General features: G+C 65.3%; 51 protein-coding genes and 2 tRNA genes (2 of these 53 running past the window's edge). 13 read left to right on the top strand and 40 right to left on the bottom strand.

Going from position 1 to position 57,671, the window contains the following annotated elements:
* The 8 genes from IWX77_RS03915 to IWX77_RS03880 all read right to left on the bottom strand — a co-directional run.
* On the bottom strand, nt 1-658 hold the 5' portion of the coding sequence (locus IWX77_RS03915) for a response regulator transcription factor (protein WP_297414131.1). Its footprint begins 11 nt before the window's first position; only the first 658 of its 669 coding nucleotides appear in the window; the start codon lies at nt 656-658; the stop codon falls past the left edge of the window.
* A 144-nt stretch (nt 659-802) separates the two neighbouring features.
* Nucleotides 803-1,456, bottom strand: coding sequence for a DedA family protein (locus tag IWX77_RS03910; protein WP_196843207.1), 654 nt, complete (start codon nt 1,454-1,456; stop codon nt 803-805).
* A 73-nt stretch (nt 1,457-1,529) separates the two neighbouring features.
* On the bottom strand, nt 1,530-2,333 hold the full coding sequence (locus IWX77_RS03905) for a COG4705 family protein (protein WP_196843206.1): 804 nt from the start codon (nt 2,331-2,333) through the stop codon (nt 1,530-1,532).
* 149 nt (nt 2,334-2,482) lie between these two features.
* Nucleotides 2,483-3,490 carry a sensor histidine kinase gene (locus IWX77_RS03900; protein WP_196843205.1) on the bottom strand — a complete coding sequence of 336 codons (1,008 nt, stop codon included), beginning with the start codon at nt 3,488-3,490 and terminating at the stop codon, nt 2,483-2,485.
* On the bottom strand, nt 3,487-4,161 hold the full coding sequence (locus tag IWX77_RS03895) for a response regulator transcription factor (protein ID WP_297414135.1): 675 nt from the start codon (nt 4,159-4,161) through the stop codon (nt 3,487-3,489). Before IWX77_RS03895 ends, IWX77_RS03900 begins: the two co-directional genes overlap by 4 nt.
* Nucleotides 4,151-4,864 carry a phosphatase PAP2 family protein gene (locus IWX77_RS03890; RefSeq protein ID WP_196843204.1) on the bottom strand — a complete coding sequence of 238 codons (714 nt, stop codon included), beginning with the start codon at nt 4,862-4,864 and terminating at the stop codon, nt 4,151-4,153. Before IWX77_RS03890 ends, IWX77_RS03895 begins: the two co-directional genes overlap by 11 nt.
* 386 nt (nt 4,865-5,250) lie before the next feature.
* A complete protein-coding gene (locus IWX77_RS03885; RefSeq protein ID WP_196843203.1) occupies nt 5,251-6,144 on the bottom strand; it encodes a Brp/Blh family beta-carotene 15,15'-dioxygenase in 894 nt (297 codons plus the stop codon).
* Between the two features lie 59 nt (nt 6,145-6,203).
* On the bottom strand, nt 6,204-7,403 hold the full coding sequence (locus IWX77_RS03880) for a lycopene cyclase family protein (protein WP_196843202.1): 1,200 nt from the start codon (nt 7,401-7,403) through the stop codon (nt 6,204-6,206).
* A 429-nt stretch (nt 7,404-7,832) separates the two neighbouring features.
* Between IWX77_RS03880 and IWX77_RS03875 the strand changes: the two genes are divergently transcribed.
* A complete protein-coding gene (locus tag IWX77_RS03875; protein ID WP_196843201.1) occupies nt 7,833-8,666 on the top strand; it encodes a bacteriorhodopsin in 834 nt (277 codons plus the stop codon).
* Between the two features lie 429 nt (nt 8,667-9,095).
* On the opposite strand, the gene IWX77_RS03870 is transcribed toward IWX77_RS03875, so the two are convergent.
* From IWX77_RS03870 to hisS, 7 genes are all read right to left on the bottom strand, one after another.
* Nucleotides 9,096-9,172: transfer RNA gene (locus IWX77_RS03870), tRNA-Leu, on the bottom strand.
* Nucleotides 9,173-9,246: 74 nt separating this feature from the next.
* Entirely contained in the window at nt 9,247-10,746 is a 1,500-nt protein-coding gene (locus tag IWX77_RS03865; protein ID WP_196843200.1) for an NAD(P)/FAD-dependent oxidoreductase, read from the bottom strand.
* A 22-nt stretch (nt 10,747-10,768) separates the two neighbouring features.
* Nucleotides 10,769-12,085: a S8 family serine peptidase gene (locus IWX77_RS03860; RefSeq protein WP_196843199.1), complete on the bottom strand. Its 1,317-nt coding sequence runs from the start codon at nt 12,083-12,085 to the stop codon at nt 10,769-10,771.
* Entirely contained in the window at nt 12,082-12,654 is a 573-nt protein-coding gene (locus tag IWX77_RS03855) for a DUF501 domain-containing protein (RefSeq protein WP_196843198.1), read from the bottom strand. The genes IWX77_RS03860 and IWX77_RS03855 overlap by 4 nt, the downstream gene beginning before the upstream one ends.
* The gene (locus IWX77_RS03850) at nt 12,651-13,181 is read right to left on the bottom strand and encodes an FtsB family cell division protein (RefSeq protein ID WP_196843197.1); all 531 of its coding nucleotides are present in this window, start codon (nt 13,179-13,181) and stop codon (nt 12,651-12,653) included. Before IWX77_RS03850 ends, IWX77_RS03855 begins: the two co-directional genes overlap by 4 nt.
* 117 nt (nt 13,182-13,298) lie before the next feature.
* Nucleotides 13,299-14,579 (bottom strand): phosphopyruvate hydratase, encoded by a 1,281-nt coding sequence (gene eno, locus IWX77_RS03845; protein ID WP_196843196.1) that lies wholly within the window; start codon nt 14,577-14,579, stop codon nt 13,299-13,301.
* Nucleotides 14,580-14,721: 142 nt separating this feature from the next.
* On the bottom strand, nt 14,722-15,975 hold the full coding sequence (gene hisS / locus IWX77_RS03840) for a histidine--tRNA ligase (protein ID WP_196843195.1): 1,254 nt from the start codon (nt 15,973-15,975) through the stop codon (nt 14,722-14,724).
* Nucleotides 15,976-16,070: 95 nt separating this feature from the next.
* Between hisS and IWX77_RS03835 the strand changes: the two genes are divergently transcribed.
* Both IWX77_RS03835 and IWX77_RS03830 read left to right on the top strand, forming a co-directional pair.
* On the top strand, nt 16,071-17,063 hold the full coding sequence (locus tag IWX77_RS03835; protein ID WP_196843194.1) for an ABC transporter ATP-binding protein: 993 nt from the start codon (nt 16,071-16,073) through the stop codon (nt 17,061-17,063).
* A complete protein-coding gene (locus IWX77_RS03830; RefSeq protein ID WP_196843193.1) occupies nt 17,060-18,154 on the top strand; it encodes an ABC transporter permease in 1,095 nt (364 codons plus the stop codon). The genes IWX77_RS03835 and IWX77_RS03830 overlap by 4 nt, the downstream gene beginning before the upstream one ends.
* A 19-nt stretch (nt 18,155-18,173) precedes the next feature.
* Here IWX77_RS03830 and IWX77_RS03825 read toward each other — a convergent pair whose 3' ends face one another.
* Entirely contained in the window at nt 18,174-18,971 is a 798-nt protein-coding gene (locus IWX77_RS03825) for a MazG family protein (RefSeq protein WP_297414145.1), read from the bottom strand.
* A 174-nt stretch (nt 18,972-19,145) separates the two neighbouring features.
* Between IWX77_RS03825 and nhaA the strand changes: the two genes are divergently transcribed.
* The gene (nhaA, locus tag IWX77_RS03820; RefSeq protein ID WP_196843192.1) at nt 19,146-20,516 is read left to right on the top strand and encodes a Na+/H+ antiporter NhaA; all 1,371 of its coding nucleotides are present in this window, start codon (nt 19,146-19,148) and stop codon (nt 20,514-20,516) included.
* 77 nt (nt 20,517-20,593) lie between these two features.
* Here nhaA and mfd read toward each other — a convergent pair whose 3' ends face one another.
* From mfd to IWX77_RS03765, 11 genes are all read right to left on the bottom strand, one after another.
* Nucleotides 20,594-24,238 carry a transcription-repair coupling factor gene (gene mfd / locus IWX77_RS03815; RefSeq protein WP_196843191.1) on the bottom strand — a complete coding sequence of 1,215 codons (3,645 nt, stop codon included), beginning with the start codon at nt 24,236-24,238 and terminating at the stop codon, nt 20,594-20,596.
* A 42-nt stretch (nt 24,239-24,280) separates the two neighbouring features.
* Nucleotides 24,281-24,865 (bottom strand): aminoacyl-tRNA hydrolase, encoded by a 585-nt coding sequence (gene pth / locus IWX77_RS03810; protein WP_196843321.1) that lies wholly within the window; start codon nt 24,863-24,865, stop codon nt 24,281-24,283.
* Between the two features lie 56 nt (nt 24,866-24,921).
* Nucleotides 24,922-25,539: a 50S ribosomal protein L25/general stress protein Ctc gene (locus IWX77_RS03805; protein ID WP_196843190.1), complete on the bottom strand. Its 618-nt coding sequence runs from the start codon at nt 25,537-25,539 to the stop codon at nt 24,922-24,924.
* 247 nt (nt 25,540-25,786) lie between these two features.
* A complete protein-coding gene (gene manD, locus IWX77_RS03800; RefSeq protein ID WP_196843189.1) occupies nt 25,787-27,016 on the bottom strand; it encodes a D-mannonate dehydratase ManD in 1,230 nt (409 codons plus the stop codon).
* A gap of 54 nt (nt 27,017-27,070) precedes the next feature.
* A complete protein-coding gene (locus tag IWX77_RS03795) occupies nt 27,071-28,030 on the bottom strand; it encodes a sugar kinase (RefSeq protein ID WP_196843188.1) in 960 nt (319 codons plus the stop codon).
* On the bottom strand, nt 28,027-28,710 hold the full coding sequence (locus IWX77_RS03790; protein WP_297414151.1) for a bifunctional 4-hydroxy-2-oxoglutarate aldolase/2-dehydro-3-deoxy-phosphogluconate aldolase: 684 nt from the start codon (nt 28,708-28,710) through the stop codon (nt 28,027-28,029). Before IWX77_RS03790 ends, IWX77_RS03795 begins: the two co-directional genes overlap by 4 nt.
* 5 nt (nt 28,711-28,715) lie before the next feature.
* Entirely contained in the window at nt 28,716-29,864 is a 1,149-nt protein-coding gene (gene dgoD / locus IWX77_RS03785) for a galactonate dehydratase (RefSeq protein WP_196843187.1), read from the bottom strand.
* Nucleotides 29,842-30,384 (bottom strand): gluconokinase, encoded by a 543-nt coding sequence (locus IWX77_RS03780; RefSeq protein ID WP_297414153.1) that lies wholly within the window; start codon nt 30,382-30,384, stop codon nt 29,842-29,844. The genes dgoD and IWX77_RS03780 overlap by 23 nt, the downstream gene beginning before the upstream one ends.
* A 2-nt stretch (nt 30,385-30,386) precedes the next feature.
* The gene (locus IWX77_RS03775; protein WP_196843186.1) at nt 30,387-31,268 is read right to left on the bottom strand and encodes a carbohydrate ABC transporter permease; all 882 of its coding nucleotides are present in this window, start codon (nt 31,266-31,268) and stop codon (nt 30,387-30,389) included.
* A complete protein-coding gene (locus IWX77_RS03770) occupies nt 31,265-32,191 on the bottom strand; it encodes a carbohydrate ABC transporter permease (RefSeq protein WP_297414156.1) in 927 nt (308 codons plus the stop codon). The genes IWX77_RS03775 and IWX77_RS03770 overlap by 4 nt, the downstream gene beginning before the upstream one ends.
* Nucleotides 32,192-32,275: 84 nt before the next feature.
* The gene (locus tag IWX77_RS03765) at nt 32,276-33,571 is read right to left on the bottom strand and encodes an ABC transporter substrate-binding protein (RefSeq protein WP_297414158.1); all 1,296 of its coding nucleotides are present in this window, start codon (nt 33,569-33,571) and stop codon (nt 32,276-32,278) included.
* A gap of 136 nt (nt 33,572-33,707) precedes the next feature.
* On the opposite strand from IWX77_RS03765, the gene IWX77_RS03760 reads away from it, so the two are divergent.
* From IWX77_RS03760 to IWX77_RS03750, 3 genes are all read left to right on the top strand, one after another.
* Nucleotides 33,708-34,490 carry a FadR/GntR family transcriptional regulator gene (locus IWX77_RS03760; protein WP_297414160.1) on the top strand — a complete coding sequence of 261 codons (783 nt, stop codon included), beginning with the start codon at nt 33,708-33,710 and terminating at the stop codon, nt 34,488-34,490.
* Between the two features lie 155 nt (nt 34,491-34,645).
* Nucleotides 34,646-36,049: an NADP-dependent phosphogluconate dehydrogenase gene (gndA, locus tag IWX77_RS03755; protein ID WP_442784419.1), complete on the top strand. Its 1,404-nt coding sequence runs from the start codon at nt 34,646-34,648 to the stop codon at nt 36,047-36,049.
* 119 nt (nt 36,050-36,168) lie between these two features.
* Nucleotides 36,169-36,534, top strand: a complete 366-nt coding sequence (locus IWX77_RS03750; protein WP_196843183.1) for a hypothetical protein — start codon at nt 36,169-36,171, stop codon at nt 36,532-36,534.
* Nucleotides 36,535-36,611: 77 nt separating this feature from the next.
* On the opposite strand, the gene IWX77_RS03745 is transcribed toward IWX77_RS03750, so the two are convergent.
* From IWX77_RS03745 to IWX77_RS03735, 3 genes are all read right to left on the bottom strand, one after another.
* A complete protein-coding gene (locus tag IWX77_RS03745; protein WP_196843182.1) occupies nt 36,612-37,589 on the bottom strand; it encodes a ribose-phosphate diphosphokinase in 978 nt (325 codons plus the stop codon).
* On the bottom strand, nt 37,590-39,050 hold the full coding sequence (gene glmU, locus IWX77_RS03740) for a bifunctional UDP-N-acetylglucosamine diphosphorylase/glucosamine-1-phosphate N-acetyltransferase GlmU (protein ID WP_196843181.1): 1,461 nt from the start codon (nt 39,048-39,050) through the stop codon (nt 37,590-37,592).
* A 35-nt stretch (nt 39,051-39,085) separates the two neighbouring features.
* A tRNA-Gln gene (locus IWX77_RS03735) sits at nt 39,086-39,157 on the bottom strand.
* Nucleotides 39,158-39,278: 121 nt separating this feature from the next.
* Here IWX77_RS03735 and IWX77_RS03730 point away from each other — a divergent pair.
* Nucleotides 39,279-39,770 (top strand): MarR family winged helix-turn-helix transcriptional regulator, encoded by a 492-nt coding sequence (locus IWX77_RS03730; RefSeq protein WP_196843180.1) that lies wholly within the window; start codon nt 39,279-39,281, stop codon nt 39,768-39,770.
* A 9-nt stretch (nt 39,771-39,779) separates the two neighbouring features.
* Here IWX77_RS03730 and IWX77_RS03725 read toward each other — a convergent pair whose 3' ends face one another.
* The 9 genes from IWX77_RS03725 to rsmI all read right to left on the bottom strand — a co-directional run bounded on the left by IWX77_RS03725 (nt 39,780) and on the right by rsmI (nt 50,074).
* The gene (locus IWX77_RS03725) at nt 39,780-40,439 is read right to left on the bottom strand and encodes a methionine ABC transporter permease (protein WP_196843179.1); all 660 of its coding nucleotides are present in this window, start codon (nt 40,437-40,439) and stop codon (nt 39,780-39,782) included.
* 1 nt (nt 40,440) lies between these two features.
* Complete coding sequence (locus IWX77_RS03720) at nt 40,441-41,469, bottom strand: methionine ABC transporter ATP-binding protein (protein WP_196843178.1); 1,029 nt, start codon at nt 41,467-41,469, stop codon at nt 40,441-40,443.
* 102 nt (nt 41,470-41,571) lie between these two features.
* Complete coding sequence (locus IWX77_RS03715) at nt 41,572-42,474, bottom strand: MetQ/NlpA family ABC transporter substrate-binding protein (RefSeq protein ID WP_327012054.1); 903 nt, start codon at nt 42,472-42,474, stop codon at nt 41,572-41,574.
* A 257-nt stretch (nt 42,475-42,731) separates the two neighbouring features.
* On the bottom strand, nt 42,732-44,525 hold the full coding sequence (locus tag IWX77_RS03710; RefSeq protein ID WP_196843177.1) for an ABC-F family ATP-binding cassette domain-containing protein: 1,794 nt from the start codon (nt 44,523-44,525) through the stop codon (nt 42,732-42,734).
* Between the two features lie 75 nt (nt 44,526-44,600).
* Complete coding sequence (locus tag IWX77_RS03705) at nt 44,601-45,533, bottom strand: 4-(cytidine 5'-diphospho)-2-C-methyl-D-erythritol kinase (protein ID WP_196843315.1); 933 nt, start codon at nt 45,531-45,533, stop codon at nt 44,601-44,603.
* Nucleotides 45,534-45,584: 51 nt separating this feature from the next.
* Nucleotides 45,585-46,382, bottom strand: a complete 798-nt coding sequence (gene rsmA, locus IWX77_RS03700; protein ID WP_327012063.1) for a 16S rRNA (adenine(1518)-N(6)/adenine(1519)-N(6))-dimethyltransferase RsmA — start codon at nt 46,380-46,382, stop codon at nt 45,585-45,587.
* Nucleotides 46,383-46,582: 200 nt separating this feature from the next.
* Complete coding sequence (locus tag IWX77_RS03695; protein WP_196843175.1) at nt 46,583-47,548, bottom strand: TatD family hydrolase; 966 nt, start codon at nt 47,546-47,548, stop codon at nt 46,583-46,585.
* On the bottom strand, nt 47,541-49,112 hold the full coding sequence (metG, locus tag IWX77_RS03690) for a methionine--tRNA ligase (RefSeq protein ID WP_196843174.1): 1,572 nt from the start codon (nt 49,110-49,112) through the stop codon (nt 47,541-47,543). The genes IWX77_RS03695 and metG overlap by 8 nt, the downstream gene beginning before the upstream one ends.
* A 98-nt stretch (nt 49,113-49,210) precedes the next feature.
* Complete coding sequence (rsmI, locus tag IWX77_RS03685; RefSeq protein ID WP_196843173.1) at nt 49,211-50,074, bottom strand: 16S rRNA (cytidine(1402)-2'-O)-methyltransferase; 864 nt, start codon at nt 50,072-50,074, stop codon at nt 49,211-49,213.
* A 61-nt stretch (nt 50,075-50,135) separates the two neighbouring features.
* Between rsmI and IWX77_RS03680 the strand changes: the two genes are divergently transcribed.
* From IWX77_RS03680 to IWX77_RS03660, 5 genes are all read left to right on the top strand, one after another.
* Nucleotides 50,136-51,716 carry a dolichyl-phosphate-mannose--protein mannosyltransferase gene (locus tag IWX77_RS03680; RefSeq protein WP_327012055.1) on the top strand — a complete coding sequence of 527 codons (1,581 nt, stop codon included), beginning with the start codon at nt 50,136-50,138 and terminating at the stop codon, nt 51,714-51,716.
* 154 nt (nt 51,717-51,870) lie between these two features.
* The gene (locus tag IWX77_RS03675; RefSeq protein WP_196843171.1) at nt 51,871-52,971 is read left to right on the top strand and encodes a fatty acid desaturase family protein; all 1,101 of its coding nucleotides are present in this window, start codon (nt 51,871-51,873) and stop codon (nt 52,969-52,971) included.
* Between the two features lie 234 nt (nt 52,972-53,205).
* Nucleotides 53,206-54,591: an L-serine ammonia-lyase gene (locus IWX77_RS03670; RefSeq protein WP_297414182.1), complete on the top strand. Its 1,386-nt coding sequence runs from the start codon at nt 53,206-53,208 to the stop codon at nt 54,589-54,591.
* A 218-nt stretch (nt 54,592-54,809) separates the two neighbouring features.
* Nucleotides 54,810-55,196, top strand: a complete 387-nt coding sequence (locus IWX77_RS03665) for a LysM peptidoglycan-binding domain-containing protein (protein WP_196843169.1) — start codon at nt 54,810-54,812, stop codon at nt 55,194-55,196.
* Nucleotides 55,197-55,296: 100 nt separating this feature from the next.
* Entirely contained in the window at nt 55,297-56,178 is an 882-nt protein-coding gene (locus IWX77_RS03660; protein WP_196843168.1) for a sulfurtransferase, read from the top strand.
* Nucleotides 56,179-56,321: 143 nt separating this feature from the next.
* Here IWX77_RS03660 and IWX77_RS03655 read toward each other — a convergent pair whose 3' ends face one another.
* Nucleotides 56,322-57,671 carry the 3' portion of a DEAD/DEAH box helicase gene (locus IWX77_RS03655; protein ID WP_196843167.1) on the bottom strand. It continues 1,149 nt past the right edge of the window, so 1,350 of the gene's 2,499 nt are visible here — the last part of the coding sequence; the start codon falls outside the window, past its right edge; its stop codon occupies nt 56,322-56,324.

The raw sequence follows: 57,671 nt of genomic DNA, 5'->3' as shown, positions 1-57,671 counted from the left end.
CATGGATCAGGTATCCGGCGCCGCGCCGGGTTTCGATGATGTCGGCTTCACCCGGTGCGGTCAGCTTCTGCCGGAGGTAGCGGATGTAGGTTTGTACGACGTTACTGAACCCGTCGTAGTTGCTGTCCCATGCATGATCTATCAGCTCGGTGGCGCTGATAATGGTGCCCGCGTTGCGCATCAGATATTCGAGAACGGCGAATTCCTTCGCCGTCAATTCGATCGTGCGTCCCGCACGCTTTGCGGTGCGGGTGGCCGGGTCGAGGGTGACTCCCTGCGCCTGGAGCATGGGTGCGTGTGCGCGCGGTGATCGTCGAAGCAGTGCGCGCACGCGGGCCAGCAGCTCGACGAGGTGGAACGGCTTGACGATATAGTCGTCAGCGCCGGCGTCGAGGCCCTCCACCTTGGTGCGCATGGAATCCAGTGCGGTGAGCATCAGCACCGGCACGTTCTTATCTATCAAGCGGATGCGTCGGCACACGTCCATCCCTCCGCCCGGCAGTCCCGGGAGCATTAGGTCGAGAATGACCAGATCGTACGTTTCAATTTCGAAGGCCTGCAGCCCGTCCGGGGCTGTGTGGGCAATATCCACGGCATAGCCGGATTCCGTGAGGGTGCGACGGATGACATCCGCGATGCGCACGTCATCCTCGGTCACGAGCACCTTCACACGGTGACCGACGTGACCCGTTGTAGACGGATCGTGAGCACATTGACGGTCATGTCCTCGACCCTGGGGTGCCGTTGATGACACCAGGATGAGACGCCTCAGAACCGCTGCCGCAGAACGGTAGGTCGATGGTCACGCGCGAGACTTCTGTCGGTGAGTAACGGTGGCTCTGATGAGGACCGGAACCACAGAGATCACGACGATCCCGATCAGCACGAGATCAATGTACCGTGCCGCGAATGCAGCGACTCCGGGGACGTGAGCCAGCCCGAAGCCCAGGAGCACGACCGCGCTCGTCCACAGCACAGCGCCGACGATGTTGAACATCGTGAACACGCGCCGCGGCATCTTGCCGACACCGGCCGCGACGGGAGCAAAGGTGCGCACGACGGGCACGAAGCGGGCGATCGTGACGGCCGCCGGGCCAAACCGATCAAAGAAGCCCTGGGTTCGTGCGACGCTCTTGCGGCTGAAGAGACCGGAATCGCGACGGTCGAAGATCCTCCGGCCCGACGTGCGCCCGATGATGTAGCCGAGCTGATCGCCCATCGCGGCGGACAGGGCAATGGCCGGGATGACAACCCAGAGCGGCTGGCTGATAACACCGCTGAGAGTGAGAACACCGGTGAAGAACAACAGGGTATCGCCGGGGAGGAAGAACCCGACGAGCAGGCCGGTCTCCACGAAGACGATGGCGCAGACGCCAGCGAGGCCCCAGACGCCGGCACCCGCGATCACCGATTGTGGATCAAGGAATCCAGACGCGGAGAGTGCGGTAACGATCATAGTTTTCATGCTGCAGGGGCTCTCTATGAAATTCCTGAGGAGGGGCCGGGGATCCGCTGCCCGCACTCTGGATTTAGACGGTCGTCGTCAGCTGTGCGTCCGCCGTGCGAGAGCGGCGGGTGAGGGCGATCACCAGCATGAGAATCACGGCCAGAAAGAGCACACTCGTTGCTGTGGTCCCGAGCCCCAGCCCGCCGTCGGCGAGGGGCTGGGAGAGCAGGTCGCCCGTGGACGCGCCCAGCGGGCGGGTCAGGATGTATGCGATCCAGAAGGCGAGCACGGCGTTGAGGTGAAAGACGAAGTACGCCACGGCGACCAGGGCGATGGCTGCAGCAAAGACGAGAAGGGCGACGAAGAAGCCGAGATTCAACCCCTCGGCGACGAGGTCACCCGCCGCTGTGCCGAGGGCGAACGTGAACAACACGGCCAGCCAGTAGAACGCCTCCCGGCGAAGCGTGAAGATGGAGTGGATGGAGAGGGTCTTCTCCGAGATAGCCCAGACGGTGAATATCGCGGCCAGGGCCACGGCGAAGACGACCGTCGTGACCCACAGGGGTACGCCGAGGCTGTCGGTGAGATTATCGGTGATGAGGGTGCCCACGACACTGATCAGCACCACCGCCAGCCAATAGATGGCCGGGGTGTACTTGTGCAGTGTGAACTGCACGCCCAGTGCGGCGACGAGCAGTACCGTCATGATGATCGAGGTGATCGTGAGGCCCAGACCGAGGTCAACGTTCAAGAAGTCCGCTGCGGTCTCCCCCACGGTGGTCGCGAGCACTTTGATCACCCAGAAGATGAGGGTCACCTCGGGCACCTTGGTCAGAATGTGCCGCAACGGTGAAACGGTGATGGAAAGGGTTGAGGTCGTGGACAAGTGTTCCTCCTTCGATGGGGTCGGTAGAACCAGCGAACACGTCGACGTCTAAGACTTCTCACAGAAGCGATCCACGGGCACCGGGATCCACGAATGTGCGGTCATTTCGCGGTCCCGGTGAGAACGTACTCGTAGATCGCGGCTAAGGTTCAGGCCTGCTTCGACCGCGGAATGGTGAGCCTGATCGCTGTGCCAGCGTCGCAACTGTCGACGACGTTCACGGATCCGCCGTAGCGCACCGCGATTTCCCGCACGAGAGACAGGCCGATACCAAAACCGGTTCGGGCATCGCCACCGCCATCCACAGCAGTTCCGGAGTGCGCGAACCGATCAAAAATACGGGCGGGGTCAATACCTTGAATACCGGGGCCGCGGTCGCGCACCGTGACCGACACTGTCTTCTTGGTCACGGATACGTCCACAGAGATGACCGATCCACTGGGAGCGAACCGCACAGCGTTGTCCAGTAGGGCCACAACGCACCGGGTCATGCCGGATGTTGGCACACGCGCGAACGCGGGCTCCGGAGCATCCAATTCAATGGTGATGTGTTTCTCGACAGCAATGAGCGCCATTGACTGCACGGCGGCGTCAACCGCAGCGGGTACATTGATGACGACAGTGTCATTCACCGCAGCGCCGCCGATTTCCGCCGATTCGAGAAGATCGTTCACGATGTGGATGAGGTCTTTCGCATCGTGGCGCAGCTCCGCGACGACCGCGGACGACGGGTCGCCTGCAGACAGGGCGCGTTGCAGAATTTGCAGGCGGGCGTCGAGCACAGCGAGTGGGGTTCGGAGTTCGTGGCTCGCGTCGGCGACAAAGGCCCGCTGGATGCGCAGCACCTCGCCGAGGGGTTGCACGGCCCGCCCGGTGACCAGCCAGCTCATCACGCCGGCCAGAATGATCAGGGCCACGCCCAATACCGTCGCAGCGCGCAGAAGCCCGATGGCGCTGACCTGCAGGTTGTCGGTGTCCGGCACCGGTTCAAACAGCTCACCGGGCGAGATTTCGGACAGGATGTAAACGAACACGGCAACGATGACGACCGCGACAACGGCGGCGCAGGCGATCGCGATTCGGGTGCCGACGATACGTGACGCCCGACGAATGGCCAGGGTGTCGCTGTCGACGATGGGGAGTTTCCTGCGGGTCATGGTTGTCCCAGGCGGTAGCCCTGGCCGCGCACGGTGAGGACGATGTTGGTATCTGTCTTGCGCCGAAGGTAATGCACGTAGGTATCCACCGTTCCGGCGGTGTCCGCGGCGCTGAAGACGGCATGCAGGATCTGCTGCCGGGAGAACGTGCGCTGCGGGGCTTCAGCCAGGAGTTTGAGCAGCTCGTTCTCCTTGGCCGTGAGAAGGATGCGCCCGTCATACGGGGAATAGATTGTGCGACTGTCCGGATAGTACTCCCAACCACCCACGAGCAACGCGCGGCCCTCACCGGTGAACACCCGACGGATGGCTCGTAACCGGGCGAACAGTTCATCGAACTCGAACGGTTTGACGAGGTAGTCGTTGGCGCCGATGTCCAGCCCGGCCACTTTGTCGCCGGTGGTTCCGAGAGCAGTGAGAAGAAGGATGGGGGTGGTGATCAGTTTGCGGCGGAGGGCTTCGACGACGCCCAGTCCGTCCAGCGCGGGAAGGCGTCGGTCGATGACCATCACCTCGAACTCGCTGGCGAGGCCGACGGCCAAGCCTTCGGCACCGTCGGTGACCCAGGTGACATCGTAGATTTCTGTGAGCACGTCCTGAATCATTGGACCGAGCTTTGCATCGTCCTCAATCAGCAGCAGTCGGGCGCGAGTCATGATCTCAGCGGGCATCCGAGGCTCCTCCGTTGGCGGGTCCAGCGTGGAGGCCGGATCGACGTTCGTTCCAGTCTGACATCACCAGCAGCCATGCAGCTTCAACCAGCGTCACGGCGGCGATCGAGTACACGATCGATGCCGCCACGTCGGACGGGTAATGCACCCCCAAATACACCCGGGAGGCTGCCGTCCCGAGCACGACAACCGCAGCCGCTGCTATCAAAAACGGGCGCCACCTCTGACCGGCCGTGGCGACGATGAAGCCCAGAAAGAAGCAGGCGGCGAAACTGGTATGTCCGCTGGGAAAGCTGAGCCCGCCCGGTTCGAGCACCAAGACGTGGGACAGGGACGGGATGTCGGGACGTGCACGGTGCACGAGTAATTTGATGGCATCGGCGCCCAACGTGGGAATCACCACGATCAACAGGAAGCGGATCGCAGCGTGCGATCGCCGGGTAGCCAGCAGGATCGAGCCGGTTCCCAGCAGCACCAGTATCGTCGCCACGGCCGATTCGAACAGCCAGTCGATCCCGAGCGCAACCCAGTCGAGTTGCGGGGTGTGCGCACTGTTCACCTGGCGGAGCACATCCATTTCCATGGACGTCCAGCCGGCCGATGATTTCAACACCAACCCGCTGACGATGACTGCGAGGATGACGCCGACGGCGGGGATAGCGGTTCGTGCGAAAAGGATGCGTGGTCGGATGTCTGTGCCCATGCCCCCAGAGTCACGCCTGCCGACACAGGACCTTCTAAGAAATGGCCCCCGCCGGGTCTCAGCTTCTCGGCTGACTCGGACAACGCCACCGCGATAGTGGAATCCACACTCACCGAGTGGACGACGCCCCCGAGGCACGCACTGGCTCCCCTGGCACAGTCATAAGTCAGCCACGATCGATGTCTCGCCAGAGAGTGGCGCATTGCTGTCGTTTTCTGCATGTTGGAGGGAGGTGAGTCCTCGTCTATGGATCGTTCACCGTGACGGACGTCGGCCCGGCATGATGGGTCCCTGAGAGCGCGGCTGGCCACCGCGCTGAACACGTTCGCGCTGCCGTTCATCGTTTAGCGGGACGAGGCGCAGAAATTGTGAAAAGCTCGCTCGGGTCAGATCGGTGACGTCTCCTGCTGACCGGCAACAGCCGCCCGTCGGTGACGGTTTTCGCGGGCCACCACGATCATGTGCGGCACGGTGAGCGCCGCCAACCCGATGAACACAACCTGCAGAATCTGCTCGCTCATGGCACCGCCGGTGCCGAGACTGACCAGCAACACTCCCACCACGAGCAGGGGCACAACGGTGTAGACCACCACCATCAGGGCAGGCAGCCGTCCGCCGCCACGTTCGGCGTGGAACCCCGCCTTCAGGTGCCGAAAACTGTGCAGGGCGCAGAAGTACAGCAGAAAGAAGACCAGCGGCTCCGTTGCGAGGGCGAGCACGGTCGCGAGCACGATTTCGACGCTTTCGTGTGCCCGGTGCCGCAGGGCGACCAGTGCCGCCAGAAGCAGACCGGCCAGGGCGAGCGGCCCCAGCCACTCCTGCACTCTGGCCACCATCGCGCCTCCGTCACCCGCCAGCACGACGTAGGCCGCACTCACCTGTTCGGGATGCGACAGCGCCGGCACACTGAGCAGCCCGAACCCGGCGAGAAACCGCAGCCAAAGTGCCCGGTCGGCGTTCCAATCGGACCCGAAGTGCAGGGCCGACACGAGCAGGAACACGACCAGGCTCGCCACCGGGGCCACCAGCCAGAGCAGGACAACGCCGACCACGACAAGAATGTACGCCGCGTTAAACCCTGCAAAGCCCAGCGGGGTGCGCCATAGGCCGACACGGCGCGCGATCAGCGGATCGAGAGCGCCGTGGGGCAGGCCCAGAACGCCCACGAGAACGCCCAGGAGCACGACCTGAACCGTGGGCGAGGGCAGTGGCAGGCCCAGCCCGAGCACGGCCAGGGTGGCAAGGGCCAGGCTGGAGAACACCAGCGTCTCGATGGGCACGCGATGCCGCCGCGGCGTGATACGTGCGGCCCCCGAGCGGGGCGGAGCGGCCTGGCCGGTCATCGCTTTGCGCTCGTGCTCGTGCTTGGCGTCGCGGTGGCGGCCGTCGCGGTCGGTGCCGGGCTGAACACGGTGGGCGCGGCCAGCTGGGCTATGAACGGGCTCCACGGCAGGCTCGAGATGATGCGCGCGTAGTCCGCGGCCCGGGCTCCATCACTGAGAAAACGCACCAGTCCGGCCGGAGGAACGCCGTGGGCAAGGGCGAGAAAATACTCCGCGGTGCGCTCCGGGTGCGCCCGAACGGCCTGCAAAAAAATGCGATCGAAGGTGCGTCGCAGTCGAGGTTCTTCCGGGTGTCCCACCGCCTCGCGGCCCGCGAGCAAGCGCTCCGTGCACAGCTGGGCCCAACGCTGAATGCGCAGGAAACCGTAGCCAGAGGCGGCCCGCAGCGCCCCGCCGGCGTTACCGGCGGGCAACACGCCTGCGATCGGCGGTGCGGCCTGCCGGCCCAGTCCCATGGCCAACACGCCGCCCTCGGTGCGCACCCGGCGAGCGTCGGCCAGGCCGAGCCCGGTGAGCAGTTGGTCCAGCTCGCCGACCAAGCGCTCCCGATTGATCGGAACCAGACCGAAACGGGTCCACTCCACGATCGCGCGGTTCGGTCCGAGCGGCAGGGCGTACACAAAACGCAAGCCCTCGGAGTCGGCCGCAAGGGACCCCATCAACGTCACCTCGCGAGGGTCGAACGGCAGCGGATGGTCACGTTCAAGTTCGACGCCCACGAAGCTCTGGTAGAGCATCGCCTCGGCAGCCCGTGGCCGGGTGTCAATCACCTGGCAGGCCAGCAGGGTACCCTCACTGGTCTCCACCCGAACGCCGCCCGAGACCGCAGCGACCGTCCCGGCACGAACACCGAGGCGTAGGTCGACGCGCGGCGACTCGGCGATGTCGGCCTGCGCGCTCGCGTAGAAATCGCTGCCCCGAACGTACTGGTAGGCCAGTCCGGGCACTTGATGGCGAACAGTGACGCCCGCGGCATCTGAAAAAGTCCATGTTTTCCAGCGTTGCGACACCAGGTGCGACAAATCGTGCTGTTCCGGTCGCCAAAAACACCAGCTGCGGTCGTCCTGATAGGCCGTGCGCGGTTCCAGCACCACAACCCGTGGGCCGGATCGCTCTCGGGCCAGTCGGGCCGCCAACGTGAGCCCGGCCAGTCCCGCGCCCAGCACCACGAGGGGAGCGTCCACGGCGGGCGTCATGTCTGCTCCTTCTCACTCGATCACGTGCGGGGTGCAGATCGAAAGATATGCGATCAGCCTAGCGGTGACGCGGCGTGCGTTTCGGGCGCTCACCGGGCTGAACCGGAACTGCGGCGGGAGGAGTCAGGCATCGGCCGGTCTTATCTTGAGAGGACAAATACCGGTCAACCAGCGCAATTCGAGAACCGCCGCTACAGCGGCAATGCCGTCGTTGGCCATACTGGTTCACGGGCTGGCGCATGCCGTGGCTCACTAACAGGGGACATTCTCAGACTCGAATCATTTGTCGGGTTTAGATAGCTCTCTTTACGACATCTGCCGTGTAGCATTACGTTATGAGCAGGTTTTTGCAAATCACACAGCTACTTGCCTCATTTTCGGTTCGATCCCTGTAATTTCAGCGAATGCTCTTGGACACCAGAGGACATCATGATTCCTGACTCCCTAACCCAGATCCAGTACAACACCATCTACAACGTGTTCTCCCTCGTGATCGCCTCGCAGCTGTTCACGTCTGTTTTTCTCGTCATCTGTCTCAAGCGGGTGCTGCCGCGGTACCGCCAAGCTTTGACCGTCGCGGCCATCGTCTGTGGCATCGCGGCGTACCACTACTTCCGCATCTTCAACTCCTTCACCGAAGCGTTCGTGACCGAGGCCGTCGGCGGCCGCGGAGACTATGTTCAGGTCGCCGGAGCATCCTTCAACGAGGGCTACCGCTACGTGGACTGGCTGCTCACTGTGCCCCTGCTGCTGCTTGAGCTCGTGGCGGTTCTGGCGCTGGCCCGCAAGGTGCAAAGCAGCCTGCTTACACGATTGATTCCCGCCGCAGCCCTGATGATCGCCCTCGGCTACCCCGGCGAGATGGCCGCGGACAACCTCACCCGTGGTATCTTCGGCGCGCTCTCCTCGATTCCGTTCGCGTACATCCTGTACGTGCTCTTCGTGGAGCTGACCCGGTCGCTGGATCGCCAGCCCGCCACGGTCCGCAAGACCATCAGCCTGCTGCGGTTGTTGCTGCTGGCCACGTGGGGCGTCTACCCGATCGCCTACCTCCTGCCCGGAATTGGCATTGACGGCGCCAACGCCTGGGTCGGCCTGCAAATCGGCTACTCCGTGGCCGACATCCTCGCCAAGTGCCTCTACGGACTGATCATTTACCGCATCGCGCGCTCGAAGTCCTTCGCGGATGACCAGGCCTTTGCCGACGTCGAGTTGTCCCTCGAGGACGCCACGAGTCTCAAGCGTTCCACCATCAACAACTAGTTCGCTTAGCGGCACCGTAACGGGGGCTGTACGATCGGAAATCCGATCGTACAGCCCCCGTTTCGCGTGGGTGCTCCGCATCCGATCGCGCTGGGTTAACTGCCCAGGGGCTCTGGGCGCGTCTTCTTGATCGCGTCGTTCAGGTCGCGTCGTGACGGTCGCGTCGTGGCGGTCTCGTCGTGGCGGTCTCGTCGTGGCGGGCACGGCGAACATAGCGCACACCGCTAAAGCCATAGAACGACTACGTGGCCACGACCCCCACTGCGATGACCTGGACGTCTAGGCTGATCTCTTCGATGCTGACCTCGGCGCGGTCGCAACGGCCTTGAATCGGGCGCGCGCTTATGCACATGTGGGCAGAGGCAGAATAATTGCGCGGTTGAACATTATGGACCCGTTGAAAACGCTGGGCTGCAGAGGTTTAAGAAGTGGTGCCCCCACTGGGACTTGAACCCAGACTGTGACGATTTTAAGTCGTCTGCCTCTGCCAATTGGGCTATGGGGGCGCGCCCGATAACGGGCAGTTACAGCGTAGGTGCTGCCGGGCGAGGGTATCGCCCGGCAGCACCTACAGAGAACGCTACTTCGAAGCGGATGCCTCAGCGGCCGCCTTCTCCGCGACGGGAGCCTGGGCGGCGGGCGCCTTGGTGACGGGAGCGGCGGTATCCGGTGCAGCAGCTTCAACGGTGGGCTTGCGCGGCGCGCGGGGTGCACGCGGGGCATTCGGCGCCTTGGCGGCGGGGGCGGCGGCCGGGACCGTCGGCTTGGGACGCAAAACGAACTCTTCGAACACGGCGCGCGGGTTGGCGGTGGCGCTCAGCGAGACGACATCGCGACCGAGGAACACGTTGTTGATCCAGCCCCCGATGACGCGCAGCTTGCGTTCCCAGCTCGGCATGGCCAGTCCGTGGTAGCCGCGGTGTGCGAACCACGCCGGCAAGCCGGTGATGGCGAGGTTACCGGACTGGAACACTCCGACTCCGACGCCGAGGCCGGCGACGGCACCCAGGTTCTTGTGCAGGTACTGCGTCGGGGCTTCACCGCGCAGCACGGCAACAAGGTTCTTGGCGAGGAGCTTGCCCTGGCGCACAGCGTTCTGCGCGTTGGGCACGCAGTTGCCGCCAACGCCGCCACCGCTCAGGTCCGGAACGGCGCTCACATCGCCGGCGCCCCAAGCGTCAGCGACGATGTCATCTTCAGTTCCGACGCGCAGGTCGGCGCGAACCTGCAGGCGACCGCGCTCTTCGATGGGCAGGTCGGTGTGACGCACGATCGTCGGGTTGGCCATGACGCCGGCCGTCCAGACGATGAGGTCGGTCTCGAAGGTCTCTCCGCTGGAAAGCTCGATCTTGCCGTCGACCGCGCTGGTCAGCTGAGTGTCAAGGTGAATTTGCGCACCGCGACCGGCCAGATTATCGATGACCCACAGGCTCGTCTTGAGCGAGACCTCGGGCATGATGCGGCCCATGGCTTCGATGAGGTGAAAGGTGGTGTCTTCGAAGCTGATCTCCGGGTACAGGGTGAGCAGCGAGGTGGCGAAGGAGCGCAGCTCGGCGAAGACCTCGATGCCGGCAAAACCGCCACCAACCACGACGAAAGTGAGCAAACGCTCGCGCTCGGGTCCGGCCGGCAGCGCCGAAGCCCTGTCGAAGTTCGTGAGCACGCGGTTGCGGATGGCGACAGCCTCTTCGATGGTCTTGAGGCCGATGGCTTGGTCGGCGACGCCCGGGATCGGGAACGTGCGCGACACCGAACCGGCGGTGACCACGACGATGTCGTACTTGAACTCGTACGGCTCGCCGATCGGCGGGGTGATCGTGGCGGTCTTTTCGGCGTGGTTCACGTAGCTGACCTTGGCGGAGATGACGTTGGTCTTCTTCAAGTGGCGACGGTGCGACACGACCGCGTGACGCGGTTCAATGGACCCCGCCGCGACCTCCGGCAGAAAGGGCTGGTAGGTCATGTACGGCAGCGGGTCAACCATGGTGACCGCGGCTTCGCCGGATCGCAGCCATTTCTCGAGCTTCCATGCCGTGTAAAAACCGGCGTAGCCGCCACCAACAATGAGAATTTTGGGCACGATAAGAAGGCCTCCTACATGATTATGATGGTGCGAAATCTTTGGGGTTTCCGCGAATTCGCTTGATATGCCGAGTGGCCCCAATGCCGAACAGCGTTACTAGGATACCAAACCCTACGAGGAGAGCGAGCGGAAGGCTGATATAAGTCAAGGTCAGCTGGTTCGGCAGCCAGGCGGTCAGCATATTTTCGGCGGGCAGCGCCGGGTCGGCGTCAGCAGCGGCCGGGGCCTCGGCGACGGGCACCTCGGTGGGAACGACCTCGATCTCGGCGCGGCGGTGCAGCGTGATCCACTCCGTGAGCAGCTCGCTGGGGGTGGCTCCGGTCGCCGGAGCGACATAGCGGGTCACGGCGGCGGTGGCATCGATCAGGCCGTTTCCGTAGATCGGACTCGGCACGGACTGCCCGTTTGGGTTCGCGGTGGCGACGACGCGGTTCATGACGCCCGCCGCATCCAGGTTCGGATACGCGGCCCGCACCAGGGCAACGAGCCCGGACACGATCGGCGCAGCCGCGCTGGTACCGTCCCACTGCACATAGGACGAATCGGGCATGACGCCGACCAGTTTCTCGCTGGGCGCTGAAACGGCGATCGTGATGCCCTGCGAGGAGGCATCGAAACTCGCGGTCTTGTTGCGATCCACGCCGCCGACCGCCAACACGCCGGGGATCGTTGCGGGAGCGCCGACCTCGGTCGTGCCACTCCCCCGGTTACCGGCTGCGGCTACGACGACGACATCGTTTTCAAAGGCGTACAGAAAGGCGTCGTCCCAACTCTTCGGCCAGTACAGCGTGTTGCGGGTCAGCGACATATTAATCACGTCGGCCCCGTTGTCGACAGCCCAACGGATGCCCTGCGCAATCTGGTCATCGTTGCTCACCGCGGAACGGGTACTGCCAAACCCGACCGAGACCGCCAGAATTGACGCTTCCGGGGCCACTCCGATGAGGCCCGTACCGTCCCCGGTGCCCCGACCGGCCAGAAGCGAGGCCACGAGGGTACCGTGTTCGCCGTTATCGTCGTCGCCGGCGACCGGAGTTTGGCCGTCGGCGGAGCCGAGGCCGGAGACATCCGTTCCCCCGGTCACGACCCCGTTCAGCTCGGCGACGCTGCCGTCGACTCCGGAGTCGATGACGGCGACGGTGACGCCGGCGCCGCGGGTGGTGTTCCAGGCCCCGGTGAAACCGTAGTCGGTGAGCCAGTATTGCAGGTCGCGAATCTGGTCGGCGTGGGCGGCGGACGCGTCGAACGCGACGGAGCCAGCGATGGTACCGCCGAACAGTGCCGTGGCCAGTGCCACCGCAACGCCGGTGCTGACTCGGCGGGCGGTCGCGCTCACTCGGGAACCGACCCGAGCTCGGCTGTCGGGTGCACGGCTGTCGATTTCACAGGCGCATCAATGGAGTAGTCCACGCAGACGCAGACCGTGGGTGACCAGGCCACGCGCTCGAGCGCGAGGTCACCGATCGGGTTCACGCCCAGCCCGACAGCCAGGGAGTGTGCGGCGAGGGCGTGCAGGCATTTGACCCGGCTCGGCATGCCGCCCGAGGAGATGCCGGCGATTTCCGGTACACTGCCGAGCTGCTCGCGGTCGAACAGAAAACTGTCATGCGCTCGCTCATAGGCGGCGCGCACGCCGTCATCGTCGGCCAGGAGGTCGTTGTACTCGTTCATAACTTGCGTGGCCTCAAGCGAGGAGATCGCTGCGGTCGCCGCCGGGTGGCACAGGTAGTACAGGGTGGGAAACGGGGTGCCGTCGGCCAGACGCGGCGCGGTGGCGACCACGGTCGGCGCGCCGCAAACGCAGCGGGCGGCGATTCCGACGACGTTACGGGCCGGGCGACCGAGCTGGGCTGAGACGAGGTCGATATCGGCCGGGGTGAACGGGTGGAACGGCGGCCGGGTCACGGGGCCACCGTCGTTGGCTCTGACTTCTCGGGCGCTGCGGCTTGCTGAGCGAGGCCAGCGGTCATGGTGGAGGCGAACAAGGAACTCAGCCAATCGACTGTGGTGCTTTGAATATTGGTGCTGACCGGTGCGGCATCCGCTTCGAGCGGGGCGGCGACCGGAAGGTCGTTGATGACAAGAAAGCTGATATCGCCGGGCAGCACGTAGGACAGTCGCTCGCGTGCCTGCGTTGTGACGTAGGTGCGGTCATTCCAGCGTTCCCGCTGGCTGGTGAGCTGATCGACCTCGGCCTTCTGGTCGGCGACGATCGCGCTGAGCTGGCTGATCTGCTGCCGCTGCTCGGCGTAGGTACGCAGGCTCGGGGCGAGCACGACGACGGCGAGCACGAGAACGACCATCATTGCGAGCGAAAAGCCCGAAAAGCGAATGCTGCGCAGCCAGCCGCCGGCGGGCGTGTCCGCCTCCGAGACGGCGGGTTGCCGCTGCTGGGACTTCTGCGGTGCGGAACCCGGGCGTTTCTGGTTCACGGCAACTCCTTTCGCTGGCTGGTCGTGTTCGGCTGTCGCTCGAAAATGGTACCGAGTGTAGCTGTGGGCCCCCGACCAGCCGAAGGTTCGGTGGTCGGGAGCCCGGTTGTGCTGTTGTTACGCGGTGAAGCGGGGGAACGCGGTGCGGCCGGCGTAGACCGCGGCCTCGCCGAGTTCCTCTTCGATGCGCAGCAGCTGGTTGTACTTCGCCACACGCTCGCTGCGTGCGGGGGCACCGGTCTTGATCTGGCCGGCATCCGTCGCCACGGCGAGGTCGGCGATGAAGGTGTCTTCGGTCTCACCGGAACGGTGCGAGATGATCGCGGTGTAGCCGGCGCGCTGGGCGAGGGAGACAGCATCCATCGTCTCGGTCAGGGTGCCGATCTGGTTGACCTTGACCAGGATCGAGTTCGCGGCCCCCCGCTCGAGGCCCTTTGCCAGGCGCACCGGGTTGGTCACGAACAGATCGTCTCCGACGATCTGCACCTTGTCGCCGAGCGACGCGGTGAGGTGCACGTAGCCGTCCCAATCGTCTTCTTCGAGGGGGTCTTCGAGGGAGACGAGCGGGTAGTCGGTGACGAGCTCGGCGTAATAGGCGCTCATCTCTTCGGCGGAGAGCTTCTTGCCCTCGAAGTTGTAGCTGCCGTCCTTGAAGAATTCGCTCGCGGCGACGTCGAGAGCGAGGGCGATGTCCCGGCCGGGAACGTAGCCGGCGTTCGTGATGGCTTCAACGATGAGGTCGAGCGCGGCCCGGTTGCTCGGCAGGTTGGGGGCGAAGCCGCCCTCGTCACCGAGACCGGTGGACAGGCCCTTGGACTGCAGCAGCGCCTTGAGCGAGTGGTAGGTTTCGACGCCCCAGCGCAGGGCCTCACTGAACGACTCGGCACCGAGCGGAACGATCATGAATTCCTGAATATCGACATCGTTGTCGGCGTGCGACCCTCCGTTGATGATGTTCATCAGGGGCACCGGCAGGGTGTGGGCGTTCGGGCCGCCGAGGTAGCGAAACAGCGGCAGGCCGGCCGAGCTCGCGGCGGCCTTGGCCACCGCAAGGCTCACGCCGAGGATGGCGTTGGCGCCGAGGCGCTCCTTGTTATCGGTGCCATCGGCTTCGATGAGCACGAGGTCGACGATGCGCTGGTCGGTCGCGTCGATGTCTTCGACCGCGGGTCCGAGGTCGTCGATGACGGCCTCGACGGCCTTCAGCACACCCTTGCCCTGGTAGCGAGCCTTGTCACCATCGCGCAGCTCATACGCCTCGAACACGCCGGTAGACGCGCCGGACGGCACCGCGGCACGGCTGACCGTACCGTCGCCGAGCAAAACCTCGACCTCGATGGTCGGGTTGCCGCGGGAGTCGAGAATTTCGCGTGCGTCTACTGCCTCAATTAGGGCCACAACTGTCTCCTGATTTGTCGGGGTGGACGTCTGGGTAGACGCCGGGGTATGGGGCGGGATGAAGGTGGGGGGTGCCGGGTGATCCGGGCGATGTCAGTCTAGCCAAACCCATCGTCGGATCCGCTGAGCCGGCCCGGCTGGCTTAGGCGCCGAGCGGTTTGAAATCGAGGTCGCTGGCCGCATCGGTGTCGGCCGTCACGAACGCGAAGCGTCCGTAGCCGGCCGCACCGGCCCGGTCGAGCAGGGCCGTGAGGTTTTTGGTGCGGCGTTCCAGTCGCACACGCAGTCCCCCGGCCACGAGGTCGCGTTTGAGGGCGACCAGGCTGGCGGGATCGGCGTCCTTGTCGTGCACGAGCACGACCGCCTGCTCAGCGGATGCGGAATCCGCGTGCAGCAGGTCAACGATGCGTTCAAAGCCGATCGAGAACCCGCAGGCTGGCACGTCGGTGCCGAGGAACCGGCCGATCATGCCGTCGTAGCGGCCGCCGCCGCCGAGGGAATAGCCCAGGTCGGGGTGGGAGATCTCGAAAATGGTTCCGGTGTAATAACCCATGCCGCGCACCAGCGTCGGGTCGAACTCGAGGTCGACGCCGGGCAGGGCGGCGCGCAGTGCCGTGAGGCCGGCGAATGCCTCCGGGTCGAGCCAGGCGGGCGCGCTGTCACCGAGGGTCCAGCCGCCGCTGCCGAGCCGGGTGAGCAGCTCGGCCAGACCGGGAGCGACGATACCGAGGGTACCCAGTTCGGTAGCCACGCCGTCGACGCCGATCTTGTCGAGCTTGTCGATCACGATCAGCGCCCGCTCGGTCAGGCCTGGAGCGACGCCCCAGTGGGCGAGCAGGCCGGAGAGGATGCGCCGGTCGTTGACGCGGATGGAGCAGCCTGTGAGGCCGAGCTTGGTCAACGTCGCGGCCGTTGCCGTGATCAGTTCGATCTCGGCGAGCGGGCCGGCCTCGCCGATGATGTCGATGTCGCACTGCATGAACTGGCGGTAGCGCCCCTTTTGCGGGCGTTCGGCCCGCCAGACCGGGGCGATCTGAATTGACCGGAACACGGGCGAAAGCGCGGCGCGGTGGGTGGCGTAGAAACGAGCGAGCGGCACCGTCAGGTCGAAGCGCAGTCCCAGGTCGGCCAGGGACAGCAGGTCGTCCCGCTCGGCGGCGGCGGCAACATCCGCTGCGCTGAGTCCGCGCTTGAGCACCGCAAAAGCGAGCTTCTCGTTGTCGCCGCCGAGCCCGGAATGCAGGCGGGTGGAATCTTCCATGACCGGAGTTTCGATCTCGTCAAAGCCGTGCGCACGAAAACTCTCACGGATGATACCGAGGGAACGCTCGCGCACGGCCTTGTCGGCGGGGAGAAAATCGCGCATGCCGCGCGGCGGGGTCACTGCAATAGCCATGGGGTAATTCTCTCAGTTGCTCTCGGCGCGATTCACCGCCCGCACCGAAAACCCACCCCCTAGACTCGGGACAAAGGGGAGTACGTATGTCATTCATGACAGTTTCAGACTCGGCGGCCAGGACGCCGAGCGGTATCGCGGTGAGCGGGGTCAGCCGGGCGTTCGGCAGTGTGTTCGCGCTGCTTGATGCCACGCTGACCGTTCCCGCCGGCTCGGTCACGGCCCTGATCGGACCGAACGGCTCGGGCAAGACAACGCTGCTGCTCATGCTCGCCACGCTGCTCACCCCCTCCACGGGCACCATCCGCATCAACGGTCATGACCCGGTCACCGAGCCTGAACGCGTGCGCGCCATCATGGGATGGATGCCCGACACCCTCGGTTCCTGGCCGAGCCTGAGCGCCCGCGCAGCCCTTCAGACCACCGGGCGCATGTACCGGATGACCCGTGAGCAGGCCGCCGTGCGCGCCGACGAGCTGATCGCCCTGACCGACCTCGATAATTTCGCCGACCGGCCGTCGCGGGTGCTGTCGCGCGGCCAGAAACAACGCCTGAGCCTGGCCCGGGCGCTCGTGCACTCCCCCGGCGTGCTGCTGCTCGACGAGCCGGCCTCCGGCCTCGACCCCGCCGCTCGTGCCTCGCTGCGCCAGCTGCTGCGCCGCCTGGCCGGCGACGGCACCGCCATTCTGGTGTCGAGCCACGTTCTCGCCGAACTCGACGAAATGGCGGATGCCGCGGTGTTCCTCGCCGACGGTCGCACCGCGAGCCCGGAACAGGTGGCGGCGGCGGGCGCGAGCGCCCGGGCCTGGCGCATCCGCTCACTGGACGAGGCAGCGCTGGAACGTGCGCTGGCGGCGGCCGGCGTGGTCGGCGCGCTCGTGCAGGTGCTCGGCGTCGACCAGCTCGGCACCCTCGTGCGGGTGGAGAACGAAGCCTCCGCCGCCGCTCTTCTGCACAATCTCGTGCTGCGCGGGGTTCCGGTGTGCGATTTCGGCCCTGCCGTTGGCAACCTCGAGCACACTTTTCTTGACCTCACGCGGGAAACAGGCCACGGTATCGCCCCGAACGACTCGGAGGCCACGAAATGAACGACTCCCGCAACCGGGTTTTCCTGACCGGACTCTGGCTGATCGTCACCCTCGAACTGCGCCAGCGGGTGCGCGGCGTCTCGTGGTACGTGCTGCTCGGCGTCTTCATGCTGCTCGTGGGCATCGCCACGTTTTTGCTCTGGCTGGCCACCTCGGCCTGGCTGTCGGGCGGCGGCGGCGTGTTCTCGACCATCATTTTCTTGGTGTTGCTGCTCGGCACGCTGGTGTCGCCGGCGCTGTCAGGCAACGCTGTCAACGGCGACCGGGATGCCGGCATCCTGGCCACCACGCAGGTCACGCTCATCAGCACCGGGCAACTGGTGCTCGGCAAGTTCCTGGCCGCGTGGATCACGGCGCTGGCCTTTCTCGCCGCGGCGCTGCCGTTTCTTATCTTCGCGGTCGTTCTCGGCGAGGTATCCGGCGGTACCATCGCGGTGTCGGTACTCGTGCTGGCAGCCGAGCTGGGTGTCATTGCGGCCGTGGGAGTAGGGCTGTCCGGCATTCTGACCAGGCCGCTGTTTTCCATCGTGCTGACCTATCTCGTGGTCGCGGCGCTCAGCCTCGGCACGCTCATTGCTTTCGCCCTGCTCGGCGCTGCCACGCAGCAGCAGGCCACGAGCGTGAACTACCAGGTCGTGTCGTCGACCTACGACGAGCAGACCGGAAAGCAGTCGGACATCGTCTGCTCCACGGCCCAGACCTCGACGTATAACGTGCCGCGGTTCGACTCCTACTGGTGGATCCTCGCCGCGAACCCCTACGTGGTGGTAGCGGATGCCGCGCCCGGCAGCTTCGACGACGGCGGCAACCCGACCGACCTGTTTGGTCAGATCGCCGTCGGCGTGCGCAGCGCGCAGGCACCGCCGGAGTTGTACCAAGAGTACAACGGCTGTGACGACGCCGCCAAGGGGTACAGCGACCAGGCCTTCTCAGACGGTCCCACCCTGCAGGAGACCTACGACGGCGCGGTGCCGAGTTGGTTCATCGGGCTCGCGATGCACCTGCTGCTCGGCGCGGGCGCCCTGGCCTGGGCGTGGCGGCGCACCCGTACCCCCGCCACCAAACTCCCCGTTGGCAGTCGCATCGCGTAGACGCTCTGCCCGGCCCGCGTTAGGAGGGGAGACCGATTATTCCGGCGTCAAAGGCGTCGGGGTCGTTATGATCCGGCGCCTCAGCGCCGCGAATTTCGCCCTGCAGGTCCCGCACGGCGGCGCGCAGGGCACGCTCGGCGTCGAGGCCTTGCGCCCGGGCCGAGGCGACGATGGCCAATAAAAGGGGGCCCAGATCGGCTTCGGATTCGATCGGAAGCGGGAAGCCGGCATCCGTTTCAAGCAGGCCGATCTTTTCGGCTCGGCCGAGGACCTTGTCGGCGAGGGCGAGCGCCGGCATTCCGGCTGGAATACCGTCGAGCACACTCGTGCGCCCTGGCTTCTCTGCTGCTTTGAAACCGTCCCACGCGGCCGAGACCTCGGCGGCGGTGTCGAGGGTCACATCGCCGAACACGTGTGGATGCCGCCCCACCATTTTCTCGGTCAGGCGTGCGGCGACATCCTGAATATCGAAGTTCTCCTCGGCGGTGTGCGCGGCGAGATCGGCGTGAAAGATCACCTGATAGAGAACGTCGCCGAGTTCTTCGAGCAGATCGTCGCGGGTGCCTTCCTCGATCGCCTCGATCAGTTCGTGGGTTTCCTCGACCAGGTGGCGAACGAGCGAGGCGTGCGTCTGGTCCGCGTCCCACGCGCATCCGCCGGGCGCGCGCAGCCGGGCGACCGTCGCGATCACCGTCTCAAGCGGGGTAGCGGATGCCGGCGGTGCGACAACACGAGGCTCGGCGGCACCAGCAGGCTGGCTCGGAATGCGGGGCTGATTCGACGGGCCGGGCTGATTCGAGAACAGGGGGTTTGTCACAAGCACTCCTCAAGAACAATCGGCTGGTCACACACAATCGTAGGCTGCGGCCTCCTCCCCCGCTGGGCCCCACCCAGACGGGTCGTGTATCCTGCTTGAGGGTGAGCCGGGAAGTCTGGTCGGCACAATTTCGCTGCGCCTCCAGAAGTCGCGCCCCAGAACCAGAGGATCCCTGTGACCAAACCTGCACGCTTGCCCACCACTCCTCGCCCGCCGGCCGAACCCGTTTTTCGCCGCGGCCGTTACCTCGAATTCGTGCGTATCTCGGCGATCCTGCGCAAGGAGACCGTCGGCGGAGCCATTCTGCTCGTGGCAACCGTCGCAGCGCTCATCATGGCGAACACGCCACTCGCCGATGCCTACTACGCCGCCCGTGACTTCAAGATCGGGTTTGAACCCCTACACCTGAACCTCAGCCTCGGCACTTGGGCCGCCGACGGGCTGCTCGCTATCTTCTTCTTTCTGGCCGGGCTCGAACTGAAACGCGAATTCGTCGCCGGCGACCTGCGCACCGTCAACCGGGCCATCGTCCCGGTCGCGGCCGCGGTCGGCGGCGTCATCGTTCCCGCGCTCATCTACACGCTGATCAACATCAATTCGGGGTCGGATGCCCTGCGCGGATGGGCCATTCCCACCGCGACCGACATTGCCTTCGCCGTGGCTGTGCTCGCCGTCATCGGCTCTCGTCTACCGGCCGCGCTGCGTATCTTCTTGCTCACCCTGGCAGTGGTCGACGACCTGCTGGCGATTGCGATCATCGCGTTCTTCTATACCACCGACATTTCATTCATCCTGCTGATTGTGGCGTTCATTCCGTTGGCTCTGTTCTGGATCCTGACGCACAAGTTCTCGTACTTCTTTGGCACCCGCGCCTGGAGCGCTTGGCTGATCCTGTTGCCGCTCGGCTTCATCGTTTGGGCTCTGGTACACGGCTCGGGTGTGCACGCGACCGTCGCCGGTGTGCTGCTCGGCTTTGCCGTCCCGGTGCTGCGTAGCAAGCGCGGTGGCGGGCCGGACGCCGGACCTGGCCTCGCCGAGACCCTCGAACATCGCATCCGCCCGCTGTCGAGCGGCATCGCCATTCCGGTCTTCGCTTTCTTCTCGGCCGGAGTCACCATCGGTGGCGTCGACGGCCTGTTCCGCGCTATCACCGACCCGGTCGCCGTCGGAATCGTCGTCGCCCTCGTGATCGGCAAACCAATCGGGGTACTGCTGGCGACCTGGATCGTCACCAAGACGACCAGGGCGACACTCGACCCCGATCTTGCCTGGATCGACGTCATCGGTGTGGCAACACTGGCCGGTGTCGGCTTCACCGTGTCGCTTCTGATCAGTGAACTCGGCTTCGGCCAGGGCAGCCCTCACGACGACCACGCCAAAATCGCCATCCTGGTTGGTTCGTTGCTCGCTGCACTGCTGGCCACTGCCATTCTGCGCGCACGCAACCGCCACTACCGTCTCATCGCCGAAAAAGAGGCGCTCGACGCCGACAACGACGGCGTGCCCGACGTATTCGAGCCCGAGCCGAAGACGCAGTCCAACTAGCACATCCGTCGGTCGAGCCTGTCGCGACCCCCTGCGTGCAGGAAATATGGTCTCGACAAACTCGACCACCGGGTTTTTTAGGACGCGGCAGGGACCGGCACTGGGCGGGGGAAGATCGCCGTCAGCAGCGTCTTGGTCCATTCGATCAGGGCGTTGTCGTCGAGTGGCTCGCCGTTCGGGCGCGGCATCGGCACGCTGAGCGCTCCGGTGGACGAGACGTAACGTGAGCCGGGATACATCCGCTGCAAGCGCACTTGAATCGAGTCAGCCAGATCGGCCGGAGCGACGCGCAGGTTCGAGCCCATGGCCACGACCTCGCCGAGTCCCGCCTGCTGCGCCTGCCAGCGCAGCCTCGACACGGCCACGAGATTCTGCACCGGCACGGGCGGTTCGCCGTATCGGTCGGTGAGTTCGTCGAGCACGAGGTCGATCTGGTCGACGGTCGCTGTGGGCGAGCTCGCGCTCGAGAGCTTCTGGTAGGCCTCGAGACGCAACCGTTCGCTGTCGACGAAGTCGTGCGGAATGTGCGCGTCGACTGGCAGTTCAAGGCGCAGCTCCGTCTGCCCCTCGGCGACGTCGCCGCGGAACGTGCTCACGGCCTCACCGATCATGCGCAGGTAGAGGTCGAAGCCGACACCGGCGATATGGCCGGCCTGCTCGCCGCCGAGCAGGTTGCCGGCGCCACGAATTTCGAGGTCCTTGAGCGCAACCTGCATGCCCGCGCCGAGCTCGTTGTTCGCTGCGATCGTGGCGAGCCGGTCGTGCGCGGTCTCCGACAGCGGCTTGTTCTCGTCGTACAAAAAGTAGGCGTAGGCCCGCTCGCGCCCACGTCCGACCCGGCCACGCAACTGGTGCAGCTGGCTCAGACCGAATTTGTCGGCGCGGTCGATGATGATGGTGTTGGCGTTGTTGATGTCGAGGCCGGTTTCGATGATCGTGGTGCAGACCAAAATGTCGAACTTACGCTCCCAGAAGTCGCCGACCACCTGTTCCAATTGCGCCTCGGGTAGTTGCCCGTGCGCGATGGCGATGCGTGCCTCGGGCACGAGCTCGGCGAGCTGCGAGGCAATGCGATTGATGCTCGTGACCCGGTTGTGCACAAAAAAGATCTGGCCCTCACGCAGCAGCTCACGACGGATGGCCGCGGCCACCTGCCGCTGCGAATACGGCCCGACAAAGGTCAGAATCGGATGCCGATCTTCGGGCGGGGTGGCCAAGATCGACATTTCTCGGATGCCGGTGACCGCCATCTCGAGCGACCGCGGGATGGGCGTCGCGCTCATCGCGAGAATATCGACGTTGGTTTTGAGCTTCTTCAACGCGTCCTTGTGCTCGACGCCGAACCGTTGCTCCTCGTCGATGATGACGAGGCCGAGGTCTTTGAAAATGATCGACGGCGACAGCAGCCGGTGCGTGCCGATAACGACGTCGACGGTGCCGTCGAGCATGCCGGCGATGGTTTCCCGCGACTCCTTGTCGGTCTGGAACCGCGACAGGGCGCGCAGGTGAATCGGAAATCCGGCGAAGCGCTCCTTGAAGGTTTCCATATGTTGACTGACCAGGAGGGTGGTCGGCACGAGCATGGCGACCTGTTTGCCGTCCTGCACCGCCTTGAACGCGGCGCGAATGGCGACCTCGGTCTTGCCGAAGCCGACGTCACCGCTGAGCAGCCGGTCCATCGGAATGGGCCGTTCCATGTCGGCCTTGACCTCGTCGATCGTAGTGAGCTGGTCGGGCGTTTCCACGAACGGAAAGGCCTCTTCGAGCTCACGCTGCCACGGGGTGTCCGGCCCGAAGGCGTACCCCTTGCTGGCCATGCGCGCCGAATACAGTTTGACGAGTTCAACGGCGATGTCGCGCACCGCCTTGCGTGCCTTGGTCTTGGCGCTCGACCAGTCGCTGCCGCCCATCTTGCTCAGGGTCGGCGCTTCACCGCCGACATAGCGGGTGACGAGGTCGAGCTGGTCGGTCGGAACATACAGCCGGTCGCCGGCGTGCCCACGCTTCGACGGCGCATATTCGAGCACGAGGTATTCACGGGTGGTCTTGACCGGGTTTCGGCCTCCGCCTGACACCTCCCGCTGGGTCAGTTCGAGAAAACGGCCGATGCCGTGCGTCTGGTGCACGACGTGGTCGCCGGAAACGAGTTGCAGCGGGTCGACGACGTTTTTGCGGCGGCTCGCGAGCTTCTTGATCTGCCGCTCGGAGTAGCCGACGGTACGGCCGTAGAACTCAGACTCGCTGATCAGCGTGAGCTTGCTCTGCGGCAGCTCAAAACCGTGATCGACGGATGCCTTCAGAAGGTAGGCGATACCCGGTTCCGGCTCCAGCGGCCACACGTCCACCACGCGCACCGGCAGCTCGCGCTCGGCGAGCACCTGGGCGGCCCGCTCGACCAGACCGGCGCCCTGGGCGACGATGCCGACGACCCAGCCGTCGTGCAGCCGGGAGGCGACGTGACCCACGGCGCCGTCGACGCTGCCGGCGAAAGTGGGTACGGCATCCGCTTCGATGCGAATGGTGAGCAGTTCGTCCAGCTCGAGCGGTTGTTGAGCCTGTCGAAACACGGGCACGTCCGGCGCGGCGGTCGGCGCGGCCTGGAACGAACTCAGGGTCCACCAGCTGTGACCGGAGGCCGATGCGCCCGGTGCCGAGTACTTCACGCTGTCGCGCAGGCGGCCCAGCGTGAGGAAATCGCCGGATTCGAGGTCGATCGGAGCGTCGGCGCCGACAGTGGCGGCGCTCCAAGCGGCGCCGAGAAACTCGCGGTTGGTTTCGGCGAGGCTGATCGCGCGGCTCGCGACCCGTTCCGGTGAGATCACGGCGACGGCGGCGTTGCTCGGCAGGTAGTGGGTGACCGGTACCAGCCGGTCGACCAGTGCCGGCGCGAGGCTTTCCATACCCTCGACCGGGATGCCCTCAGCGATCTTGGCGAGCAGGCCGGCCAGGCTCGGAAATTCGTGCTGCATCTCGCGGGCGCGCTGCCGAACGGCGGGGCTGAGCAGCAGTTCGCGGCTCGGCGGCAGGCTGACGGACTCGACCGGTTCGGGCAGCGAGCGCTGGTCGGCGACGCTGAACAGTCGAATCTGCTCGACCTCGTCGCCGAAGAACTCCACCCGGTACGGGTGGGAGGAGACCGGTGGAAACACGTCCAGAATGCCGCCGCGCACGGCGAACTCCCCGCGCCGGGTGACCATGTCGACGCGGGCATAGGCAACATTGACGAGCTGCAGCACGATCGCCGAGAGGTCATGGCCGCGCCCGCCAACGGTGAGCTCGATCGGTTCGTAGTCGGTGAGGTTGTCAGCGACCGGCTGCAACGCGGCCCGCACCGAGGCGACGACGATGAGCGGATGCCGCGTGGCCGGGTCCGCCTCCTGCCATTCGCGCATGCGACGCAGGGCGTGCAGGCGTTTGCCGACGATCTCGGCGCTCGGGCTGAGGCGTTCGTGCGGCAGGGTCTCCCAGGCCGGAAAGTCGATGATCTCAGCGCTCGTGGCGAAGCAACCGAGGTTCTCGCGCAGCGCCTCGGACTCCCGGCCGGTCGCGGTGATGACGAAGAGAGCCTCGGCGTCATCCCGACGCAGGTCGAGGAGCGCGGCGAGAAGCGGCGCTCGCAGGCCCTCGGTCAGCGAGAAATCAGCGTCCCGGCTGGCGTACGCGAGGGCGTTGTCGAACGTGGAGGCGCGCGCGAGCGCTGCGATTAAGCCCTGAAGGATCACTGAACGAGTCTACGCACTGGCACCGACAGCGCCGAACTGGCCTCAGGACGGCGAATGGAACTTCTGCTGCGCCGCCACGACACCGTCGGAGGCGATCAGTTCAATCGCGTCGGCGGCATCCGCTATCAGATTGGGCAGAATGCTACGCTCGGTTGCGACGAAGTCGTGCAGCACGAAGTCGGCCGCATTCTGGCGGCCGGGCGGGCGGCCGATGCCCATGCGAATGCGAATGAATTCGTTGGTTCCGGTGGCGGCGATGATGTCGCGCAGGCCGTTATGGCCGCCGTGACCGCCGCCGACCTTGATTTTGAGGGTGTCGAAGGGAAGGTCGAGGTCGTCGTGCACGACGATGAGCTGCGAGACGGGCAGCGAGTAGAACCTCAGCAGCGCGGCGACCGGGCTGCCGGAGACGTTCATGAAGGTGGTGGGCTTGGCCAGCACCAGGTGTGGTCCGCCGGGCGTGAAGCGCCCCTCGGCGACGAGGGCGGCCGTCTTGTGACGCTTGAAGTTTGACGTGAGACGGCCGGCGAGCTGTGCCGCCACCATTTGTCCGACGTTGTGCCGATTGCCGGCGTAGTCGGGCCCGGGGTTACCGAGCCCGACTACGAGCCACAGGTTCGTATCCAGGGGAATCCTCCGTTTGCGAGGGTGATAGCCCAGACGGAACCAGTTGAGAATGAGTGCTACGCGTCGGGCGTGGCGGCGGGGGTGCCGGCCGTGATGACCTCGGTCTCGGTCTCGGCCTCTTCTTCGTCTTCGCCACGCGGCGTGTGGATGTACACGACGAGGGCGTCTTCGTCGGAGATGAGCACGGCGCCGGTGGGCAGCGGAACGTCCTTGGCGTGAATCTGAGCGCCGTCTTCGAGGCCTTCGATCGACACGGTGACGTTCTCGGGAATGTCGGTCGCTTCCACCTCGAGCAGCAGGGTCTTGGTGTCGAAGTCGGCGACCGTGCCGGCGAAGGACTCGCCCGACATGTGCACCTGAACTTCAACCTGCACCTTTTCGCCCTTGCGCACGACGACCAGGTCGATGTGCTCGATGACGGCCTTCACCGGGTCCTTCTGCACATCCTTGACCAGCACGAGCTGCTTGGCGCCGGCGATGTCAAGCTCGAGGAGCATGTTGGCGCGACGCAGCAGCAGGGCGATGCGGTGGGCGGGCAGCGACACGTGCACCGGCTCGGTGCCGTGGCCGTAGATGACGGCCGGGATCTTGCCGAGAACGCGCAGCTTACGGGCCGCGCCCTTGCCGAAGCTTTCGCGCAGTTCAGCGGCGACGGCGGTAACTTCTCTAGCCATGGTATTTCTCCTTGCGGGGCGTGAGGCCCAGGTCGTGGTTCGCGGGCCGAAGCCCGAGAAAGCGGGGTACTGATTCAACTCGAACGCATGTCAGCGTGAGGAAAAGCCCAAGGTCTCGTCCGCCGCGTCGATAACGGATGCCGCCGGTCCACTGATCTGGCCCAGCACCATCCCTCGCCGAAGTTCGATTCCCAAGCTTACACAGTTCGAGCCGCGTCTGCAGCCCGGGCGTGTCGCATCGGTACGACTACCAGTCGTGCACGGTACCGTCGGCCAGCCGGTTGACGGGCAGATAAGCCGTTTGGTACGGGAACTTGCCAGCCTCGTCGACGTTGAGCTCAACGCCCAGACCGGGCTTGTTTCCGGGGTGCAGGTAGCCGTTGGAGAAGCTGAAGGACTGCTCGAAGACACTGTTGGTGGCGTCACCGTGCTGCATGTACTCCTGGATTCCAAAGTTGTGAATGGCCAGGTCGAGGTGCAGCGCCGCAGCCATACCCACCGGGGAGATGTCGGTCGGACCGTGAATACCGGACTTGATCTGGTACTGGGCGGCGTAGTCGAGGATCTTCTTCATCGGTGAGATACCGCCGGTGTGGGTGACCGCCGACCGAACGTAGTCGATGAGCTGGTCCTTGATCAGGGTCTGGTAGTCCCAGACCGTGTTGAAGACCTCGCCAATCGCAAGCGGGGTAACGGTGTGCGAACGCACCAGGCGCAGAGCATCCTGGTTTTCGGCCGGGGTGCAGTCTTCGAGCCAGAACAGGTCGTAGGGTTCGAGGGACTTGCCGAGTTTCGCGGCCTGGATCGGCGTCATCCGGTGATGTCCGTCGTGCAGCAGGGGCAGTTCGGCACCGAACTCGGCGCGCACGCCCTCAAACACGGTCGGCAGGTGCCGCAGATAGGCGTGCGTGTCCCAGTCTTCTTCGGCGGGTCGGGCAGCGCGCTGGGCCGGTTCGTAGTCGTAGCGTTTGCCGCTGGTCTGGGTCTGCGCGGCGACGCCGTAAATGGCCTTGAGTCCGGGAATGGCGGTCTGCACCCGGATCGCGCGGTAGCCGAGCGCCTGGTGCTTGCGGATGGAGTCGAACAGTTCGGGCAGGTCCCGCCCGGAGGCGTGGCCGTAGGCCAGGATCTTGTCCCGGCTGGCTCCGCCCAGCAGCTGGTACAGCGGCATTCCCGCAGCCTGCGCCTTGAGGTCCCAGAGCGCGACGTCAACGGCGGCAATCGCTGCCATGGTGACCGGGCCCCGACGCCAGTAAGCGCTGCGGTAGAGAAACTGCCAGGTGTCTTCGATGCGGTGCGCGTCGGCGCCGAGCAACAGCGGCACGACGTGCTCCTGCAGGTAGGCCACAACGGCCAGTTCGCGGCCGTTCAGGGTGGCGTCGCCGAGCCCAACGAGCCCGTCGTCGGTGGTGAGCCGCAGCGTCACGAAATTGCGATCCGGGCTGGTGACGATGACTTCTGCTCTGTCGATCTTCATGGGGTTCTCCTTGGTCGTACACGCGATGGGAATGCGCGGAAAGCGGATGCCGAGTCAGCGCAGGGTGGCTCCGGCCGGTGCGGCGAGCAGGGCCAGTTCGGCGCGGGTCGGTGCGCCCTCCCAGTCACCGACGGCGGCGACCGCGAAGGCACCGGTAACGGTGCCGCGAGCGAGCGCCGCGGCCACAGGGAGCCCGTCGAGCACTCCGGACAGGTAACCGGCGGTGAAGGCATCACCGGCGCCAATGGTGTCGCGCACGGTGACCGGAACTGCCGGCGCGTGCACAACCTGCCCGTCGGTGAAGGCGCTGGCGCCGTCGGCGCCGCGTTTGATGATGAGCGCCTTGACACCACATGCTGCAAGCTCGGCCGCTGCCCAGCCCTCCGCTTCGGGAGAACCCGCGCTGGTTGCAATGAGTGCGAGCTCGTCGTCGGAGGCGATGACGATGTCCGCGCTGCGAGCCAGGGCCGACAGGCTCGTCCTGGCCCTGTCCGTGCTCCAGAGTGTGGCTCGATAGTTCACGTCGACGCACACGAGGGCGCCGGCCGCGCGGGCGAGCCGCACGGCCTCGGTCACGGCCTCCGCGGCTGAGCTCGAGAGCGCCGGGGTGATACCGGTGACGTGCAGAAGCCGCGGGGCCGCGGCCAGGCAGGCGACGGCATCCGCTGGGCCGAGCGCCGAACCGGCCGAATCGCTGCGGTAATAGTTCACCCGCGACAGGGCGTTGATGCGGCGTTCGGCCAGCATGAGGCCGGTGGCCCGGTCGGCGTCCACGGTGACCGTATCGACGAGGACCGCTTCGGCGCGCAAAGTGCGCAGCACATACTGCCCGACCTCGTCGTGACCAACGCGGCCACCCCAGCGCACGGTGTGGCCAAGCCGGGCCAGCCCGATCGCGACATTTGACTCGGCGCCGGCCATGGTCATCCGCAGGGTGCCGCCGAGGCGCAGCGGAGTGCCCGTGCGCAGGCTGACCATCGTTTCGCCGAGGGTGACGACGTCGGGGCCGGTCATGCTCGCGCAGCCGTCATCTCGTCGACATCGTCCTGATTGAACTTGTCGCGCACGGCCAGAAAGCTGACCGCACGAGCCCTGAGTGCGTCGAGGTCACCGCCGCGGGCCGCATCACCGAGCAGGGGGCTGCCGATGCCCACGGCGAGAGCCCCGGCCGCGAAGTATTCCGCAGCACGCACGGCATCGACGCCGCCGACGGGTACGAATGGCACGTCGGGCAGCGGGTCGCGCAGCGCCTTGAGATAGGCCGGCCCGCCGAACGATCCGGGAAACAGCTTGACCACGGTGGCGCCCGCGCGGCGGGCCGCAACGACCTCGGTTGGGGTGAGCGCGCCAGCGCACACCGGCAGGCCCAGCCGGGCCGATTCGGCGATGGCGTCGGTTATGGCCGGGGTCACCATGAACGTTGCGCCGGCCGCGGCGCTGCGGTGGACGTCGTCGGTGGTCAGCACGGTTCCCGCGCCGACCAGACAGTCGCTCGGGGCGAGTCGGGCGAGCTCGGCGATGATACCGAGCGCGTCGGTCGTGACGAGGGACACTTCAAGAAAGCGGATACCACTGGCAAAGAGCGCGAGGGACGCGGCAATCGCGGCGTCCGGGTCGGTCGCGCGAATAATGGCGAGCAGACGTTCACGCTGCATCCCGGCGAGAAAATCGCCCGGAGTGCCCGGTACCGTCACGGCCGTCACCACTCGGCCAATGCGCCGTCGGCGTGCCGCCAGATCGGCGACCGCCAGGTGTGCCCGCGCGAGTCGGCGGCCCGCACAGCGACCTCGTCGATGTCAATGCCGAGGCCGGGGCCGGTCACCAGTTCGATGTGTCCGTTGACGAATTTCAACGGTTCTTTGTCGAGCACGTAGTCGAGTACTTCGGCGCCCTGGTTGTAGTGAATGCCGATGCTCTGCTCCTGAATGAGGTAGTTGGGTGTTGCGAAGCCCACCTGCAGGCACGCCGCCAGCGCGATCGGGCCGAGCGGGCAGTGTGGGGCCAGCTGCACGTCGAACACCTCGGCCATCGCCGCGATGCGGCGCACTTCGGAGATGCCGCCGGCGTGCGAGAGGTCGGGCTGCGCCACGGCGATGCCGGCCTGAAACACGGGCAGAAAATCCTGCCGGGTATAGAGGCGCTCTCCCGTTGCGATCGGCAGGGAGGTGGTCTGGGCGAGCTGACCGATTAGGTGGGAGTTTTCCGGAACGACCGGTTCCTCAATGAAGAACGGGCGCAACGGCTCCAGCAACGGGGCGATCCGGCGGGCGTTGGCGAGGGTGAACCGGCCGTGAAAGTCCACGGCCACGTCGCGGTCGGGGCCGAGAACGGCGCGCGCGGCGGCGACCCGTTCGAGTACGCCGTCGATTTCGGCGACCGTACCGACCCGGCTCATGATGCCGGACGCGTTCATTTTGACGGCGGTCAGCCCCACGGCGAGCTGGGCCTCGATCGCGTCGGTGATGCCGCTCGGATCGTCGCCGCCGACCCAGCCGTACACGCGGATTCGATCCCGCACCGCACCGCCGAGCAGCTGGTATACGGGCACCCCGAGGGATTTACCCAAGATGTCCCACAACGCCTGGTCGATTCCGGAGACGGCGCTGCCGAATACCGGTCCGCCGCGGTAGAAGCCACTCTTGGTCAGTACCTGCCAATGATCTTCAATACGGTCAGGGTCGGCCCCGACGAGATATTCCGCGAACTGTTCAATAACCGTGCGTACGGCATCCGAATGCCCTTCAAGGCTGGCTTCCCCCCAGCCGACGACGCCGTCGTCGGTCTCGAGCCGCACAAACAACCAACGGGGTGCGACGAGAAAAGTTTCAACTCGTGTGATGTGTGACACGGCCAACCTGACGACCTTCTGTTTCGGCGGCGAGAGCCGCGACGATCCGTTCGACGATGGTGCCGGGCGGTTCGACAATATTCACGGTCACGCCGCGTTCATCGTCTGTGCGCACCTCGAGCGTGTCGAACTGCGATTGGAGGAGCGCGGGAGGCATGAATTCATGGGTACGGGCACGAAGCCGGGCCGCGATCAGGTCGATCAGCCCTTCCGGGTCGACGACGAACAGGTCGCCGGCGTGACCGCGCAGGAGGTCGCGGTAGCTGCGTTTGAGCGCCGAGCAGGCTATCACGATGCCGCCGGGACGGCCTTCGGCCAGTTGACGCCCGATCTCGTGCAGCCACGGAAGTCGGTGCTCATCTTGCAGCGCCTGCCCGGCGGCCATGACCGCTTTGTTGGCGGCGGGGTGCAGTGCGTCGCCATCGAGGAACCGGGCGCCAACCCGCGCGGCCAGTAGTTCACCGATGGTCGATTTACCGGACCCCTGCACACCCATGACGACGATCGGTGGGAGGCTCACGCTCAGCCCTTGGTCGCACCGGCGGTGAGGCCGGACACGATGTATTTCTGGGTGAACAGTGCGATCACCATGATGGGAACGGTTACGACGACGGCTGCCGCCATCAGGCTCCCCCAGTCGATGCTGGCATACGAGACAAAGTTGAAGATCGCCACCGGGAGGGTCTTGGTATTCGCTCCGGAGAGTACCAGCGCGAACATGAAGTTGTTCCACGAAAAGATGAAGGAGAGGATGCCGGCGGTCGCGAGTCCGGGAACGGACAGCGGCAGCGTGATCCGAAGGAACGCGCCGATATGGGTGAGGCCATCCACCTGCGCCTGCTCCTCCAATTCGAGGGGGGTCGAGTCGAAGTAACTGATCATGATGTAGACGATGAGCGGCAGGGCCACGAACATGTGCGAGAGAATCAGCACGCCGAAGCCGCCGACCATGCGCATGTTGGCGAAAATGAAATACCACGGCACGAGCAGGCTGACGCCGGGAATGATGCGTGCCATGAGCACGACCAGCGCGGAGCGGTGCATGGCGAAACGGCTCATCGCGTAGGCGGCTGGAACTCCGATGAGCAGGGAGAAGAGGGTGGACAGCAGTGCCACCCAGAAACTATTGAAGATGAATCCGAAATAGTTGTTGCGGCTGAGCACGTTGTCGTAGTTGTCGAGGGTCGGCGCGAAGAACAAGGTCTTGCTGGCGTCGTAGATGTCGACGTTGGTTTTGAGCGACGCAATGAACATCCAGACCAGGGGAGCGATAAACAGCAACACCGTGAGGGTCAGGGCGACGACACGAAAGATCTTGTACGCTCGCGGCTTGCGGCGCCGCGGTGCGATCGCGACCGGGCGCGGTGTCTCCGTGACGGGACGGGCTGGCAGGGTCGTGGTCATGACCGGTTCGCCTTTCTGCGGTAGGTGAGCACCCACATGATCGCAATGATGAGCAGGAAGAACAGGATCAGCACGGTGGATGCGATCCCGTAGTCGTTGTAGTCGAAGCTCAGGCCGAAGGCGTAGATGTTGAGCGTCTCCACCTCGTGGAATGACCCGCCACCCTTGCCCTTGGTGGCATAGAGAATGTCGAAAGTCTTGAGGGCATCAATGCCGCGCAGCACGATGGTCACAATGACGGTGGCACGCAGCAGCGGCAGGGTGACAAACCAGAAGCGTTGCCAGGCGTTGGCGCCGTCGATGCGGGCCGCTTCATCGGGTTCGTCCGACAGCGAGGTGAGACCGGCCAGGAGCATCAGCACGACCATCGGCGTCCACTGCCAGATGTCCACAAACATGAGCGTGGGCAGTGCCGTGTACTGACCGGAGAGCCAGGGCTGCGCCGGAATACCGACCCAGCTCAGAACCTGGTTGGCGAAACCGATGTTCGGGTCGAAGATGAGGCGCCACATCATGCCGACGGCGACCGGAGTCGCCACGAGCGGCAGCAGGATTGCGACGCGCACCCATTTCTCGCCTCGGAACGGACGCCAGAGCAGGAGTGCAATGCACATTCCCAACACCATCTCGATGGCGAGAGCTCCTCCGGTAAAGACGAACGTGCGCATCACAGCAGGCCAGAACCGGTCGAAATCGCTGAGCACTTCGACGTAGTTGTTGAGTCCGACCACGTTGGATTCAGCGCGAACGGAGCCCTCTGAGTCGGTAATGCTGAGATAAAGGGTCCAGCCGAGCGGGACGGCGATCAATAGTCCGACGAAAATCATCGCGGGAGAGGCGAATAGCCACTTTCGATGACGGTTGGCCCAGGTGGAGAAGTTTTCCCACACCGTGGGCTTGGTGCTGACCATCGTGGTCATCATTCACCTCACACTTTTTTTGCATGGTCAGAAGAGGGCTGGGGGCGCACGATCGGTGTCAATCGTGCGCCCCCAGCAGAATCGGCTCTACTCGTCGTCGAGGATGCCCTGGAAGGCATCGCTCGCAGCGTTCGCTGCCGCGTCGGAGTCGCCGCCGGTGATGGCGACGACGATCGGGTCTCCGACGATCTCGCGTGCTTCGGGCACTTTGATGACGAGCGGGCGGTCATGACCGACGCCGTTTTTCGAGCTCGTGGAGATCGCAGCAGCAAGGTCAGCCGGGTAGGTCGACGTGCCGGCCGGGTCTTCCCACACCGACTGGCGTGCACCGGGAACGCCGTCCTGCTGAACCGCCAGGGTCAGTTCCTGGCTCGTCGCCCATTCGATGAACTTCCACGCTTCAGCTGAGTTGGCCGATTCAGCATTGACGCCCAGAGCCCAGGACGGCACGTTGTAGGCAACGGAGCCGCCGGGGCCGGCCGGCATCGGCGCAAAGCCGACGGTGTCGGACACTTTGGAGGTCTCGGGGTCGGTCGCGTTTTTGTAGAGGCTGTCTGCCTCGGTGTAGAGGCCGGCCTGGCCCTGGGTGAAAATCGCCATGGCCTCGGGCCAGCTCATGTCCGTGCTGACGTTATCGGGGCCGTACTCGCGAATAAGTTTGCCGTAGAAGGCATACGCTTCCTTGGCTTCGGGGCTGGCAATGGCGGAGTCACCGTTTTCGTCGATGAAGTCACCACCGAAGCTGTACAGAAAGCTCGAGAACTGGGTGACGGCGGCGGACTTACCGGTGCGGGCAACGAAACCGGCTACGCCGGGGTTCTGTTCCTTGATCGCCTTGGCTGCGGCTTCGAGTTCGACCATCGTGGTGGGAACCTCGAGTCCGGCCTTGGCCAGCAGGTCCTTGCGGTAGTACAGCACTTCCTGCTCGGTAATGATCGGGACTCCCACAACGTTGCCGTCATGGGTCGTCGATCCCACCGGTCCGGGCTGGAAGTCGCTCCAGTCCCAGTCTGCATTCGAGTCGACGTCGTCGCTCAGGTCGGCGAGGTAACCATTCTTGGCGAACAGCTTGCCTTCCTGAAGGGGGCGATACATCATGACGTCGATCTCGTCGGTGCCGGCGTTGAGCTTCACGTTGTACTGGTCCGAAAGCTGATCTTCGCCGTACTGGCTCAGTTCTACCGTCAGGCCGGTGGCCGCTTCGAACTCGGGCAGCTTGCTCTTGATTGTGTCGGTCCAGACGTGGTTGGCCAGGGTCACCCGAAGTGTTTTCGAGGCCCCGTCACCGTCGCTGGCGCCGGCACCGCACGCGGTGAGCGTGCCTACTGCGATGACAGTGGCTGCGACGATGGCCGCAACACGAAAAACGGAATGACGCTTCACTGTGTCTCCAATCTGAAGAACCGGCACTTGAGCCACGCTCCCCAACAGATGCATCTTTACATCTGTCTCAAAAGAAAACGCTACCCAATAAAACATACTTATTCAACTCTGTTGTGGAAACGATATGATCAATCGTATGACGCCCTCTGTGATGCCAGCGCCGGCTACCCAACCGCTTGTTGACCTGCCGTCCACGCTCGATGGCAACGGAACAGTGACGGGCCTACACGCCCGCGTCGTCGACATGCTCGGCCTGGCCATCTGCGCCGGAGAACTCGCGAGCACGTCGGTCTTTCGCATTGAAGAGCTCGAGGAGCGATACGGCGTCTCGCGGTCAGTCGTGCGCGAGGCCATCCGGGTACTCGCTTCGATGGGCATGCTCGCCTCCCGCCGACGGGTCGGCGTGCAGATTCTGTCGGCGTCGGAATGGAACCTCTACGACCCGCAAGTCATTCGCTGGCGTCTCGCCTCACCCGCGCGCATCGCACAGCTGCGTTCACTCACCGAGTTGCGCACAGCCATTGAACCCCAGGCTGCCCGGCTGGCGGCTATCCGGGCGCCATTAGCGGACGCCAGTGAGCTCATGGGACTGGCCGGCAAACTGTGGGCCGCCGGTCAGGCCGACGACCCCGAGGCTTTTCTCGTGCTCGACATCGAGTTTCACCACCTGGTACTGGCCAGCTCCGGCAACGAGATGTTCGCCAAGCTCAATACCCTGGTTGCCGAGGTCCTGACCGGCCGCACGAACTACGGGCTCATGCCGCGACATCCGCACAATGAAGCCCTACAACTGCACGTCGACGTGGCCAGTGCGATTCAGCGTGGCAACCCCGAAGCAGCGCACGAAGCCATGCTCAAAATCATGGAACGGGCCTTCAACGAAATGAGTTCTATCTGGGACGGCACATCGACGGAGTGAGCGCCCGGTTGCGTGCCTGCTGACCCCTGAATGTGGGACCAAGCAGGCACGTGGACTACCCTTGACAGTGGTCTGTTGATCTCAGCCCCAAAGGAGAAAACGTGTCAGAGTCCGGTTCAGCACAGGCAAATATTGGTGTCGTCGGTCTGGCGGTGATGGGCTCGAACCTCGCACGCAACCTCGCCGGCCGCGAGGGAAACACCGTCGCGGTCTACAACCGCTCCCCCGAACGCACCCGCCTGCTCACGACCGAGCACCCCGAGGCGAACTTCGTCGCCTCCGAGAACATCGCGGACTTTGTCGCCTCGCTGACCACGCCGCGCACCGCGATCATCATGGTGCAGGCCGGCCGCGGAACCGACGCCGTCATCTCGCAGCTATCCGAGCTGTTTGAGCCCGGCGACATCATCGTTGACGGCGGCAACGCCGAATTCACCGACACCATCCGTCGCGAAAAGGAGCAGAGCGCCAAGGGCCTCAACTTCGTCGGCGCCGGTATCTCCGGTGGCGAAGAGGGCGCCCTCAACGGCCCGAGCATCATGCCTGGCGGTTCGGTGGAGGCGTACAAGACCCTCGGCCCCATCCTCGAATCCATTGCTGCCGTTGTCGACGGTGTGCCCTGCGTCACCCACATCGGCACCGACGGCGCCGGCCACTTCGTGAAAATGATCCACAACGGGATCGAGTACGCCGACATGCAGCTCATCGCCGAGGCGTATGACCTGCTGCGTAAGGTCGGTGGCCACTCCCCCGAGGCAATCGCCGACATCTTCACCGATTGGAACGACGGGGAACTCAACAGCTACCTGATCGAGATCACCGCTGAGATTCTGCGCCAGGTCGACGCGAAGACCGGCGAGCCGTTCATCGACGTCGTGCTCGACGAGGCCGGCTCCAAGGGGACCGGCGTCTGGACCGTGCAGAATGCGCTTGACCTCGGCGTTCCTGTCGGCGGCATCGCCGAAGCGGTCTTCGCGCGCGCCGTTTCGAGCCACCCGGAGCAGCGCGGACCGGTGCGCGCCACCATTACCGCCCGCCCCGAAATCTCCGTCGTCGGCCACACCTTTCAGGAAGACGTGCGCCAGGCGCTTTACGCCTCGAAAATCGTCGCCTACGCACAGGGTTTCGACGCGATCATCGCCGGTGCGGTCAAGTACAACTGGAACATCGACAAGGGTGCCATCGCCACCATCTGGCGCGGCGGCTGCATCATTCGCGCGCAGTTCCTCAATCGCATCGTGGATGCCTACAACAACGACCCCTCGATCCCGAGCCTGCTCGTGGACCCGTATTTCGCCGAGGCCGTCGCCGCCGGTGAGGCCGCCTGGCGCCGTGTGGTCTCGACCGCCGCACTGTCGGGCATCCCGGTTCCCGGTTTCGGTTCCAGCCTGAGCTACTTCGACTCGCTCACGAGCGAACGCCTGCCGGCCGCCCTGGTGCAAGGTCAGCGCGACTTCTTCGGTGCGCACACGTACCACCGCGTCGACATGCCCGGCACCTTCCACACCCTGTGGTCCGGCGACCGCGGTGAGATCGCCATCGAGGCATCCACGAACTAGCCGTAATCGTCTGCCGGCCGGCGGCATCCACTCGCCCCACCGGGGTGCCGTGGATTCCGCCGGCCGGTTTCTTTCTCAACGCCCGCTTCACACCAGGGTCTGGAACAATGGTGTTACCCATGACTGACAATCACCCCGAACTCTCCGGCTACGAGCCCGACGACAACTACCGCCCCCTGCGTGGCAGGCATTTCACGTCAATTCTGCGGGTCGTCGTGGTGCTCGGCATTGTCGCCCTCGTCGTACCCGGCGTTCTCACGACAATGCGGGTTGCCTCCGACACCGCCGCCAACGCCTGTGTGACGGCGGTCGCTCGGTACTACCCCGCCGCCGTCGACTTCGACGCCCGATTCGAGTTCGCCGGGTCCGGCGGGTTCGGCTGGCAGTGTTATGCCATCGACCAGAACGAACGCGAGACCTTCGTGCAGCCACTCGGCGTCATTCCGTCGGCCCCGACGCAGCGGGCCCCGGGCATTCCGTCGTAACGCACAGGCCGGTCGAAATCTCCACACGCCCGACCAACGGGCCCGACAGGCTCGACCGACGAGTCACCACCGGAACGCTACGCGGCGCCGTCGAACATTGAGGTAACCGAACCCTCGTCGAAGACCTCGTGGATGGCGCGAGCCAACAGCGGTGCGATCGGCAGCACCGTCAGGGTCGGAAAACGCTTCTCGGGCGGGATCGGCAGGGTGTCGGTGACGACGACAGCGCTGATGGCTGGGTTCTGCAGCATGTCCACGGCTGGGTCGCTGAACACGGCGTGGGTGGCGGCGACGACGACGCCGATTGCGCCGGCCTCGCGCAGGGCCTCGGCGGCCAGGGCAATCGTGCGTCCGGTGTCGATCATGTCGTCGACGAGCAGGCAGACGCGGCCGTTCACCTGACCAACAATCTCGTGCACGGAAACCCGATTGGGCACGAGCGGGTCGCGACGCTTGTGAATGATGGCGAGCGGAACGCCGAGGCGATCGCTCCAGATGTCGGCGACGCGCACGCGGCCCATGTCGGGCGATACCACGGTGAGCGTGGCCGGGTCGAGCTTCTCGCGGAAGTGCTCCAGTAGCACCGGCATCGCAAACAGGTGGTCAACGGGACCGTCGAAGAAGCCCTGAATCTGGGCGGCGTGCAGGTCAATCGACATGATGCGATCGGCGCCGGCGACCTTGAACAGGTCGGCGACGAGGCGGGCCGAGATCGGTTCGCGGCCGCGACCCTTCTTGTCCTGCCGAGCGTAGGGATAGAACGGCGCGACCACGGTGATGCGCTTGGCCGAGGCCCGCTTGAGCGCATCAACCATGATGAGCTGTTCCATCAGCCATTCGTTGATCGGCGCGGTGTGGGACTGGATGACGAAGGCATCCGAGCCGCGCACACTCTCGTCGAACCGGGCATACAGTTCGCCATTGGCGAAGGTGCGCGCATCGGTGTGGAGCAGCTCTGAACCAAGCTCCGTGGCGATGTCAAGAGCGAGCTGCGGGTGCGCTCGCCCCGAAACCAGTACTAGTCGTTTGTCACCGCTGGTCTTGATTTCCGACACCTATTCTCCAGTCTTCGTGCTGTCCACGCGTTCCGTGCTGCTGGGGCTGGCAGCCGCAGCGGTAGCAGCGGCTGTGCCCGGACGGTTGGCGTGCACCCAGCCGTCCATGTTGCGTTGCGGAGCCACGTTGATGGCCAGTGCGCCGGCCGGTACGCTCTTGCGCACGACCGTGCCTGCCCCCGTGTACGCTCCGTCCCCAATTGTAATCGGCGCGACGAAGACGTTGTGCGACCCGGTGCGCACATGCGACCCGATCGCCGAGTGGTGTTTGGCTACGCCGTCATAGTTGGCGAAGATTGTTCCGGCGCCAATATTCGACCCCACGCCGACGGTGGCGTCGCCCACATAGCTCAAGTGCGGCACCTTGCTGCCGGCGCCGATCTGGGCGTTCTTGGTCTCGACGAAAGCGCCGATCTTGCCGTCAGCGCCGAGCACGGTATTGGGCCGCAGGTAGGAGAACGGGCCAACGGATGCCCCGGCCTCGATAACCGCGAGGGTCGCATCGGTGCGGTTCACTCGGGCATCCTCGCCGATCTCACAGTCGCGCAGGGTGGTGTCCGGGCCGATGATGGCACCGGTAGCCACCACGGTGGCCCCAACAATCTGGGTACCCGGCAGCAGGGTGACGTCGGCCGCCAGTACTGCTTTCAGGTCGATCCAGGTGGTGGCCGGGTCTTGCACGGTCACACCGGCGAGCTGCCAGCCGCGCACGATCAGGGCATTGAGCTTCTGCGCGGTATCGCCCAGCTGGGCGCGGTCATTGATGCCGGCGACGATCCAGGAATCGGCGACGGGAACGGCGCTCACCTCGGAGCCGGCCCCGCGCAACAGCTCGATCACATCGGTGAGGTATTTCTCACCCTGCGCGTTGGCGGTGGTGAGCTGGGCGAGCTGCTCGCGCAGCGTGGCCAGGCCGAACAGGTAGACGCCGGCATTGATCTCGGTGACGGCCAATTCGGCATCCGTCGCATCTTTCTGCTCAACGATGCGGTCGAAAGCGCCCTCGACCGAGCGGATGATGCGGCCATAACCGGTCGCGTCGTCGGGGTAGGCGGAGAGCACGGTGCCCGCAGCGGCGCCCTTGCGGTGGGAGGCGATGAAGGAGGCGAGCGTGGCGGCGTTCAGCAGCGGCACGTCACCGTTGATGACGAGTACGTCACCGTCGAAATCAGCCGGCAGCGCGGCGACGGCCTGCTCGACGGCGCGGCCGGTGCCGGGAATCTCGTCCTGGTCAACGATCGTGCTCTCCGGCAGGTCTTCGGCCACAACGGCGGCGAGCAGGTCGCGTTCGTGCCGCACGACGGTGATGACGTGGGCGGCGTCGAGGGCGCGCGCGGTGGCCAGCACATGGCTGACGATCGGTACTCCGGCGAGCGGATGCAGCAGCTTTGGCAGGCTGGACTTCATGCGCGTGCCCTGGCCGGCGGCCAACACAATGATGGCGAGGCGGGCGTCTGTCACGGGATTCCTAACGCAGTGTTGAGAGAAAGTAAATGCTCCGCCACCAGGATTCGAACCTGGACCGAACAGCTCCAAAGGCTGCCGTGCTGCCGTTACACTATGGCGGAACGTTCCGGCCGAGGCCAGCAACGAGTCAAGTCTGCCAGATTCCAGCGGCCCGCGGCACCGCTGGCGCGCTCCGGAGGCCTCTCGGCGAAGAAACCCCCCGGTAAGCGGGATAATGGAGGAATGCCTGGCCATGATGAAGTCGACCGAATAGTCGATTCGTGGCTGCGCGAACGGCCCGATCTTGATTTTGCGCCGCTGCAGGTGCTCAGCCGGGTTGCCCGGTTGTCCAAGCACCTCGACCGCGCCCGCCGCACGGCTTTTTCCCGCTCGGAGCTCGCGTCGTGGGAGTTCGATGTGCTCTCGGCCCTTCGCCGGGCCGGCACCCCCTACGAACTCAGCCCGAAAGCCCTGTTGCAGCAGACGCTCGTCTCAAGCGGCACCATGACGAACCGCATCGACGGGCTCGTCGAGCGCGGACTCGTGAAGCGCCGCTCCGCGCCCAACGACGGGCGCGGCATTCTGGTGGGCATGACCCCCGCCGGTCTCACCCGAGTGGATGCCGCCATCACCCGGCTGGTCGACGCCGAAGCGGAACTGCTCGACACCCTCTCGGTGACCGATCAGGAGCGGCTGGCTGGCCTGCTGCGCAAGCTCAGCCTCGACTTCGACTAGCCGCCGGCACTACCGCCGCAGAGCCTTGCGGGCGAGGTAGTTGCCCAAGAACTGTACGAACTGCACCAGCACGATGATCAGCAGCACGGCTGCCCAGGTCACAATCGGGTTGAACTGGCGGTAGCCGTACTGCAGCGCGAAGTTGCCGAGGCCGCCGCCGCCGACGTAGCCGGCGACCGCCGACATGTCCACGAGCGCGACGAAGATGAACGTGTAGCCGAGAATCAGCGGTCCGAGCGCTTCGGGCAGCAACACCGTGAAGATGATGCGAATCGGCCCCGCGCCAACGCTTCGCGCCGCGTCGATCACGCCGGGCGTCACGGTGAGCAGGTTCTGCTCCACGATGCGGGCCATGGCGAAAGAGGCTGCGAGCGCAATGGTGAAGATGATCGCATTGTTGCCGATGCCGCTGCCGGTGACGGCCCGGGCCAGCGGTTGCGCCGCAGCGAGAAAGATGATGAACGGAATCGGGCGGATGAAGTTGACCAGCAGGTTGAGCACGAAAAATAACGGCTTGTTCTCGAGAATGCTGCCGGCGCGGGTGAGGTAGAGCCCGAGGCCCACCAGCAGTCCGCCGAGGCCGCCGAAGAACAGGGTGAGCGCAACAATGTAGAGCGTCTCGTAGGTGGCCGTCCAGAGTTCGGGCAGCAGGTCGATGAGTGTATCCATGTCAGCGCACCTCCGTGACGGAGGTGATCGTTCGAATGTGGGCGAGCACCTGGTCGATGACCGGGTCAGCGCCGGTGAGCGCGAGGGTGAGATGCCCGAACGGGCGCCCCTGAATTTCGTTAATGCCGCCGTAGACGACCTCGAACGCCACTCCGGCCCGCGAGAGCTCGCCGAAGACGGCCCTCTGGTCGACCGCACTGTCACGGAAGGCCAGCGTCACGATGCGGCCCCCGTGCCGCTCGCGAAGCACGGCGAGTTCGGCTGGCGAGGGAACGCCCTTGACCACGGTCGAGACGAATCGAGCGGATGCCGCGGCTTGCGGGTTCGAAAACACGTCGAAGACGGGTCCGCGCTCGATGACCCGGCCCTGGTCCATTACGGCGACCTTGGTCGCGATGGTCTGGATGACATCCATTTCGTGGGTGATCACGATGATGGTGACCCCGAATTTTGCATTCACCCGTTTCAGAAGTGCGAGCACCTCATGGGTGGTTTCCGGGTCGAGGGCGCTCGTTGCCTCGTCGGCGAGCAGGATGCTCGGCTGCGTGGCGAGGGCGCGGGCGATCCCCACGCGCTGCTTCTGGCCGCCGGAGAGCTGATCGGGAAACGACCCGGCCTTGTCGGCGAGGCCGACGAAGTCGAGCAGTTCGGCCACCCGGGCGGCGCGTTGTTCCTTGGGATACCCGGCCACTTCGAGCGGGTAGGACACATTACGGGCCACCGTGCGGGAGCCGAGCAGGTTGAACTGTTGAAAGATCATCCCAATGCCCAGGCGCACCTGGCGCAGATCGCGCTCACGCAGCACGGCGATGTTCTGCCCGTTCACCCAGATCTCGCCGGAGCTCGAACGTTCGAGGGCGTTGACGAGGCGCGCCAGGGTGCTCTTGCCGGCACCGGAGTAGCCGATTATGCCGTAAATGTCCCCGGCCTCGACGTCGAGGCTCACACCGTCGAGCGCCGTGACACTCGCGCCGTCCTTGGTCGTGGGTGGGTATACCTTGCCCACATTGCGCAGACTGACTACAGCCATCCGTTTGCCTCGCTCACTTCATCTTCCGTGTTACCGCTTGAAACAACACCGCAGTCCCGGGCCCGTGCTCCCCCTGGACTGCGGTGCTCGTGAAACGGATGCTTACTGGGCGGCCTTGATGTCAGCCTGAACCGCGGCGAGCGACTCGGCGAGATCGGACGCCGGGGTGGTCACCATTTCGGCGGTGTCGCCGGACACAGCGAAAACGCCATCCTGGACGGCCTGGGTGTTCTGGTAAATCTCGACGAGCTTCTGGAAGGTCTTATTGCCCTTGTCCTCGTCCCGCGAGGCGAAGACGTTGACGTACGGCAGTACGCTCGGATCGGCCGCGTCGTCGGTTGCGATGGCGTCTTCGAACTTGAGTCCGGCCTTCTCGGCGAAATCGTTGTTGATGACCGCAGCGGCGACATCGGGCAGCGAGCTTGCGGTGAGAGAGGCGTCGAGGGCCGTGACCTTGACCTTGGAGGCCGCTTCGTCGATGTCGTCGAGGCTCGAGAAGATCGTGCCGCCGTCTTTCAGCTTGATGAGTCCCTTGGACTGGAGAAGGACGAGCGCGCGGGCCTGGTTGCTGTCGTCGTCGGGCACGGCAACGGTGTCGCCCTTCACGATGTCTTTAATGTCGCTGTGCTCGGTCGAGTACAGGCCGAGCGGGAAGATGGCCGTGGCGCCGATCGGGGCCAGATTTTCGCTGCTCGCCTCGTTGTACTCGGCGAGGTAGACGATGTGTTGGAACTGGTTGAGGTCGACCTCACCGGCGGCGAGGGCGGGGTTGACCTGCGGGTACTGCGCGAAATCTACGATCTCGATCTCGATGCCCTCGGCCGCAGCGGCTTTCGTGTAGACGGCCCAGTACGGGTCGCTGGCCCCGACGACGCCGATCTTGATGGCGTCACCGTCGGTGCCGGTGGCGGGTTCGGAGGAGGCTCCGGCGCAGCCGGCCAGCAGGGCGACGAGCGGGGCAACGGCGAGCGCGGCGAGTAGTTTGTTCTTCACGGTCTTCTTCACGGTGATTCCTTCGGATGGGCTGGGTTTGGTATGTCTCGGGTATTACCTACAGCGGATGCCCCCGCCAACGCACAACGCAACATCAAAGAACGCATCGCGTCGACTGCTCGCGGGCAGACCGGATCCACCGGTCAAACCAGAGGGATGCGCCCACGCGGGGCTGAAGTACCGCGGCTGCGCAGGTACCCCTTAACGATACGTGCCGAAGCTGCGACGCGTGGCCTGCACCGACACACAGCGTCACAGCTTCTGCGACGTCAGCCCTCGATCAACTCGGTAAGTTCGACCCAGCGGGTTTCGAGCGTGGCGATGGTCTCTTCGAGTTCGGTCAGCTTCACGCCGAGTGCGCCAAGACCGGCGAAGTCGGACTGGTCGTGGGCGGCGAGCTTTTCGTGCTTCTGCGCGATGCGCTCCTGCAGCTTGACCACCTTGCGGTCGATCGAGCCGAGCTCTTTCTGCGCGTTGCGCAGTTCGGCGCCGCCGAGGGTGGGGATTTTTTTGGACGAGGCGGGGGCATCCGCTGGTGAACCGGCGGCGGGACCGGCGAGCGCCTTGCGGCGCACCTCGAGGTACTGGTCGACGCCGCCGGGCAGGTGGCGAAAGCCGCCGTCCATGACCGCGTACTGGTTGTCGGTGACGCGTTCGATCAGGTAGCGGTCGTGTGAGACGACGAGCAGAGTGCCGGGAAAGGAGTCCAGCAGGTCTTCCATGGCGGCGAGCATGTCGGTGTCGAGGTCGTTGGTGGGCTCGTCGAGGATGAGCACGTTCGGTTCGTCGAGCACGATCAGCAGCAGCTGCAAGCGCCGCTTCTGTCCACCGGAGAGGTCCTTGACCTGGGTGGTGAGCTGGGCGCTGAGAAAGCCCATGCGTTCGAGCATCTGGCCGGGGGTGATCTCCTTGCCACCGGCCATGTAGCTCGTCTTCTGACGGCCGATGACGTCGCTGACACGGTCGTTGTGAATCTCGTCGAGTTCGAACAGCTGCTGGGTGAGCACGGCGACCTTGATTGTCTTGCCCCGCTTCACATGGCCGGTCGTGGGCTGCAGGGTGCCCGCGACGAGATTGAGCAGGGTCGACTTACCGGCGCCGTTGACGCCCATGATGCCGGTGCGCTCCCCCGGCGCGATGCGCCAGGTGATGTCGTTCAGCACGGTCTTGTCGCCGAACTTCACGCCGATGTCGATGAGGTCGACGACGTCCTTGCCGAGGCGCTGCATGGCCATCGACTGCATTGAGACAGTATCGCGGGGCGGCGGCTCGTTTTCGATCAGCACGTTGGCGGCATCGATGCGGAACTTGGGCTTCGCGGTGCGGGCCGGCGCGCCGCGGCGCAGCCAGGCCAGCTCCTTCTTCATGAGGTTCTGGCGCTTGGCCTCAACCACCGAACCCATACGGTCGCGCTCGACGCGCTGCAGAATGTAGGCCGCGTAGCCGCCCTCGAAAGGCTCGATCAGGCGGTCGTGCACCTCCCAGGTCATGTTGCAGACCTCGTCGAGGAACCATCGGTCGTGGGTGACGACCACAAGTCCGCCACTCTGGGCGGCCCAACGGGTCTTGAGGTGACCGGCGAGCCAGGAAATGCCCTCCACGTCGAGGTGGTTGGTGGGCTCGTCGAGAAAGATGACGTCGTAGTCACCGATCAGCACGGCGGCGAGGGCCACCCGGCGGCGCTGGCCACCGGAGAGGTCATCGACGAGGGCGTCCCACGGAATGTCGCGCACGAGGCCGCCGATGACGTCACGCACCTTGGCATCGCCCGCCCAGACGTGTTCTTCGATGCCGCCGACGATGGTGTGGCCGACGGTCTGGCCCGAGGCGAGATCATCGGACTGGTCGAGCATGCCGATCGTGACTCCGCGACGGCGGGTGACGCGGCCCTCATCGGGCTCCATGCGACCGGCCAGCAGGCGCATGAGGGTGGACTTACCGTCGCCGTTCTTGCCCACGACGCCGATGCGGTCGCCTTCATTGAGGCCGGCGGTGACGCTGTCGAAGATGACGCGGGTGGGGAATTCGAGGTGCAGGGACTCAGCCCCGAGAAGATGTGCCATAGCTTGCAAGTTTACGGCACGACCGTAGCCGAGCCGATCGACTGCCTCCCACACCGGGCACGGTGCAGTGTGACGCTAGTCGTGGGTGAGGCGGGCACCGTGCACCGGGCCGGTGGCGCGCACGACGCGGAGTCGGGAGGCGGAGAGCGCGACCTGCAGTTCGAGCGCGCTGTCGGCATCCGCTACCAGAAAGGCCACGGTCGGGCCGGAGCCGGAGAGGATGCCGGCGAGCGCGCCGTTCTCTTCGCCGAGCTGCAGCACCTTGCCGAGGCCCGGTACGAGGTGCAGCGCGGGGGCCTGCAGGTCGTTATGCAGCACGTCGGCGAGCATATGCGGGTCGCCGGCCCGCAGCGCCTGCAGCACGTTCGCATCGACGGAGGGCTGATGCTCGGCCGGAAAGATGTCCTGCGCGTGGCGATCACGGTGCCGGTCGAGCTCCTGGTAGACGCCGGGCGTTGACATTCCGAAGTCGGCAAGGGCGAGCACCCACTGAAACTTTCCCTTGGCCAGGGCCGGGCTGAGCTGGTCGCCGCGGCCGGTGCCGATGGCGGTGCCGCCGGTGAAGGAGAACGGCACGTCGGCGCCGAGCTGGGCGGCGATGGCAAGTAGCTCGTCCTTGGTGGCGCTGGTACCCCAGAGGGTATCGCAGGCGAGCAGGGTGGCTGCCGCATCGGCCGAGCCGCCACCCATTCCGCCGGCGATCGGCACGTTCTTTTCGATCTCGAGGTGAACGCCACCACGATAGCCGGCTTGGCGGGCGAGGGCTTGGGCCGCCTTGATGGCGAGGTTGCTGCCATCGGTGGCGAGGCCGGAAGTGTCAATGCTGCCGCTGAACTCCACCGAAAAGTCGCTCGCCGGGCTGGCCCGCACCTCCTCGAACAGGGAGACAGCCTGATAGGCGGTCGCGAGGTCATGATAGCCGTCTTCCATGACGGCGCCGACTTTGAGAAAGACGTTGATTTTGCCGGGCGCCCGCGCGTGCACAACGGTGGTGCCGGCGGTCGTCATCATACTTTTAACTTAGCCCAGCCTGTCGGCTCGCACCGACCGCCGCTGCTGCTACGCGGGCGTCCAGACGCGCGCAATGGCGAGAAAGTCGTGCACGGTGAGCTGCTCGCCCCGCGTCGTCGGGTCGATTCCCGCCGCCGTCATTAGAGCGGATGCCGCCGCCGAGTCTCCGAGAACGACCGACAACGACTGGCGCAGCATCTTGCGGCGCTGCTGAAAAGCCGCGTCGACGAGCGCGAAGGTCTTGAGGCGCAGCTCTTCGGATTCCAGCGGCGCGGCGCGGCGTTCGAAGGCGACAAGAATCGAGTCGACGTTCGGAACCGGCCAGAACACTTGGCGGCTCACCTTGCCAGCGGTGCGAAAATCGCCGTACCAGGCGGCTTTAACGCTGGGACTGCCGTAGATCTTATTGCCGGGCGGGGCGGCGAGGCGTTCGCCGACCTCGGCCTGCACCATGACGACACCGGACCGAATCGACGCGAAGTGTTCGAGCAGGTAGAGCAGCACCGGCACCGAGACGTTGTAGGGCAGGTTGGCGACGAGCCGGGTGGGATCGCCGGGTAGCTCGGTGATTTTCAGGGCGTCGGCGCGGATGACCGTGAGCTGGGCACCCGGCTGCATGAGTTCGACGGTGAGCGGCAGCTGCTCGGCCAAGCGATCGTCGATTTCGACGGCGACGACGCTCGCGCCGACCTCGATCATGCCGAGGGTGAGCGAGCCGAGGCCCGGGCCGACCTCGACGACGGTGTCGCCGGGCGCGACCCGGGCGACCTTCACGATTCGCCGCACGGTATTGCCGTCGATGACGAAGTTCTGGCCGAGCTTCTTGGTCGGGTTGACGCCGAGCATTTCGGCGAGGTCTCGAATCTCGGCGGGGCCGAGGAGGGTTTTGGCTGGACCGTTGGTCGAGCTTGTCGAGACCTTGGCGTCGGCGCGGGTGGTCGCGACAGGCTCCAGCGACGGGGTGGGCTCGACGAACGGGGTCGGATTGATCGCGACAGGCTCCACCGACGGGGTGGGGTTATGCACGTCGGCACTGTGACGGCCGGTCATGCGAGGCCTCCGCGCGGAGTCGGGTCGGGGCGAGGGTCATCGTGGGCGGCGGTGACGGGCTCGGCGTCCCAACGCCCGTAGACCAGCTCAGTGTTGGCGGTGATTTGAGCGGAGAGCAGGGAGACATCCGTTTCGAGATGGGCGGCCATACCGCGCAGCGTGTTCGGCAGCAGGTAGGGCGCATTGGGCCGGCCGCGGTAGGGCAGGGGGGTGAGGAACGGCGCATCCGTTTCGACCAGGAGCAGGTTGCGCGGGGCGGCGAACAGAGCGGCGCGCAGGTTGTCGGCGTTTTTGAACGTGACGTTGCCGGCGAAGGACATGTACCAGCCGTGGTCGGCACACAGCCGCGCCATGTCGACGTCGCCGGAGAAACAGTGAAAGACGGTGCGTTCGGGGGCACCGACCCGCAGCAGCGTTTCGATCACGGCCTCGTGGGCGTCACGGTCGTGAATCTGCAGCGCGAGGTTGTGTTCCTTGGCGATGCGAATGTGTGCTTCGAAGGAGCGAAACTGGGCGGCGCGGCCGGCTTCGGGGGTCCGAAAGAAGTCGAGGCCGGTCTCGCCGACCGCGACCACGCGCGGCTGCCCGGCGAGTTCGTTGATCACGACGAGGGCGTCGTCGAGGGTGCCGGCCGTTTCAAGAGCGGGCGCCTCATTGGGGTGAATGGCCACGGCGGCGAGCATGCGTGGCTCGATCAGCGCCGCGGCGGCCGACCAGCGTGATGTTTCAACGTCGCCGCCGACCTGGATCACTCCGCGCACGCCGACGCTTGAGGCGCGGTCAAGCTGTTCAAGATAGCCGAGCGGATGCTCCCCGTCGGCGATTTCAAGATGGGTGTGGTTGTCGTAAACGGGAACCGTGAGTGGCTCAGGCAGCGGCGGGTAGCTCAGGTCGCGGCCCGCGGTGTTCTCGCGGCGGCGAATGGCGCTTCCGTATCCGTTGACAGGCGAGTCGCTAGCCATCGGTCGGCTCCACGAACGATTCGATGCGCGGGAACAGTGGTTCGAGGGCGCGCACCGCAGCGCCGCCGGTCCACTCCCAGGCCCGGTCGACACGCTGGTCGGCGAGGGCTGCGTCGCCGCCGAGGGCGGTCCACAGTTTGCCGGTGGCGACCGGAAGGACCGGGGACAGCAGCACGGCGAGGGTGCCGAGTCCGCGCACGGCGGTGTGCAGCACGGTGCCGAGGCGTTCGCGGCTTTCGGGGTTCTTGGCGAGTGCCCACGGTTCCTGCAGCGTGATGTAGCCGTTGAGCTCGTCGACGAGCTCCCACACGGTGGAGAGGGCGTCGTGAATGGCGAGCTTGTCAATGGCGGCCGCCGCGGCCTCGGTCACCCGCTTTTCGGTGGCTTGAATAGCCAGGTCGTCGGTCGTGAACGCGCCGGCGGCGGGCACGACGCTGTCGCAGTAGCGCACGACCATGGCGATCACGCGGGAGGCGAGGTTGCCGAACCCGTTGGCGAGCTCGGACTGGTATCGGGCCGACAGGTCCTCCCAGCTGAACGAGCCGTCCTGGCCGAAGCTGATGGCGCGCATGAAGTAGTAGCGAAACGCGTCGGAGCCGAAGGTATCCGTGATCTGGCTCGGGGCGATGCCGGTGAGCTTGGACTTGCTCATCTTCTCGCCGCCGACCAGCAGCCAACCGTGGCCGAATACCTGCTTGGGCACCTCGATGCCGGCGGCCATGAGCATGGCCGGCCAGATGACGGCGTGAAAACGCAGAATGTCTTTGCCGACGATGTGTGTGGCCGGCCACCGGCTCTCGAATTCGTCATCGTTCTGGCCGTAACCGGCCGCGGTGATGTAGTTGAGCAGCGCGTCGAACCAGACGTAGACGACGTGCGATTCGTCCCACGGTACCTTGATGCCCCAGTCGAAGCTCGACCGCGAGATCGACAGGTCGCTCAGGCCGCGCTTGACGAAAGACATGACCTCGTTGCGGGCCGCTTCCGGCTGCACAAAGTTGGGGTTCTCCTCGTACAGGGCGAGCAAACGGTCGGCGAAGGCGCTCATTTTGAAGAAGTAGTTCTTCTCGTGCAACAGCTCGACCGGCTTGGAGTGGATCGCGCAGACGGGCTGGCCGGTGTAGTCGCCGGTGCCGTCGACGAGATCGCTGGTCTGTTTGTATTCCTCGCACCCGACGCAGTAGTAGCCCTCGTACTCGCCGGTGTAGATGTGGCCCGCGTCGTGCAGGTGCTGCAGAAACTTCTGCGCGTTCACCTCGTGGCGTTCATCGGTGGTGCGAATGAAGTCGTCGTTGGCAATGTTGACGGTCTTCAGCAGCGGCTTCCACGCGGTCTGGACCAGACGGTCGGCCCATTCCTTCGGCGTCACACCGTTGGCGATCGCGGTGCGCAGGATCTTCTGGCCGTGTTCGTCGGTGCCGGTGAGCAGCCAGGCGTCGTCGCCCGACTGCCGGTGCCAGCGCGCGAGCACGTCGGCCGCCACCTCGGTATAGGCGTGACCGATATGCGGCACATCATTCACGTAGAAAATGGGCGTGGTGATGTAGAAAGAGCCTGCGGACATGCGTTCATCTTATGCGGCGGGGGCCGGCCGTCTGGCCCTGTTACGCCCGGCGCGTGCCGATCAGCTCCGGAGTCAGCCCAGGGGATCAGCCGAGAGGGTCAGCCGAGGGGAAAGGCCGACCGGTCGGGTTTCGGCGTCGGCGCACCGGACTTGGCCCGCAACGCGTGCTCGTAGAGTTCGCGCTTGCCCAGTCCGCTGGCCGCCGACACGTCGGCCGCGGCATCTTTCAAACGGATGCCGCCGGCCACCAGATCGAGCACCTCAGCCACGCCCATGGCCAGGTCCAGTACCCGCACGTCAGCACCAGCCACAACGACGCAGATTTCGCCGCGCACGCCCGTGGCGGCCCACTCGGCCAGTTCGCTCGCCGTGCCGCGCTTGACCTCTTCGAAGAATTTGGTCAGTTCCCGGCAGACCACGACCCGGCGGTCAGAGCCGAGCGTTGCGGCGAGGTCGAGCAGCGAATCGGCCAGGCGGTTGGGCGATTCGAAGAACACCATGGTGCGGCGTTCGGCGGCGAGGTCACGCAGCAGTTTGACCCGTTCGCCATGCTTGCGCGGCAGAAACCCCTCGAAGGTGAACCGGTCGGTCGGCAGTCCCGAGACGGCGAGGGCGGTCAGCACGGCGGAGGGACCGGGCAGGGCTGTGACCTGCACGCCGGCCGCCACCGCGGCATCCACCAAATGAAAGCCGGGATCAGACACGGTGGGCATGCCGGCGTCGCTCAGCACGAGAATATCCACGTCGCGGGCCAGCTCGACGAGCTCGGCCGCCTTGCCACGTTCGTTGTGGTCGTGTAGGGCGATGAGCTTGGGCCGGTTCTCGATTCCGAGGGCTTTGAGCAGGTGCACGGTGACGCGGGTATCCTCGGCGGCCACGATGGTGATGGTCGTCAGGGTCTCGATCAGGCGCCGGGAGGCGTCACCGAGGTTCCCGATCGGGGTGGCAGCAAGGATGATCATGCTGCAATTCTCGCAGCCTGCGCCGAACGTACGGTCGACGGGCGCTCGATACGATGGTCAGGTGCTCGCAACTAGTCGATGGGTTCGCTGGGGCGCGCCCCTCGCAGTGGTCCTGTTGGCCGCCGTGCTGCGTTTGTGGAACCTCGGCGTACCGCACGAGCTCGTGTTCGACGAGACCTTCTATGTCAAGGATGCCTGGACGCTCTCTAACAATGGGTACGAGTCAACCTGGCCGGTTGACTCCAATCCCCGGTTTGAGGCCGGGCACACCGATATCTTCACGACGGATCCCTCCTTTGTGGTGCATCCGCCGCTCGGCAAGTGGCTCATCGCCCTCGGCATGATTGTGCTCGGCCCGGAAAACCCGTGGGGCTGGCGCCTGGCGACCGTCGTCGTGGGGGTATTCGCGGTGGTGCTCATCATGCTCGTGGCACGCACCCTGTTTCAGTCTCGTCTACTGGCCCTGATCGCCGGTTTTCTGCTCGCCATCGACGGCCACGCGATCGTCATGAGCCGTGTGGCACTGCTCGACAACTTCGTCATGTTCTTCGCGCTGCTCGGATTCGGCGCAATCCTGATGGACCGGCAGTGGCATGCCACCAGGCTCGCCACCCGGTTGTCCACGCAACGAGCAAAAGCCCTCACGGGCGCAACAGCGCCGGGTTGGGGCCCCACACTGTGGTGGCGCCCCTGGCTGCTTGCCGCAGGCCTCGCCTTCGGACTGACCAGCTCGGTGAAATGGTCGGGACTGTACTTTTTGGCCGCCTTCGGCATCTACCTCGTCGTGGTCGATGCGCTCGCCCGGCGGCGCAACGGCGTGTCCTTCTGGATCAGTGCCGCCATTCTCAAGCAGGCTCCGGCCACATTTCTGCTCCTGGTCCCCGTGGCCGTCACCACCTTTCTGGTGTCGTGGACGGGCTGGTTTGTCACCCGCGGCGGATATTACCGGGAGTGGGCCGACGAGGCGGGCGCGGCCTGGACCGGGCCGCTCGCCTGGGTTCCGCACACCCTGCAGAGTTTCTGGCACTACCAGGCGTCCGCCTATACGTACCATGTCGGGCTGGCCACACCGCATCCGTACCAGGCAAACCCACTCACCTGGCTGTTCATGATCAGGCCGACCAGCATGTACTACCGCGGTTCCAGCCAGGGCGAATTCGGCTGCCAGTTTCAGAACTGCTCCGAGGCCATCACCTCGGTCGGCAACCCGCTGATCTGGTGGGCGGCGACGGCCGCGCTGTTCTACCTGGTGTACCGGTTGGCCCGATACCGGGAATGGCGGGTCGGCCTCATTCTGATGGGTATGGTGGCCGGCTACCTGCCGTGGCTCATGTATCTGAACCGCACGGTTTTTCAGTTCTACACCATTGCTTTCGAACCGTACCTGCTACTGGGCCTCACGTTCGTCATCGGTCTGATACTCAAGCGAATTCCCGATCAGGCACGGCCGAGACGCGCGCGTTCAGCACATTCGCAGGTGTGCGAATATGACCCCCAACCGCGTGCCGGAGCCCTGATCGCCGTAACCGTGGGCTTGGGGGTTGCACTCCTGCTCACCGCATTCTTCTTCCCCGTGTGGACCGGAATGCAGACACCGTTCTCGTTCTGGCAGCTCCACATATGGATGCCGAGTTGGGGATAGATCGGTCAGATACATTCCATTTTTGGCATATAATGACTGAGAAACGCGTGTGAATTGAGCACAACTGCGGGGGTCACAAACGTAGACTGACGGTATCTGCTCCACGAGTAATTGCTCACGTCCCGGCTGAGAAGTCCCGAACCACTAAGGCCTCATGTCGGAAGCACTAGCCGCACCCTCGGTCCGAATCATCAGGACCCGGCCGGGTGGAGACACGAAGAATCCCACAACCGAATATTCGGCGCTGCTGCACACCGTGCGTAATCTCGGCCTTCTCGGCCGTCGCACCGGCTTCTACTGGATGGTCTTCTCCATTCTCGTGGCGGCCACCCTGGGCGCTGCGGCCGGTTTCGTTCTGCTCGGTGACACCTGGTACCAGCTGATCATCGCCGCCGCCCTCGGCCTCATCTTCACCCAGTTCGCCTTTCTGGCCCACGAAGCCTCGCACCGCGCCGTGTTCACCTCCGGCAAGGCCAACGACCGGGCCGGGCGCATTCTCGCCAACCTCTTCGTCGGCATCAGCTACGCCTGGTGGATGACCAAGCACAGCCGTCACCACGCCCAGCCGAACGTACTCGGCAAGGACCCCGACATCGAGCCCGACTTCATCGTGTTCACCGAGAACGACGCCAAGCACGTCAGCTGGCTCGGCTCCTTCGTCACCCGCAAGCAGGGCTACCTGTTCTTTCCCCTGCTCATGTTCGAAGGCATCAACCTGCACATCCAGGGTTTCAAAACCGTCTTCGGCAAGAACAAGGTGAGCGAACGCTGGGTCGAGATCACGATGCTGGTCACCCGCATCACCGCCTACTTCGCCGTCGTCTTCTACTTTCTGCCGCTCGGCATGGCGTTCGCCTTCGTCGGCGTGCAGATGGCCGTGTTCGGCGTCTACATGGGCGCTTCCTTCGCCCCCAACCACAAGGGGATGCCCCAGCTTCCGGCCGAAAGCCGCGTCGACTTTCTGCGCCGCCAAGTGCTCACCAGCCGCAATATCCGTGGTGGCACCTTCATCGACACCTACATGGGTGGACTCAACTACCAGATCGAGCACCACCTGTTTCCGAACATGGCCCGCCCACACCTGCGCAAGGCGCAGGAGATCGCCAAGGAATACTGTCTCTCCCACGACGTGAAGTACACCGAAACCGGCGTCTTCGAGAGTTACGGCATCGTCATCGCCTACCTCAACAAGGTCGGTTTGGCCGCGCGCGATCCGTTCGACTGCCCCATGGTGCAGCGCTTCCGCACGCACTAGCAGCACGCAGCACGCAGAACGAGCCAGGCCGCTTCCCCTCGGGGAGGCGGCCTGGCTCGTGGTGTGCACGGTGGTCGGCTGCTGGTACCCAAGAGGGATGAGCAGCGTGAGACACCGCCTCAGTCTGAACGCAGCGGGGCTCTCCTGTGGAGAGCACCAGAGAATGCTTCCCACGTCTCGGTGCGGGGCGTCGGTGGAGCAACGCCCACGTCGGGGTGCCGTAGCATGAAGACCGTGACAGCGTACGTCTCCGCCCTGGACCTGTTTTCCATTGGAATCGGTCCGTCCAGTTCCCACACGGTGGGTCCGATGCGGGCTGCCCGCGTGTTCGCCGAAGACCTCGGGGCGACCGGCCGCCTGGGCGAGGTGGGGCGCATCCGTTGCTCGCTCTTTGGATCGCTCGGTTCAACCGGTCTCGGCCACGGCACCCCGGATGCAGTACTGGCCGGCCTGACCGGTCTGAGCCCGCAAACCTGCGACCCCGACCAGGTGCGCGGCGCCTGGTCTGGCCTCGCCGCCGGCGCCACGCTCACCCTGCTCGGCGGGCACAGCATTCCGATCAGCGTGAATGACGTGCGCTTTGAGCCCCGCACCCGGTTGCCGGGGCATCCCAACGCGCTCACGCTCACGGCGTGGGCGACCGACAGCAAAGCGGATGCTGCCCCGCTGCTCGAGGAGACGTTCTACTCGATCGGTGGCGGGTTCATTCGCCGGGGCACCGAACGCTCGAGCGCCCAGGTCACCGCCCCGCAACCACTCCCCTACGATTCCAGCGCAGAATTGCTCGCCCTGTGCGACGCCCACGACCTGACGATTTGCGAGGTCGCCCGCCGCAACGAAGAGGCGATTCACGGCGCAGCAGCACTCGATGAGGGGCTCGACGCCATTTGGAGTGCCATGCACACCTGCGTGGAGGCCGGACTCACCGCCACCGGCGTGCTGCCGGGCGGCCTCAGAGTCAAGCGAAGGGCAGCGGCGGTACGCAGGCGCCTGGAGGATTATGACGGCCTGTCGCTGCGCGACCGAGACACCTCAACCGAGTGGCTTCACGCCTTCGCGCTCGCGGTGAACGAGGAGAATGCGGCCGGCGGGCGTGTCGTCACCGCGCCGACCAACGGTGCGGCCGGCATCATCCCGGCCGTCGGCCACTACTACCTGCGCTTCGTTCCCGGCGCGGATGCCGCCGGGATCCGTCGGTATCTGCTCACAGCTGGCGCGATCGGCTCGCTGGTGAAGGCCAACGCGTCCATCTCCGGGGCCGAGGGCGGCTGCCAGGCCGAGGTCGGGGCCGCCTGCGCCATGGCCTCCGGTGCGCTCTGCGCGGTGCTCGGCGGCACACCCCGACAGGTCGAAAATGCGGCCGAGATCGCAATGGAACACCACCTCGGACTCACCTGCGACCCGGTCGGCGGACTGGTACAGGTGCCGTGCATCGAGCGCAACGCGATCGCTTCGTCGACGGCGGTGTCGGCGGCCCGTCTGGCGCTGAACGGCGATGGCACCCACTTGGTCTCCCTCGACACGGTGATCGAAACCATGCGGCAAACCGGACTGGACATGATGACGAAGTATAAGGAAACCAGCGAGGGCGGCCTCGCGGTGAATGTCATCGAGTGCTGACCGGGCGGCCCCGAACGGGGGTAGTCATCTCTATTGTTGCGCTACTTTCTGGGCCTAAGCTGGCCAAACGCGTGCATCGTCGAGGTCGCCGCGCGCCTCGTGGAAAGGGTTGAACCATTCGCAGCACACTTGCACGCCGTCCGTGGGGCATCATCGTTGCCGTTCTGCTGCTGGTGACGGTGGCCGGCTGCGCCAGCGAACCAGCACCGACCGTCACGGTGACCATCACACCGACCGTCACGCCCGCGCCCACGCCGAGCGCTACCCCGACACCCACGCCCACGCCCACGCCGACCCAGGAGGCGGCGCTCATACCGAACCCGGCGGTGCCCGACCTCGTTCCCAACGCGGAGCCCGTGCCGCTGCCGCAGGGGCCGGCCGCTGACCTGGGCAGCACACCGGGGGCCCGCGGCACCCCAACGGCTGACGGTGCAGGAGCCCTGCTCAGCTATACGGTCGTCGCGGGCGACGCCTTTTTCGACATCGCCCAACGATTCAATATTCCGGTGCAGCTGTTGCTCACCATGAACCCCTCGGTGCCCGGAGTCGGCGAGAACATCTATATCAAGCAGATCATCAACCTGGATTGGACCACGACCCGCTAGCCACCGGCACCGGGTGTGCCGCCGGTGTTGCGAGTCGCCGGATGACCGTGGACCGGTGTCGGTTTCGTCCGTTGTCGGTGGGCCCCACTAACCTTGCAGCATGAGTTCACCCGTTCCGTCTTCACCCGTCGTTTCCACCCAGTGGCTTGCCGATCACCTGGGTTCCGACAACCTGGTCATCCTCGACGCCACCGTGTTCGCCCGTGCACCGTCCGATGACGGGCCGCGCTACCTCAGCGGGAAAGAGGACTACCTCACCACGGGGCACATCCCCGGCGCCGTGTTCGCCGACCTGTTCGATGTCTTCTCCGACCCGACCGGTGCATTCGATTTCTCCCGACCGAGCGCCGAACAGTTTGAGGTGGCAACGGCATCCGTCGGCATCGACAACGACACGACCGTTGTCGTCTACGACGCCGTTGTCGGTCAGTGGGCCGCACGCATCTGGTGGCTGTTCCGCGCCTTCGGTTACGACGATGTCGCCGTTCTCGACGGCGGTCTCACCAAGTGGCACGCCGAAAAGCGCCCGTTCGCAACCGGCGAGGTGCGCCCGCGGGTCGCCGGCGCTTTCACAGCAACGCCTCGTCCCGAGCTGTGGGTCGAGAAGAGTTTCGTCGAGTCGATCGTCGCCGGCGAAGCGGATGCCGCCCTCGTCTGCGCACTGCCACCGGCGGAATTCGCCGGCACGGCGGGGTCACGCCCGCGCGCCGGACACATTCCCGGCAGCATCAGCCTGCCCGCCGGCCAGCTCGTCGACCCCGCCACGAACGCGTTCCTGCGCGGAGACCGGCTCGACAAGGCGCTCGCCCCGGCCGCGGCGGCATCTGGGCACCTCGTGACCTATTGCGGCGGCGGTATCGCTGCCGCTGCGAGCGCCCTCGCGCTCACCCGCGCCGGCAACGACCACGTCTCGATCTACGACGGCTCGCTCAACGAGTGGGCCGCCGACGCCACCGCTCCCTTGAGCGCACCCGGCGCCTAGCGCACGGGCGAGCCCGGCGGGCAAGCACAGCGGGTGAGCACAGCGGGTGAGCACAGCGGGTGTGCACAGCGGGTGTGCACAGCGGGTGTGCACAGCGGGCGTGCGCGGCCAGGCCCGCGGGCACGCGCCGCCAGCACGCACTGCTACAGCCGGTTCACGCCGGTCACGCGCACGACCGCGGCGCCGAACTCGTCGGAGTCGGCGAGGTTGACGCTCGCGCTGATCCCCCAGTCGTGGTCGCCGGCGGGATCGTCGAGAATCTGACGCACGGTCCATTCCTCGGTGCCCTCCTCGATCAGCAGCAGGTCAGAGCTGCGCGCGTTGCCGCCGGTGAGCACCTCATCGTGCTCGGCGAAGTAACCATCCATCGCGTCGGCCCAGACATCGGTCGAATAGCCGTGCTCCCGGTCGAGCTCGCCGAGCTCGTCGTAGTGCTCCAACGCGGCCAGCTGCACCCGGCGGAACAGCTCGTTACGCACCAGAATGCGAAATGCCCGCACATTGGTCGTGAGCCGGCGCGGCGGCGGCGGCAGAATGGTGTTTGCGCCCGCCTCGTGCGCGGCGAGATCGGGATGCAGCAGTTCTTCCCACTCGTCGAGCAGGCTCGAGTCCACCTGGCGCACGAGTTCGCCGAGCCACTCGATAAGGTCGAGCAGGTCTTCGTTCTTGGCGTCATCGGGAATGGTCTGCCGGGCCGCCCGATACGCGTCGGAGAGATAACGCAGCACAACGCCCTCACTGCGGGCAAGTTTGTAGAACGCGATGAACTCGCCAAACGACATGGCCCGCTCGTACATGTCCCGAACGACGGCCTTGGGCCGCAGCTCAAAGTCGGCGATCCACGGCTGGGAAGCTTTGTAGGTGTCGAAGGTGTAGTTCAGCAGCTCTTCGAGCGGCTTGGGGTGCGTGATCTCCTCGAGCAGCGCCATCCGCTCGTCATATTCGATGCCCTCCCGCTTCATCGCAGTCACGGCCTCACCCCGGGCCGCGAACTGCTGCCCCAAGAGCACCGGCCGCGGGTCGTCGAGGGTCGACTCCAGAATCGAGATCATGTCGAGCGAGTAGGTCGACGATTCGGGGTCGAGCAGCTCAAAGGCGGCCAGCGCAAACGGCGAGAGCGGCTGGTTTAGCGCGAAATTCGCCTGCAGGTCAACGGTTAATCGGATGCTGCCACCCGCGCTCTGCTGCACGATGCCGGCTTCGCGGAGGGTCTTGTAGATGCCCAGAGCACGTCGGGCCAGCATTAGCTGGCGCCGCCACGGTTCGTGGTTGTCGAACACGAGTGAGTGCACGTGGGCGAAGGCGTCGCCGCCGCGTCCGATCACGTTGATGAGCATCGCCGCGGTCATCTGCATGCTCGACGACAGGGTCTCCGGCTCGGCGTCGACCAATCGGCGAAAGCTCGGTTCCCCCCAAGACACAAAGCCATCCGGCGCCTTCTTCCGCACGATTTTGCGCTTCTTCTTCGGGTCGTCGCCGGCCTTCTCGATGGC

The organism is Cryobacterium sp. CAN_C2 (genome assembly GCF_015751745.1).
Lineage (GTDB): Bacteria > Actinomycetota > Actinomycetes > Actinomycetales > Microbacteriaceae > Cryobacterium.
Note: the sequence above shows the minus strand (reverse complement) of the source record. Positions and strands in the feature narration are given on the sequence as shown.

Bases quoted from the DNA above. Each gene is read 5' to 3' on its own strand.
- IWX77_RS03910 (WP_196843207.1), bottom strand. From the start codon at position 1,456: ATGATCGTTACCGCACTCTCCGCGTCTGGATTCCTTGATCCACAATCG.
- IWX77_RS03900 (WP_196843205.1), bottom strand. From the start codon at position 3,490: ATGACCCGCAGGAAACTCCCCATCGTCGACAGCGACACCCTGGCCATT.
- IWX77_RS03895 (WP_297414135.1), bottom strand. From the start codon at position 4,161: ATGCCCGCTGAGATCATGACTCGCGCCCGACTGCTGCTGATTGAGGAC.
- IWX77_RS03890 (WP_196843204.1), bottom strand. From the start codon at position 4,864: ATGGGCACAGACATCCGACCACGCATCCTTTTCGCACGAACCGCTATC.
- IWX77_RS03880 (WP_196843202.1), bottom strand. From the start codon at position 7,403: ATGACGCCCGCCGTGGACGCTCCCCTCGTGGTGCTGGGCGCGGGACTG.
- IWX77_RS03875 (WP_196843201.1), top strand. From the start codon at position 7,833: ATGATTCCTGACTCCCTAACCCAGATCCAGTACAACACCATCTACAAC.
- hisS (WP_196843195.1), bottom strand. From the start codon at position 15,975: ATGGCTATTGCAGTGACCCCGCCGCGCGGCATGCGCGATTTTCTCCCC.
- IWX77_RS03835 (WP_196843194.1), top strand. From the start codon at position 16,071: ATGACAGTTTCAGACTCGGCGGCCAGGACGCCGAGCGGTATCGCGGTG.
- IWX77_RS03830 (WP_196843193.1), top strand. From the start codon at position 17,060: ATGAACGACTCCCGCAACCGGGTTTTCCTGACCGGACTCTGGCTGATC.
- IWX77_RS03805 (WP_196843190.1), bottom strand. From the start codon at position 25,539: ATGGCTAGAGAAGTTACCGCCGTCGCCGCTGAACTGCGCGAAAGCTTC.
- manD (WP_196843189.1), bottom strand. From the start codon at position 27,016: ATGAAGATCGACAGAGCAGAAGTCATCGTCACCAGCCCGGATCGCAAT.
- IWX77_RS03795 (WP_196843188.1), bottom strand. From the start codon at position 28,030: ATGACCGGCCCCGACGTCGTCACCCTCGGCGAAACGATGGTCAGCCTG.
- IWX77_RS03775 (WP_196843186.1), bottom strand. From the start codon at position 31,268: ATGACCACGACCCTGCCAGCCCGTCCCGTCACGGAGACACCGCGCCCG.
- IWX77_RS03770 (WP_297414156.1), bottom strand. From the start codon at position 32,191: ATGATGACCACGATGGTCAGCACCAAGCCCACGGTGTGGGAAAACTTC.
- IWX77_RS03760 (WP_297414160.1), top strand. From the start codon at position 33,708: ATGACGCCCTCTGTGATGCCAGCGCCGGCTACCCAACCGCTTGTTGAC.
- gndA (WP_442784419.1), top strand. From the start codon at position 34,646: ATGGGCTCGAACCTCGCACGCAACCTCGCCGGCCGCGAGGGAAACACC.
- IWX77_RS03750 (WP_196843183.1), top strand. From the start codon at position 36,169: ATGACTGACAATCACCCCGAACTCTCCGGCTACGAGCCCGACGACAAC.
- IWX77_RS03730 (WP_196843180.1), top strand. From the start codon at position 39,279: ATGCCTGGCCATGATGAAGTCGACCGAATAGTCGATTCGTGGCTGCGC.
- IWX77_RS03725 (WP_196843179.1), bottom strand. From the start codon at position 40,439: ATGGATACACTCATCGACCTGCTGCCCGAACTCTGGACGGCCACCTAC.
- IWX77_RS03720 (WP_196843178.1), bottom strand. From the start codon at position 41,469: ATGGCTGTAGTCAGTCTGCGCAATGTGGGCAAGGTATACCCACCCACG.
- IWX77_RS03710 (WP_196843177.1), bottom strand. From the start codon at position 44,525: ATGGCACATCTTCTCGGGGCTGAGTCCCTGCACCTCGAATTCCCCACC.
- IWX77_RS03705 (WP_196843315.1), bottom strand. From the start codon at position 45,533: ATGACGACCGCCGGCACCACCGTTGTGCACGCGCGGGCGCCCGGCAAA.
- rsmA (WP_327012063.1), bottom strand. From the start codon at position 46,382: ATGCTCGGCGTCAACCCGACCAAGAAGCTCGGCCAGAACTTCGTCATC.
- IWX77_RS03695 (WP_196843175.1), bottom strand. From the start codon at position 47,548: ATGGCTAGCGACTCGCCTGTCAACGGATACGGAAGCGCCATTCGCCGC.
- metG (WP_196843174.1), bottom strand. From the start codon at position 49,112: ATGTCCGCAGGCTCTTTCTACATCACCACGCCCATTTTCTACGTGAAT.
- rsmI (WP_196843173.1), bottom strand. From the start codon at position 50,074: ATGATCATCCTTGCTGCCACCCCGATCGGGAACCTCGGTGACGCCTCC.
- IWX77_RS03675 (WP_196843171.1), top strand. From the start codon at position 51,871: ATGTCGGAAGCACTAGCCGCACCCTCGGTCCGAATCATCAGGACCCGG.
- IWX77_RS03660 (WP_196843168.1), top strand. From the start codon at position 55,297: ATGAGTTCACCCGTTCCGTCTTCACCCGTCGTTTCCACCCAGTGGCTT.